At 51.5% G+C, this 56621-nt stretch carries 59 protein-coding genes, 1 pseudogene and 1 other annotated feature (2 of these 61 running past the window's edge); of the genes and pseudogenes, 28 read left to right on the forward strand and 32 right to left on the reverse strand.

Annotated features, from left to right (window positions below; genetic code table 11):
• A pseudogene (mpaA, locus tag ACJHYR_RS01925) lies at window positions 1–285 on the forward strand (murein tripeptide amidase MpaA) (it extends 445 nt beyond the left edge of the window).
• Here mpaA and ycjG read toward each other — a convergent pair.
• Entirely contained in the window at window positions 260–1225 is a 966-nt protein-coding gene (gene ycjG / locus ACJHYR_RS01930) for an L-Ala-D/L-Glu epimerase (RefSeq protein WP_059328020.1), read from the reverse strand. The pseudogene mpaA and the gene ycjG sit on opposite strands and share 26 nt — an antisense overlap.
• Before the next feature lie 118 nt (window positions 1226–1343).
• On the opposite strand from ycjG, the gene tpx reads away from it, so the two are divergent.
• On the forward strand, window positions 1344–1850 hold the full coding sequence (gene tpx / locus ACJHYR_RS01935; protein WP_000084387.1) for a thiol peroxidase: 507 nt from the start codon (window positions 1344–1346) through the stop codon (window positions 1848–1850).
• 43 nt (window positions 1851–1893) lie between these two features.
• Here the strand turns inward: tpx and tyrR are convergent, their stop codons facing one another.
• From tyrR to pspA, 8 genes are all read right to left on the reverse strand, one after another.
• Window positions 1894–3435, reverse strand: coding sequence for a transcriptional regulator TyrR (gene tyrR / locus ACJHYR_RS01940; RefSeq protein ID WP_001309477.1), 1542 nt, complete (start codon window positions 3433–3435; stop codon window positions 1894–1896).
• A gap of 147 nt (window positions 3436–3582) precedes the next feature.
• Window positions 3583–4644 (reverse strand): YcjF family protein, encoded by a 1062-nt coding sequence (locus ACJHYR_RS01945; protein WP_000138728.1) that lies wholly within the window; start codon window positions 4642–4644, stop codon window positions 3583–3585.
• Window positions 4641–6038 carry a YcjX family protein gene (locus ACJHYR_RS01950; RefSeq protein WP_059328021.1) on the reverse strand — a complete coding sequence of 466 codons (1398 nt, stop codon included), beginning with the start codon at window positions 6036–6038 and terminating at the stop codon, window positions 4641–4643. The genes ACJHYR_RS01945 and ACJHYR_RS01950 overlap by 4 nt, the downstream gene beginning before the upstream one ends.
• Window positions 6039–6156: 118 nt before the next feature.
• Complete coding sequence (gene pspE, locus ACJHYR_RS01955; RefSeq protein ID WP_000473128.1) at window positions 6157–6471, reverse strand: thiosulfate sulfurtransferase PspE; 315 nt, start codon at window positions 6469–6471, stop codon at window positions 6157–6159.
• 74 nt (window positions 6472–6545) lie between these two features.
• Entirely contained in the window at window positions 6546–6767 is a 222-nt protein-coding gene (gene pspD, locus ACJHYR_RS01960; protein WP_001295585.1) for a phage shock protein PspD, read from the reverse strand.
• An 8-nt stretch (window positions 6768–6775) separates the two neighbouring features.
• Window positions 6776–7135 carry an envelope stress response membrane protein PspC gene (gene pspC, locus ACJHYR_RS01965; RefSeq protein ID WP_000907387.1) on the reverse strand — a complete coding sequence of 120 codons (360 nt, stop codon included), beginning with the start codon at window positions 7133–7135 and terminating at the stop codon, window positions 6776–6778.
• The gene (gene pspB, locus ACJHYR_RS01970; protein ID WP_001274963.1) at window positions 7135–7359 is read right to left on the reverse strand and encodes an envelope stress response membrane protein PspB; all 225 of its coding nucleotides are present in this window, start codon (window positions 7357–7359) and stop codon (window positions 7135–7137) included. Before pspB ends, pspC begins: the two co-directional genes overlap by 1 nt.
• Window positions 7360–7412: 53 nt before the next feature.
• Window positions 7413–8081 (reverse strand): phage shock protein PspA, encoded by a 669-nt coding sequence (gene pspA / locus ACJHYR_RS01975; protein ID WP_000511025.1) that lies wholly within the window; start codon window positions 8079–8081, stop codon window positions 7413–7415.
• 166 nt (window positions 8082–8247) lie between these two features.
• On the opposite strand from pspA, the gene pspF reads away from it, so the two are divergent.
• Complete coding sequence (gene pspF, locus ACJHYR_RS01980; protein ID WP_000852833.1) at window positions 8248–9225, forward strand: phage shock protein operon transcriptional activator; 978 nt, start codon at window positions 8248–8250, stop codon at window positions 9223–9225.
• Between the two features lie 119 nt (window positions 9226–9344).
• Here pspF and puuE read toward each other — a convergent pair whose 3' ends face one another.
• The 5 genes from puuE to puuD form a co-directional block, all read right to left on the reverse strand.
• The gene (gene puuE, locus ACJHYR_RS01985; RefSeq protein ID WP_000069237.1) at window positions 9345–10610 is read right to left on the reverse strand and encodes a 4-aminobutyrate transaminase; all 1266 of its coding nucleotides are present in this window, start codon (window positions 10608–10610) and stop codon (window positions 9345–9347) included.
• Window positions 10611–10647: 37 nt separating this feature from the next.
• The gene (gene puuB, locus ACJHYR_RS01990) at window positions 10648–11928 is read right to left on the reverse strand and encodes a gamma-glutamylputrescine oxidase (RefSeq protein ID WP_021564308.1); all 1281 of its coding nucleotides are present in this window, start codon (window positions 11926–11928) and stop codon (window positions 10648–10650) included.
• A gap of 1 nt (window position 11929) precedes the next feature.
• A complete protein-coding gene (puuC, locus tag ACJHYR_RS01995; protein WP_072837536.1) occupies window positions 11930–13417 on the reverse strand; it encodes an aldehyde dehydrogenase PuuC in 1488 nt (495 codons plus the stop codon).
• Window positions 13418–13566: 149 nt separating this feature from the next.
• A complete protein-coding gene (gene puuR / locus ACJHYR_RS02000) occupies window positions 13567–14124 on the reverse strand; it encodes an HTH-type transcriptional regulator PuuR (RefSeq protein ID WP_001278727.1) in 558 nt (185 codons plus the stop codon).
• Window positions 14125–14150: 26 nt separating this feature from the next.
• On the reverse strand, window positions 14151–14915 hold the full coding sequence (puuD, locus tag ACJHYR_RS02005) for a gamma-glutamyl-gamma-aminobutyrate hydrolase (RefSeq protein ID WP_001308626.1): 765 nt from the start codon (window positions 14913–14915) through the stop codon (window positions 14151–14153).
• Between the two features lie 211 nt (window positions 14916–15126).
• Between puuD and puuA the strand changes: the two genes are divergently transcribed.
• From puuA to rnb, 13 genes are all read left to right on the forward strand, one after another.
• Window positions 15127–16545, forward strand: coding sequence for a glutamate-putrescine ligase (gene puuA / locus ACJHYR_RS02010; RefSeq protein WP_001296746.1), 1419 nt, complete (start codon window positions 15127–15129; stop codon window positions 16543–16545).
• 148 nt (window positions 16546–16693) lie between these two features.
• Entirely contained in the window at window positions 16694–16858 is a 165-nt protein-coding gene (locus tag ACJHYR_RS02015; RefSeq protein WP_122986662.1) for a hypothetical protein, read from the forward strand.
• Entirely contained in the window at window positions 16848–18233 is a 1386-nt protein-coding gene (gene puuP / locus ACJHYR_RS02020; protein WP_001309476.1) for a putrescine/proton symporter PuuP, read from the forward strand. The genes ACJHYR_RS02015 and puuP overlap by 11 nt, the downstream gene beginning before the upstream one ends.
• A gap of 133 nt (window positions 18234–18366) precedes the next feature.
• Window positions 18367–18612 carry a YmjA family protein gene (locus ACJHYR_RS02025; RefSeq protein WP_001015099.1) on the forward strand — a complete coding sequence of 82 codons (246 nt, stop codon included), beginning with the start codon at window positions 18367–18369 and terminating at the stop codon, window positions 18610–18612.
• A gap of 311 nt (window positions 18613–18923) precedes the next feature.
• Window positions 18924–20567, forward strand: a complete 1644-nt coding sequence (sapA, locus tag ACJHYR_RS02030; protein WP_001250213.1) for an ABC transporter substrate-binding protein SapA — start codon at window positions 18924–18926, stop codon at window positions 20565–20567.
• Window positions 20564–21529 (forward strand): putrescine export ABC transporter permease SapB, encoded by a 966-nt coding sequence (gene sapB / locus ACJHYR_RS02035; RefSeq protein WP_000583284.1) that lies wholly within the window; start codon window positions 20564–20566, stop codon window positions 21527–21529. The genes sapA and sapB overlap by 4 nt, the downstream gene beginning before the upstream one ends.
• Window positions 21516–22406 carry a peptide ABC transporter permease SapC gene (gene sapC / locus ACJHYR_RS02040; protein ID WP_001146163.1) on the forward strand — a complete coding sequence of 297 codons (891 nt, stop codon included), beginning with the start codon at window positions 21516–21518 and terminating at the stop codon, window positions 22404–22406. The genes sapB and sapC overlap by 14 nt, the downstream gene beginning before the upstream one ends.
• Window positions 22406–23398: a peptide ABC transporter ATP-binding protein SapD gene (gene sapD / locus ACJHYR_RS02045; RefSeq protein WP_001128858.1), complete on the forward strand. Its 993-nt coding sequence runs from the start codon at window positions 22406–22408 to the stop codon at window positions 23396–23398. Before sapC ends, sapD begins: the two co-directional genes overlap by 1 nt.
• A 1-nt stretch (window position 23399) precedes the next feature.
• Complete coding sequence (sapF, locus tag ACJHYR_RS02050) at window positions 23400–24206, forward strand: peptide ABC transporter ATP-binding protein SapF (RefSeq protein WP_000573407.1); 807 nt, start codon at window positions 23400–23402, stop codon at window positions 24204–24206.
• A 67-nt stretch (window positions 24207–24273) separates the two neighbouring features.
• On the forward strand, window positions 24274–24639 hold the full coding sequence (locus tag ACJHYR_RS02055) for a DUF559 domain-containing protein (RefSeq protein ID WP_000968855.1): 366 nt from the start codon (window positions 24274–24276) through the stop codon (window positions 24637–24639).
• A gap of 383 nt (window positions 24640–25022) precedes the next feature.
• Window positions 25023–25811 (forward strand): enoyl-ACP reductase FabI, encoded by a 789-nt coding sequence (fabI, locus tag ACJHYR_RS02060; RefSeq protein WP_000506485.1) that lies wholly within the window; start codon window positions 25023–25025, stop codon window positions 25809–25811.
• Between the two features lie 143 nt (window positions 25812–25954).
• A complete protein-coding gene (locus ACJHYR_RS02065) occupies window positions 25955–27082 on the forward strand; it encodes a carboxymuconolactone decarboxylase family protein (RefSeq protein WP_001306554.1) in 1128 nt (375 codons plus the stop codon).
• Window positions 27083–27149: 67 nt separating this feature from the next.
• The gene (rnb, locus tag ACJHYR_RS02070; RefSeq protein WP_059328051.1) at window positions 27150–29084 is read left to right on the forward strand and encodes an exoribonuclease II; all 1935 of its coding nucleotides are present in this window, start codon (window positions 27150–27152) and stop codon (window positions 29082–29084) included.
• 76 nt (window positions 29085–29160) lie between these two features.
• On the opposite strand, the gene ACJHYR_RS02075 is transcribed toward rnb, so the two are convergent.
• Window positions 29161–29265, reverse strand: coding sequence for a hypothetical protein (locus tag ACJHYR_RS02075; RefSeq protein WP_000221855.1), 105 nt, complete (start codon window positions 29263–29265; stop codon window positions 29161–29163).
• Window positions 29266–29318: 53 nt separating this feature from the next.
• Here ACJHYR_RS02075 and pdeR point away from each other — a divergent pair, with 53 nt between their 5' ends.
• Window positions 29319–31304: a cyclic di-GMP phosphodiesterase gene (pdeR, locus tag ACJHYR_RS02080; RefSeq protein ID WP_000859966.1), complete on the forward strand. Its 1986-nt coding sequence runs from the start codon at window positions 29319–29321 to the stop codon at window positions 31302–31304.
• On the opposite strand, the gene ymiD is transcribed toward pdeR, so the two are convergent.
• Window positions 31286–31414, reverse strand: coding sequence for a protein YmiD (gene ymiD, locus ACJHYR_RS02085; protein WP_023148853.1), 129 nt, complete (start codon window positions 31412–31414; stop codon window positions 31286–31288). The genes pdeR and ymiD overlap by 19 nt on opposite strands.
• A gap of 36 nt (window positions 31415–31450) precedes the next feature.
• Here ymiD and yciZ point away from each other — a divergent pair, with 36 nt between their 5' ends.
• From yciZ to osmB, 3 genes are all read left to right on the forward strand, one after another.
• Entirely contained in the window at window positions 31451–31624 is a 174-nt protein-coding gene (gene yciZ, locus ACJHYR_RS02090) for a protein YciZ (RefSeq protein WP_001288368.1), read from the forward strand.
• Window positions 31625–31713: 89 nt separating this feature from the next.
• Window positions 31714–32463: a DNA-binding transcriptional regulator YciT gene (locus ACJHYR_RS02095; RefSeq protein WP_001088621.1), complete on the forward strand. Its 750-nt coding sequence runs from the start codon at window positions 31714–31716 to the stop codon at window positions 32461–32463.
• Between the two features lie 268 nt (window positions 32464–32731).
• Window positions 32732–32950, forward strand: a complete 219-nt coding sequence (gene osmB, locus ACJHYR_RS02100; RefSeq protein WP_000498253.1) for an osmotically-inducible lipoprotein OsmB — start codon at window positions 32732–32734, stop codon at window positions 32948–32950.
• Window positions 32951–33075: 125 nt separating this feature from the next.
• On the opposite strand, the gene yciH is transcribed toward osmB, so the two are convergent.
• The 5 genes from yciH to pgpB all read right to left on the reverse strand — a co-directional run bounded on the left by yciH (window position 33076) and on the right by pgpB (window position 36728).
• Window positions 33076–33402, reverse strand: coding sequence for a stress response translation initiation inhibitor YciH (gene yciH / locus ACJHYR_RS02105; RefSeq protein ID WP_001295580.1), 327 nt, complete (start codon window positions 33400–33402; stop codon window positions 33076–33078).
• Entirely contained in the window at window positions 33402–34139 is a 738-nt protein-coding gene (gene pyrF / locus ACJHYR_RS02110) for an orotidine-5'-phosphate decarboxylase (protein ID WP_072837537.1), read from the reverse strand. The genes yciH and pyrF overlap by 1 nt, the downstream gene beginning before the upstream one ends.
• A 191-nt stretch (window positions 34140–34330) precedes the next feature.
• Window positions 34331–35500 carry a lipopolysaccharide assembly protein LapB gene (gene lapB / locus ACJHYR_RS02115; RefSeq protein ID WP_000891338.1) on the reverse strand — a complete coding sequence of 390 codons (1170 nt, stop codon included), beginning with the start codon at window positions 35498–35500 and terminating at the stop codon, window positions 34331–34333.
• Between the two features lie 6 nt (window positions 35501–35506).
• Window positions 35507–35815: a lipopolysaccharide assembly protein LapA gene (gene lapA, locus ACJHYR_RS02120; RefSeq protein ID WP_000876284.1), complete on the reverse strand. Its 309-nt coding sequence runs from the start codon at window positions 35813–35815 to the stop codon at window positions 35507–35509.
• Between the two features lie 148 nt (window positions 35816–35963).
• Entirely contained in the window at window positions 35964–36728 is a 765-nt protein-coding gene (gene pgpB / locus ACJHYR_RS02125) for a phosphatidylglycerophosphatase B (protein WP_001256552.1), read from the reverse strand.
• Between the two features lie 169 nt (window positions 36729–36897).
• Here pgpB and ribA point away from each other — a divergent pair, with 169 nt between their 5' ends.
• Window positions 36898–37488: a GTP cyclohydrolase II gene (gene ribA / locus ACJHYR_RS02130; protein ID WP_001176295.1), complete on the forward strand. Its 591-nt coding sequence runs from the start codon at window positions 36898–36900 to the stop codon at window positions 37486–37488.
• A 63-nt stretch (window positions 37489–37551) separates the two neighbouring features.
• Here ribA and acnA read toward each other — a convergent pair whose 3' ends face one another.
• From acnA to topA, 6 genes are all read right to left on the reverse strand, one after another.
• The gene (acnA, locus tag ACJHYR_RS02135; protein ID WP_000099547.1) at window positions 37552–40227 is read right to left on the reverse strand and encodes an aconitate hydratase AcnA; all 2676 of its coding nucleotides are present in this window, start codon (window positions 40225–40227) and stop codon (window positions 37552–37554) included.
• 163 nt (window positions 40228–40390) lie between these two features.
• Window positions 40391–40486, reverse strand: a complete 96-nt coding sequence (gene ymiC, locus ACJHYR_RS02140; RefSeq protein ID WP_001310756.1) for a small membrane protein YmiC — start codon at window positions 40484–40486, stop codon at window positions 40391–40393.
• Between the two features lie 113 nt (window positions 40487–40599).
• Complete coding sequence (gene yciX / locus ACJHYR_RS02145; RefSeq protein ID WP_001309472.1) at window positions 40600–40767, reverse strand: protein YciX; 168 nt, start codon at window positions 40765–40767, stop codon at window positions 40600–40602.
• 2 nt (window positions 40768–40769) lie between these two features.
• Window positions 40770–40910 (reverse strand): YmiA family putative membrane protein, encoded by a 141-nt coding sequence (locus ACJHYR_RS02150; protein ID WP_001300896.1) that lies wholly within the window; start codon window positions 40908–40910, stop codon window positions 40770–40772.
• 318 nt (window positions 40911–41228) lie between these two features.
• The gene (gene cysB / locus ACJHYR_RS02155) at window positions 41229–42203 is read right to left on the reverse strand and encodes an HTH-type transcriptional regulator CysB (protein WP_000776253.1); all 975 of its coding nucleotides are present in this window, start codon (window positions 42201–42203) and stop codon (window positions 41229–41231) included.
• Window positions 42204–42412: 209 nt separating this feature from the next.
• Complete coding sequence (gene topA, locus ACJHYR_RS02160; RefSeq protein WP_001309471.1) at window positions 42413–45010, reverse strand: type I DNA topoisomerase; 2598 nt, start codon at window positions 45008–45010, stop codon at window positions 42413–42415.
• 379 nt (window positions 45011–45389) lie between these two features.
• On the opposite strand from topA, the gene ACJHYR_RS02165 reads away from it, so the two are divergent.
• The gene (locus tag ACJHYR_RS02165) at window positions 45390–45641 is read left to right on the forward strand and encodes a YciN family protein (protein WP_001031530.1); all 252 of its coding nucleotides are present in this window, start codon (window positions 45390–45392) and stop codon (window positions 45639–45641) included.
• A gap of 35 nt (window positions 45642–45676) precedes the next feature.
• Here the strand turns inward: ACJHYR_RS02165 and sohB are convergent, their stop codons facing one another.
• Window positions 45677–46726, reverse strand: a complete 1050-nt coding sequence (sohB, locus tag ACJHYR_RS02170; protein ID WP_000422053.1) for a protease SohB — start codon at window positions 46724–46726, stop codon at window positions 45677–45679.
• 219 nt (window positions 46727–46945) lie between these two features.
• Between sohB and ACJHYR_RS02175 the strand changes: the two genes are divergently transcribed.
• Both ACJHYR_RS02175 and cobO read left to right on the forward strand, forming a co-directional pair.
• Window positions 46946–47704 carry a YciK family oxidoreductase gene (locus ACJHYR_RS02175; protein WP_000559257.1) on the forward strand — a complete coding sequence of 253 codons (759 nt, stop codon included), beginning with the start codon at window positions 46946–46948 and terminating at the stop codon, window positions 47702–47704.
• Complete coding sequence (gene cobO / locus ACJHYR_RS02180; RefSeq protein ID WP_001278887.1) at window positions 47701–48291, forward strand: cob(I)yrinic acid a,c-diamide adenosyltransferase; 591 nt, start codon at window positions 47701–47703, stop codon at window positions 48289–48291. The genes ACJHYR_RS02175 and cobO overlap by 4 nt, the downstream gene beginning before the upstream one ends.
• A 39-nt stretch (window positions 48292–48330) precedes the next feature.
• Here the strand turns inward: cobO and rluB are convergent, their stop codons facing one another.
• From rluB to rnm, 4 genes are all read right to left on the reverse strand, one after another.
• Window positions 48331–49206, reverse strand: a complete 876-nt coding sequence (rluB, locus tag ACJHYR_RS02185) for a 23S rRNA pseudouridine(2605) synthase RluB (protein WP_001291206.1) — start codon at window positions 49204–49206, stop codon at window positions 48331–48333.
• 210 nt (window positions 49207–49416) lie between these two features.
• Window positions 49417–51312: a DUF2207 domain-containing protein gene (locus ACJHYR_RS02190; RefSeq protein ID WP_001309470.1), complete on the reverse strand. Its 1896-nt coding sequence runs from the start codon at window positions 51310–51312 to the stop codon at window positions 49417–49419.
• Between the two features lie 27 nt (window positions 51313–51339).
• Window positions 51340–51960 carry an L-threonylcarbamoyladenylate synthase gene (locus ACJHYR_RS02195; protein ID WP_001295575.1) on the reverse strand — a complete coding sequence of 207 codons (621 nt, stop codon included), beginning with the start codon at window positions 51958–51960 and terminating at the stop codon, window positions 51340–51342.
• Entirely contained in the window at window positions 51957–52838 is an 882-nt protein-coding gene (gene rnm / locus ACJHYR_RS02200; RefSeq protein WP_001285692.1) for an RNase RNM, read from the reverse strand. Before rnm ends, ACJHYR_RS02195 begins: the two co-directional genes overlap by 4 nt.
• A 137-nt stretch (window positions 52839–52975) precedes the next feature.
• Here rnm and trpL point away from each other — a divergent pair, with 137 nt between their 5' ends.
• The 4 genes from trpL to trpCF all read left to right on the forward strand — a co-directional run.
• Complete coding sequence (gene trpL / locus ACJHYR_RS02205) at window positions 52976–53020, forward strand: trp operon leader peptide (protein ID WP_001700591.1); 45 nt, start codon at window positions 52976–52978, stop codon at window positions 53018–53020.
• Window positions 52997–53090: a sequence feature (Trp leader region), on the forward strand. Its footprint overlaps the gene before it by 24 nt.
• A gap of 21 nt (window positions 53091–53111) precedes the next feature.
• On the forward strand, window positions 53112–54674 hold the full coding sequence (gene trpE / locus ACJHYR_RS02210; protein ID WP_001194627.1) for an anthranilate synthase component I: 1563 nt from the start codon (window positions 53112–53114) through the stop codon (window positions 54672–54674).
• Window positions 54674–56269, forward strand: coding sequence for a bifunctional anthranilate synthase glutamate amidotransferase component TrpG/anthranilate phosphoribosyltransferase TrpD (gene trpD, locus ACJHYR_RS02215; RefSeq protein WP_000763517.1), 1596 nt, complete (start codon window positions 54674–54676; stop codon window positions 56267–56269). The genes trpE and trpD overlap by 1 nt, the downstream gene beginning before the upstream one ends.
• Window positions 56270–56621, forward strand: the 5' end (the start) of a protein-coding gene (gene trpCF, locus ACJHYR_RS02220; protein ID WP_000983887.1) for a bifunctional indole-3-glycerol-phosphate synthase TrpC/phosphoribosylanthranilate isomerase TrpF. 1010 nt of this gene lie beyond the right edge of the window; only the first 352 of its 1362 coding nucleotides appear in the window; the start codon lies at window positions 56270–56272; the stop codon falls past the right edge of the window.

Raw genomic sequence — 56621 nt, forward strand, 5'->3', positions numbered from 1 at the left:
CAACCCGCCTGGGTGGTCTCATTCCACGATCCGCTGGCCTGTATTGAAGATCCCAGACACAGTGAATTAGGCGAATGGCTGGCCCAGGCGTTTGAATTGCCTCTGGTAACCAGCGTCGGTTATGAAACACCTGGCTCTTTCGGTAGTTGGTGTGCGGATCTCAACCTGCATTGCATCACCGCAGAGTTTCCACCCATCTCCTCCGACGAAGCCAGCGAAAAATATCTCTTTGCGATGGCAAACTTGCTGCGCTGGCATCCTAAAGATGCAATTCGCCCGTCGTGAACTGAAGCGCCGGTTCCACATCTACCGCCAGCCAGGTCGGTCCGTCAAGATCGACGAAACTGACCTGCGGCACCAGCGGTAAAGCGGCGCTAATGGCCCGAGAGGTACACAACATGCAGCCCAGCATCAGACGAAAACCTTGTGCACGCGCTTCAGTCGCCAGCGCCAGCGCTTCCGTCAGACCACCGGTTTTATCAAGCTTAATGTTAACCATCTCATAGCGCCCTTTCAGCGCCTTCAGATTGCTACGAGTATGACAACTTTCATCTGCGCAAATCGGTAACGGATGAATAAAATTCTCCAACGCCGCATCGTCCTGCGCAGGAAGCGGTTGTTCAAGCATCGCAACGCCTAAATCCGCCAATAGCTGGCAACGCGCCGCCAACCCTTCTGCACGCCAGGATTCATTTGCATCAACGATCAGCGTCGCATCGGGCACAGCGGTGCGAATTGCCACCATCCGCTCACTGATAAGATGGTTATCCAGCTTTACTTTCAGTAATTTCGCGCCTGCCTGCCAGAGTGTTGATGCACTATTGGCCATCTGATCAGGCGTACCGATGACTACCGTCTGTGCAGTGATAACTGTCCCGGGAAGCGTTATGCCGATCAAATCAGCCAGCGATTCCTGCTGTTTTCGCGCCGCTAGATCCCACAATGCACAATCCAGCGCATTACGTGCTGCGCCGGCAGGGAGAATTTTTTGCAACTCCTCCCGTGTCAGCCCTTTCTCTAATTGCGGTACGACGCTCATAATTTGCGCCATTACCGAGGCATCACTTTCTCCATAACGCGGATACGGCGTGCATTCGCCGGTGCCTTTAATACCTTCTTCTTCCAGTTCAACCACCACCACGCGCGCTTCACTGCGACTTCCCCGAGCAATCACAAACGGGGTATGTAAGGGCCAGGCTTCCTCGAATACCTTAACGGTTCTCATCTTTACTCCTTGTTGTCGCGGTGGTCTGCGGATTAAGCGCAAATAGCGTTTGCTGTGTTATTGACAGTTAGCATAAACTAGGTGTGACGTTAACTATATGTAAACAGGAAAGATAATCATGTCACAAACCGTTCATTTCCAGGGCAACCCGGTTACAGTCGCCAATTCCATCCCGCAGGCGGGTAGCAAAGCGCAGACTTTTACTCTCGTGGCAAAAGATCTGTCTGACGTCACCCTCGGTCAGTTTGCGGGTAAACGCAAAGTGCTGAACATTTTCCCGAGTATTGATACCGGTGTTTGCGCCGCATCAGTACGTAAGTTTAACCAACTGGCAACCGAGATCGACAACACCGTTGTGCTGTGTATCTCTGCCGATCTGCCGTTCGCCCAGTCTCGTTTCTGCGGCGCAGAAGGTCTGAACAACGTTATCACCCTCTCCACTTTCCGTAACGCTGAATTCCTGCAAGCCTACGGTGTGGCAATTGCTGATGGCCCACTGAAAGGTCTGGCAGCGCGTGCCGTTGTGGTTATTGATGAAAATGACAATGTGATTTTCAGCCAGCTGGTGGATGAAATCACCACCGAGCCGGATTACGAAGCAGCTCTGGCTGTACTGAAAGCATAAGTTAATATGCCTGATGGTGTTGCACCATCAGGCATATTCGCGCTTACTCTTCGTTCTTCTTCTGACTCAGACCATATTCCCGCAACTTATTGGCAATCGCGGTATGCGAAACGCCCAGGCGTTTTGCCAGTTTGCGCGTGCTGGGATAATTGCGATAAAGCTGGGTTAATACCGAGCGTTCAAAACGGCTGGTGATTTCGTCCAGCGAACCTTCCATCGCATCTTCGCCCACGGCTACCGTTGTGGCGTCATAATCCGGTAACAAAATATCCTGTGGACGCAGCTCATAACCGTCCAGTTGTGTCAGTGCGCGATAAATAGCGTTCTTTAACTGCCGCACATTTCCCGGCCACGCATAACGCGTAAGTACAGTATTCAGGTCAGCGGCCAGTTTCGGACGCGGCACGCCCTGCTCGTCGGCAAAGCGGGCGACGAACAGCTCGGTTAACGGCATGATGTCCTGCGGACAGTCACGTAGCGGCGGCAGATTGAGCGTCAACACGTTCAGACGATAATAGAGATCTTCACGGAACACGCCTTTTTGCACCAGTTCGACAAGATTCTTCTGCGTCGCGCAAATCACCCGCACATCGACATGCACCTCATGGTCTTCGCCAACCCGACGGAAAGTGCCATCATTAAGGAAACGCAGTAATTTCGCCTGCATCCGTGGTGACATCTCACCTATTTCATCCAGCAGTACCGAACCACCGTTCGCCTGCTCAAAGAACCCTTTCTTCCCTTCCGGAGCATGACCAAACAGTTCACTCTCGACCGCATCTTCCGGTATAGACGCACAGTTCAGCGCCAGATAGGGTTTGCCCGCGCGTGGGCTTGCCTGATGACAGGCATACGCAAAGAGATCTTTTCCGGTGCCGGTATCACCGGTTATCAGCAATGGCGCGCTTAGCATCGCCAGTTTCTGCGCCTGTTCGACAACATGCTTCATTTTCGGGCTGACGGCGACAATTTGACTGAAGGCGCTGACGTCCTGGGCGGCGACATTTTGCAACTGACGACCCATACGAATCGTTGATCGCAACATCACCACCGCACCGGTCAGGACGTGTTGATCATTTTCATCCTGAAGATAAACAGGCGTAATCTCCATCAGGAAATTCTGTCCATTAATAACGACATGCTCGTTATGGGAATCCTGCGGTTCGCTTTCCAGCCAGCGTAAAAAATTAAAGCCGTTAATCAATTGTGCGGCGGTATGGTTGCGCAGGCGATCCAATTTTTGCCCAAAAAGCTGACAGCTCGCCGGGTTCGCCATATCCACTTTGCTTTTCATATCGACAGAGAGCACAGGTTCAGGCAACGCCTCCAGTAACGCGCTCAACGCCAGATGCTCACGTTCGGAAGGCATCCACGGGACAGTACGCACATCGGTAACACCTGCAATACGGCGTATTTCGGCCATCAGACTGCTGAAACTCTCAAACTCCAGTTCAGCAAAATTGAGGTAGATTCGCCCAATGGGGTCAATCTCAATACCGCGTAAATCAATGCCTCTTAGCACGAGTAGATCGAGTAATTCGCGGGTCAGACCGAGTCGGTCTTCACAAAAGACTTCCAGACGCATGGGAACCTTCACCTGAAAAAAGAACAATTAATATGATGATATGACACTATTTGGATAGCAGGAAGGTTTCTGTCAACAATCATTGACACAAAGACGGAAAAACGGGCACTTCGGCGTAAAGATATCCGGTCAGCACCCGATATTGCATTATTTTTCGCTGGGCGTTTTGCCTTTTTGCAGCGTCTCTTTCACCTGACCGATAAGCTGACGACGGAAATCCCCGAGGCGAGGTTTGTCATCGTCAATCCACGGCAGAGGGCGGCAAAGCTCCATAGCTTTAATCCCCAGTCGTGCCGTCAGAAGTCCTGCACCAATCCCCTGAGCTGCGCGGGTAGACAAACGAGCAGCGAGATCTTGCGACATCCAGTCCATCCCCACTTCGCGCACCAGTTCGCTGGCTCCGGCGAAAGCGATATTCAGCAATACCAGCTTAAACAGGCGCAAACGGCTGTAATATCCCAGTTCAATGCCATACAGCGTGGCGATGCGATTAATCAAACGCAGATTGCGCCAGGCGATAAATGCCATATCCACCAGCGCCAGCGGGCTGACCGCAATCATCAATGTTGATTCCGCTGCCGAACGGCTGATTTCGCGCCGCGCCTGGGCATCTAAAACCGGCTGGACCAGATGAGCATACAGGCTGACCACTTCACGATCGTTCTGCGTTTCATGGATTGAGGCATACCAGCGTTGCAGCGCCGGATGTGACTGATCGATGCCCGCCTGCTGTGCCAGTTTTTCGCAAAATGCGCGGCCTTTGCCGGTGCCGTGGCTGTGCAATAAATCACGCGCTTCGTCGCGTTCATGGGCGCGCTGTCGCAAGCGCCATAAGCGCCGCCACTCTGTTACCACAGAACCTACGCCAGCGCCGATAATCAATGCCCCTGCAGCACATCCACCCAGCGCTACCCAGTCCTGGGTTTGCCAGGCGTTCATTGTCCACTGTACACCCTGCCCGACAACGCTTGCGCCAAACAGAGCCAGCCCGCCCATCACCATTTTGCGCCACAGGCTGCGTTTAGGACGTAACGCTGCGTCCATCACCGCTTCAACTTGCCCCTCTTCTTCCTGCGCTTCGTCGAGCGTGGCCGGGGCAAAATTTTGCGCCTGATTTTCGTCAAAGGTCTGCTGCGCCCTGAATTTTGGATTCTGATCGACCTCCAGTGGACCGTCGAAATCAATACGTGGTTTTAACGGTTCGGTCATCGCAATTTATCTCCTATTAAAAATTCCAGCGCAGCATCAAGACGAATATGCGGCAGCGGTTTGTCGACATCCATCACCTGCGGACGAAACGCCTCAAACTGGAAGCCTTGCTTATCCCAGAACGCCTGACCAGGCAAACGTGCGGGAACTTCGCCAGGATAAACAGTGAGCGGTGCGCCATCGATGAGTCGATTACCGCGCAGCGCCGGGATTTTCTCACCGTTAATATCAATAATTCCGCTGGTGGTCGCCTGAACAGACGCCAGCCCCAGGCAGTCCATACTGATCCCTTCGAACGCCGCATTTTGCCAGGCATCCTGAATCAGTTGTTGCAGCAATGAAACCATATTAGCGTGCTGATCGATGGTCACATGGTCCGCTTTAGTGGCAGCAAACAATAGCTTATCGATAACCGGCGAAAACAAACGCCGGAACAGGGTTCGCTGCCCGTAGTGGAAACTTTGCATCAGCTGCGTCAGCGCCAGACGCATATCATTAAATGCCTGTGGCCCACTGTTGAGAGGCTGCAGGCAATCCACCAGCACAATCTGGCGGTCAAAGCGCAGAAAATGATTCTTATAGAACCCCTTCACCACCTTCTCGCAATAATAATTAAAGCGCTCGCGCAGCATTCCGGCATTGGTATGCTTATCGGCCTGCGCCAGTTTGGACTCGCCCCAGGCATCGACATCCGGCCACGGGAAGAATTGCAGCGCGGGTGCTCCTGCCATATCTCCCGGCAAGACAAAGCGCCCAGGCTGAATAAAGTGCAACCCCTGCTGTTTGCAGTGGTGGAGATACTCGGTCCAGGCGGCGGCAATGTCTGCCAGCCGGTTTTCGTCGGCAGGCGCTAGCGGGTCCAGCCCTTCGCACATCATTCGCCATTTCGCCGACCATTCGCCGCGCTGACCATTAAGTAAGCCCGTCATCTGGCGCGACCAGCTTAAATAGTCCTGCGCCAACATCGGCAGATCGAGCAGCCATTCGCCGGGATAATCCACAATCTCCAGATACAGCGTGGAGGTGTCCTTGAAATGGCGTAGCAGCGAATCGTTCGATTTAAAACGTAGCGCCAGGCGGATTTCACTGACGCCGCGCGTTGGCGTCGGCCAGGCAGGAGGATCGCCATATAACTGCGCCAGTCCTTCATCATAGGTGAAGCGCGGAATGCCAAAGTCACGCTGGGGAATGCGTTTTACGCCCAGCAGACGCTCTTCACGCACCGCACTTAATAGCGGCAAACGTGCTCCGGCGTGAATATTGAGCAACTGATTAACCATCGCAGTGATAAACGCCGTTTTGCCGCTGCGGCTAAGTCCGGTTACGGCGAGGCGCAGATGTCTGTCGACACCCCGATTCACCAGCGCATTAAGTTCATTTTTAAGTCGCTTCATTGCTGTCCTGTGCCAGAAAGCTGTAGAAAGGATTAGATACTGGAGATAATAATGTGGGTTAATTTTGATTTATCAAATGAGTAAGCGGCGTTGTTTACACCGCTCAATAAGTAATTTGTTAACCTTTGACCTTCGGCATTGCGATGTCTTTCAGGCCGCCGGCGTTCTCAACGTGGGTATATCCCATCTCGCTAAGGATCTCTTTTGCCTGCCCTGACTGGCGTCCGGCATTGCAATACACTTTCACGGTGTCGTTTTTATCCGGAACGGCGGTGGCAATGCGCTCTTTCACTTCCTTCAGGGGAATATTGATGGCTCCCTGAACGTGCTCTTGCTGATACTGCTCTGGAACACGAACATCGATCCAGTGTTCAGCGGCGAAAACGGGCAGTGAAAACACCAGTGTCAGAGCAAGTAAGCCTTTTTTAAACATGTAAGCGTCCTTCTATGGATGAAAATTGCCATCCATAATATGCCTTAGCTTTAACAATTTTTGCGAAACTCCCCTCACCTTTTATAACGCTGCGCCAGTTTATTGGCTGCCCGGCTTAACAGCGGTTCCAGCGCCACGGCCAGCAACATTTTCAGTGGTCGGCGAGCAACTGATTTTATCGCCCAGCCAGCTACACCCGCCGGGCCATAGCGCAGTGCGGTAAGAAGTACCAGCTTGCCTGCTAATTTGAAACCAGGCTTCACCTTTTGCCCGGCCTGTTGCCAGCGAGTATTCATAACTTCCCTCACAGTTGACGGAAACGGCTACGTAACGTGAAAGTATCGGAAGTGACATAACGTTCCATCTCGCGTAAACGCGTTTCACTTGCCGCCAGTTCACGGTCGACTTCATCCAGCAATTCACTGCTGGAAGGTAGCTGCTCACCAAAGGCCATGTTGTCCGGCATTGGATCAAGCGCAAATGACAAAATGATGTAAGCAACCAGGGTAAACAGCGCCAGACCGAAGAAAATCGACAGCACCACCAGGATACGCACCAGTTTTACTGGTACATCAAAATAGTTGGCAATCCCGGCGCAGACGCCACGGACCATGCCCTGCTGTGGAATACGCCATAATTTTTTATTGAGATTAATGCCCGCCATTAGCGATCCCTCCAGTTCGGATGTTCTGCATCAAGAATAGATTCCAGCGCCTGAATACGTTCGCGCATCCGTTTTGCTTCATCAGCCAGTTGCGCTAATCGCTGCTGCTCACTTTGCGACAATTCACTGCGACCAGAACGATTGCTGTAATGCAGCCATAACCAGATCGGTAAAACAAACAGCACAAAAATGGTTAACGGAATAGCCAGAAATAGCGCGCTCATAAGTACTCCTTAGACGATGAGCGGCGGCGCGTTCGGACGCCGCCTGGATGTTATTATTGATTGTCTTGCTTCATTTTGGCTTTTAATTGTGCCAGTTGCTCGCTGATTGCATCATCGGCTTTCAGTTCGGCAAACTGATCGTCCAGCGATTTTTGTTTACCGAAGCTGTGGCTTTCTGCTTCCGCTTCCATCTGGTCAATTCGACGTTCGAAAGATTCGAAACGAGCCATTGCTTCATCCAGTTTGCCACTGTCCAGCTGACGACGCACATCGCGCGACGAGTTTGCCGCCTGATGGCGTAACATCAATGCCTGCTGGCGAGCGCGTGTTTCGCTCAATTTGTTTTCCAGCTCGCCAATCTCTTTCTTCATGCGTGCCAGCGTATCGTCCACCAGCGTCACTTCATGTTCCAGGCTCTTAATCAGATCGGTCAGTTTCTGTTTTTCAATTAACGCCGCACGCGCCAGATCCTCTCTCTCTTTCAGCAGCGCCAGTTCGGCTTTTTCCTGCCATTCAACTTCACGCGCCGACGCTTGTTCTATACGGCGAGTCAGCTGTTTCTTTTCTGCCAGCGCACGCGCCGAAGTAGAACGTACTTCAACCAATGTATCTTCCATCTCCTGGATCATCAGACGCACCAGTTTCTGTGGATCTTCTGCTTTCTCTAACAGAGCGTTGATGTTGGCATTCACGATGTCGGCAAAGCGAGAAAAAATACCCATAATGTTGTCCTCTTGATTTCTGCGTTCAGGATTGTCCTGCTGAACTATTAATACAATTTGCGTGCCAATTTTTTATCTTTTTGATTTATAAAGATCTGATTGAAGAATCAACAGCAACATGCCAGGATGAGTTAGCGAATTACACTAACAAGTAGCGAATTTCATCATGGCAGAATACAAAGATAATTTACTCGGTGAGGCGAACAGCTTTCTCGAAGTGCTGGAACAGGTTTCGCATCTCGCACCGCTGGACAAACCGGTGCTCATCATCGGCGAGCGCGGCACAGGTAAAGAGCTGATTGCCAGCCGTCTGCATTATCTCTCCTCCCGTTGGCAGGGGCCGTTTATTTCCCTTAACTGCGCGGCGTTAAATGAAAATCTGCTGGATTCCGAACTGTTTGGTCACGAAGCGGGCGCGTTTACCGGTGCGCAAAAACGTCATCCAGGGAGATTTGAACGTGCCGACGGCGGTACGCTATTTCTTGATGAACTCGCTACGGCACCGATGATGGTGCAGGAGAAATTATTGCGTGTGATTGAGTACGGTGAACTGGAGCGCGTTGGCGGCAGCCAGCCATTGCAGGTGAATGTGCGGTTGGTATGCGCGACGAATGCCGATCTCCCGGCGATGGTCAATGAAGGTAATTTTCGCGCTGACCTGCTCGACCGGCTGGCTTTCGATGTAGTGCAACTGCCGCCCCTGCGCGAGCGCGAAAGCGACATTATGCTGATGGCAGAACACTTTGCCATTCAGATGTGTCGGGAAATCAAGCTGCCTCTGTTCCCGGGGTTTACGGAGCGCGCCAGAGAAACATTGCTGAATTATCGCTGGCCGGGAAATATTCGTGAATTGAAAAACGTGGTGGAACGTTCAGTATATCGCCACGGCACCAGCGATTATCCGCTTGATGACATTATTATTGATCCCTTTAAACGGCGTCCGCCTGAAGACGCTATCGCCGTTTCAGAAACCACCTCGCTTCCAACACTGCCGCTGGATTTACGTGAGTTTCAGATGCAGCAGGAAAAAGAGTTGCTGCAACTCAGTTTGCAACAAGGGAAATATAACCAGAAGCGCGCGGCTGAATTACTGGGGTTAACCTATCATCAGTTCCGCGCGTTGTTGAAAAAGCACCAGATTTAGCGAAGTTGGGCAATACAACTTGCCGGATGCGGCGTGAATGCTTTGTCCGGCATACATAATCAATACGTCGTTTGCAGGCCTGATAAGCGCAGCGCATCAGACATTATTGCGTTGGGCTATTAATCGTTCAGCGCATCCTGCAAAATTTTCATTGCCGCATCGAATTGCGCATCCGGGATGGTCAGCGGATACAGGAAACGAATCACGTTGCCGTATGCGCCACAGGTCAGCAGAAGCAGCCCCTGCGCCAGCGCGCGTTGCTGGATTTTCTGTGCAATCGCCGCTGACGGCTCGCCCGTTTGCGGATCGTTAAACTCTGCCGCAATCATAGACCCCAGACCGCGTACCGCCGCGATGGCCGGAACGCTTTCTTTGGCATCAATCAACGTGTTTGTCAGGCGCTGGCCCAGTTGATTCGCGCGTTCACAGAGTGATTCTTTGTCGATAATGTTGAGCACAGCGTGCGCGGCAGCCACCGCCAGCGGGTTCCCGGCGTAAGTACCACCCAACCCGCCCGGCGCGGGCGCGTCCATAATATTCGCGTTACCGACCACGCCCGAAAGCGGCATGCCGCCTGCGAGGCTTTTCGCCATCGTCATTAAGTCCGGCTTATCGGCGTAGTGATCCATGGCAAACAGTTTACCGGTACGCGCAAAGCCGCTTTGCACTTCATCGGCAATCATCACAATGCCGTGCTCGTCGCACAGGCGGCGAATGGCGGCAACCAGCTCTTTTGGTGCAACGTTGAAACCGCCTTCGCCCTGCACCGGTTCGAAAATAATCGCCGCCACCTGCTTCGCTTCAATGTCCGATTTAAACAAGCGTTCGATGGCGTCGAGAGAGTCCTGCGTTGAAACGCCATGTAAATCTGACGGATAAGGTACGTGATATACCGAACCGGGGAACGGGCCGAAGCCGATTTTGTACGGCGCGACCTTTCCGGTCAGCGCCATGGTCATATATGTACGACCGTGGAAGCCGCCGCTAAACGCAATCACGCCAGGGCGTCCGGTATGGGCGCGGGCGATTTTCACCGCGTTCTCCACCGCTTCCGCACCGGTGGTGAAGAACGCAGTTTTAGCCTGCCCGCTCACCGGGGCAAGGGCGTTGATTTTCTCCGCCAGGGTGACGTAGCTTTCGTACGGCACAATCTGATACGCCGTGTGGGTAAACTGTTGCAATTGCTGCTCCACCGCCGCGACCAGATCAGGGTGGCGATGCCCGGTATTCAGCACCGCAATGCCTGCGGCGAAATCGATATATTCGTTGCCCTCTACATCCTTCAGCGTAGCGTTTTCTGCCGACTGGGCGAAGAAGTTACACATCACGCCAACCCCGCGTGGGGTAGCAGAAAGACGACGCTGATGGAATTCATTGTTGCTCATGTTTCACACCTTTTGACTCTTCACTGTTAATCGGAAATTAAACGCCCAGACGATCGCGCAGGCTGTAATAAGCCGCGCCCATCGCGGTAAACGGAACGCGCAGCGTGCGCCCGCCGGGGAACGGGTAATGCGGCAGATTGGCGAAGGCGTCGAAACGCTCGGCGTCACCGCGCAGCAGTTCAGCAATCAAACGCCCGGCGAGGTGGGTACAGGTGACGCCGTGGCCGCTGTAGCCCTGCATGTAATAGATGTTGGTATCAAGGCGACCGAACTGCGGCATGCGCGACAAGGTCAGCAGGAAGTTGCCCGTCCAGCGGTAATCAATTTTCACGCCCTTCAGCTGCGGGAAGGTTTTCAGCAGTTTCGGCACCACAAGGCGCTCAACGTCATCCGGGTCGCGCGCGCCGTAGACCACGCCGCCGCCGTACAGCAGGCGGTTATCGGCGGTAAGACGGTAGTAATCAAGCAGATAGTTACAGTCTTCCACACAGTAGTTTTTCGGGATCAGCGAACGGGCTAAATCTTCCGACAGCCGTTCGGTGGTGATCACCTGCGTGCCGCACGGCATGCTGCGTTTCGCTAGTTCCGGCTCTACTTTATCGCCCAGATACGCATTCCCGGCGACAATCACATACTTCGCCGTCACCTGACCATTGGCAGTCCGCACCACGGCTGGCGTGGTGTGCTGGATCTGCGTCACGGCGGAAAGCTCATACACGCGCCCGCCGTTCAGGCGGATGGCATCGGCTTCACCAATGGCGAGGTTTAGCGGGTGAATATGCCCACCGCTGTGATCCAGCAGCGCACCAGTGTAGCGATCGCTGGCGACCTCGCGGCGAATAGCGTTGGCGTCCAGCAGCTCCAGCTGTTTATTGCCGTAGCGTTCCCAGTTCTCTTTCTGCTCTTCCAGAGTCGAGAGCTGTTTATCATTCATCGCCACAAACAGGCCGCCGGGGCGGTAATCGCAGTCAATCTGATAACGTTTGATACGTTCGCGGATGATCTCTCCGCCTTCAAACATCATGCTGCCGAGCATACGGGCGGTGTCCATGCCGTAGCTTTTTTCGATCACGTCGATGTCGCGGCTGTAGGAGTTCACAAGCTGCCCGCCGTTGCGTCCGCTTGCGCCGAAGCCGATGCGTGAGGCTTCAAGAACCACCACGTCAAAGCCCGCTTCCGCCAGATGCAGCGCGGAGGAAAGCCCGGTATAGCCGCCGCCGACCACGCAAACATCGCAGGAAATCGACTCATTCAGCGTGTCGAATGGTGCGTATTTATTCGCACTGGCGGCGTAATAACTGCTGGTATGTTCGGTCATTTCAGGCCTCCAGGCTTATCCAGATAGTTTTCAGTTCGGTGAATTTTTCAAGGGCGTGCAGGGATTTGTCGCGACCGTTGCCGCTCTGCTTATAGCCGCCAAACGGCACGGTCATATCGCCGTCGTTGTAGTTATTGACAAAGACGGAACCGGCTTTCAGGCGACGGCTCATGCGGTGCGCGCGGGAAAGGTCGCGCGTCCATACTGCCGCGCCAAGTCCGTACTGGCTGTCGTTAGCAAGCTGTAGCGCCTGTTCTTCTGATGTGAAACGCGTGACCACCAGCACTGGACCGAAAATCTCTTCGCGGCTTAAGGACGCATTCGGGTCTACATCCACAAAGATGGTCGGGCCGATGGCGGCAGCCAGCTCGGCGTTACGGCCATCCAGCAGCAGTTGCCCTTTGCTTTCGCCTTCCCGAATAAAGCTATGGACCGAGTCGGCGTGGGCGCAGTCGATTAAGGTGCCCATGGTGGTTGCGGGATCAAGTGGATGGCCCGGCTGCCAGTTTTGCGCCTGCTGTTTTAACAGGTCTAAGAATTCATCGGCGATGCTCTCTTCCAGCAACAGGCGCGTTCCGGAGATACACACCTGCCCCTGGTTGTAGAAAATGCCCGCAGCGGTCGCGCTCGCCGCTTTTTGCAAATCCGGACAGTCAGCGAAAACGATGTTGGCGCTTTTGCCGCCCGCTTCCAGCCAGACGCGTTTCATGTTGCTGTCGCCTGCATCTTTCAGCAGCTGTTTCCCGGTACGGGTCGAACCGGTAAAGGCGATGGCATCGATATCGTTATGACGCGACAGCGCCTGCCCCGCTTCATGACCAAAACCCGTCACCACGTTCAACACGCCATCCGGCAGACCTGCTTCTTTCGCCAGCCCGGCGAGACGAATCGCACTGAGCGGTGATTTTTCAGACGGTTTTAGGATCACGCTGTTTCCCGCCGCCAGCGCCGGGCCGAGTTTCCAGCAAGTCAGCAGCAGCGGGAAGTTCCACGGCACGATGGCGGCAATCACGCCGACCGGTTCACGCACGATCATCGCCAGCTCATGGCTACTGGTGGTCGCCACTTCGCCATACACTTTGTCGATAGCCTCGGTGTACCAGCGAATGGCGCGCGCCGCGCCGGGAATATCATCACGCAGGCTGTGACGAATCGGTTTGCCGGTGTCGAGCGTTTCCAGCAGCGCCAGTTCTTCAGCGTTAGCTTCCATTAAATCGGCGAGTTTATTCAGCACCGCTTTACGCTTAGCCGGAGAAGAGAGTGACCAGTCGCCACGTTCAAACACGCCGCGTGCTGCGCTCACCGCACGGTCAATATCGACGCTCTTGCCGCGGGCAATATTCGCCAGCGGTGCCTGGGTGACCGGATCAACGGTTTCAAAAGTTTCATTTTCCGCCGCAGCAGTATATTCACCGTTAATAAATAAGCGGGTTTCAATGGCGAGACTTAACGCTTTATCCTGCCAGTAAGCCAGATGATGAAAATTCATTATGACTCCTGTTTCACGTCTATCAGATATATGCAGTTTGTGAACGTCAGGGCGCAGAGATCCCCGGGCCGTATGCCCGTTTATTTCTGGCGACATTCTTTATAGATTGCCGGGCGCATTGCGCTTACCCGGCTTACAGAACAAAAAGATTAAAACGTGGTGGGCGTATGGGCGCTGATAATTCGGCAAATACCTGCCGACGTATTACTGAAACTGTGCGGGATGCCGGTATTAATGGCATAACTTTGCCCCGCGACGAGGTGGTAATCCTGACCATTAATCGTCAGAACAATTTCACCTTCCAGTACAGTGCCTATTTCCTCACCCTGATGCTTAATTCTTTCCCCAGTGGTTGTGCCCGGCTGGTACGTTTCAAAGATCATCGCCAGCGTGCGATTCGGGTTACCGTTATGAACCAGCTTCATTGACACACCCTGACTGCCCATCTCAATTAAGTCGTCCTGATTAATGACGACCTGCGGCTCATCAGGTTTTTCCGGCTCGGAAAAGAATTCCGAGAGTGACAGACCATACACCTTCAGCAGCTTTTGCAGCGTACTGATGGCAGGGCTGACTTTATCTTGTTCTATCGTACTGATAGCACTGTGAGTCAGCCCGGAGAGTTCGGCGGCACGACGTTGTGAAAGCCCCTGCTGCTGGCGGATTTCCGACAAGCGTTTTCCTGGCGCCAGTCCCTCATCACTCATATTTGCATTTCCTTAAACTGTAGTGGTCAGAGTCGCTGTTTTTCAGCGATATGGTGCTGACAAGCGGTGATAAAGCCCTCGAACAATATACGCGAAAGCGCGTACTCGCTACTGTTCCATTCCGGGTGCCACTGTACGCCCAGCGCAAAAGGATGATTGATGACGCTAACCGCCTCAACTAAGCCATCCGGCGAGCGAGCTTCAACACGCAACCGTGGGCTAACGACCTTCGCCCCTTGTCCATGCAGAGAGTTTACCCAAAAGTTGCTACATTCAGGTAACAACGCAGACAGTAATCCCCCCTCTTCAACCAGAACTTCATGCGACGGCGCATATTGCTGCTCCACCGGCAGTTCGGGATCCTCCCGATGTTCCAGCAATTCAGGCTGTTCGCACAGCTTGCGATGCAACGAACCACCGGTTGCCACCACCAGTTCCTGTAAACCCCGGCAGATGGCGAAAATGGGGATGCGCCTTTCGAGTGCGGCATTAATTAACGCCATGCTCAGAAGATCACGCCCGGGATCGGCGTCAGGCTCATCGCCGTTTTCACCATATAGGTGCGGCTGCACATTGCTGGGACTACCAGGAAGATAAATGCCATCGAGTTTTGGCAAAAGTTGTTCAAGTAATGACGGTTCCGCCAGCGCATGTGGCAGCGCAATTGGCAAGCCGCCTGCGTGGATGATGGCATTCAGGTACTTTTCTTGCAGAGTCTGGGTCGCATGACCCTTAAGCCTGTTCCTGCACATTACGACACCGATAACCGGATTGTTCATTATATTTTCCATGCTCAATCTCACAAAGTGGACTAAATTATCGCCATTACTGCGCTTTAAATGACCTTTATGTTCAATATTTTTTCAATCTAGCAGTGGGTTTTCATTTTTGCAAACTCAATTTAACATTTGACAAACATTTAGTTTGCATACAGATTCGAATGGTGGTCATTATATTTTACGCTTTGATAACGAGCGGAAAACAAACCAAAGGCGAAGAATCATGGAAACCAATATCGTTGAAGTAGAGAACTTTGTTCAGCAGTCAGAAGAGAGGCGGGGTAGCGCCTTTACGCAGGAAGTGAAACGCTACCTGGAGCGCTACCCGAATACGCAATATGTTGATGTTTTACTTACCGATTTGAATGGTTGCTTCCGTGGAAAACGTATTCCTGTTTCAAGCCTGAAGAAGCTCGAGAAAGGGTGTTATTTCCCGGCCTCGGTGTTTGCAATGGATATTCTGGGTAATGTAGTAGAAGAAGCGGGCCTGGGTCAGGAAATGGGCGAGCCGGATCGTACCTGTGTTCCTGTTCTCGGTTCCTTAACCCCTTCTGCCGCCGATCCAGAGTTTATCGGTCAGATGCTCCTGACCATGGTCGATGAAGATGGCGCTCCCTTTGACGTTGAGCCGCGGAACGTTCTTAACCGCCTGTGGCAGCAGCTGCGCCAGCGCGGATTATTCCCGGTCGTAGCGGTAGAGCTGGAGTTCTATTTACTGGATCGCCAGCGCGACGCTGAAGGATATCTGCAACCGCCCTGCGCGCCCGGCACCGATGACCGCAATACACAAAGCCAGGTTTACTCCGTTGATAACCTCAACCACTTCGCCGACGTGCTTAATGATATTGATGAGCTGGCGCAGTTACAGCTGATTCCGGCAGATGGCGCGGTCGCCGAGGCCTCGCCAGGTCAGTTTGAAATCAATCTTTACCATACTGATAACGTGCTGGAAGCTTGCGATGATGCGCTGGCACTAAAACGCCTGGTGCGTCTGATGGCAGAAAAGCATAAGATGCACGCCACTTTTATGGCGAAGCCGTATGAAGAGCACGCGGGCAGCGGGATGCATATCCATATCAGTATGCAAAATAACCGTGGCGAGAACGTGCTTTCTGACGCGGAAGGCGAAGATTCGCCGCTGCTGAAAAAGATGCTTGCCGGGATGATTGACCTGATGCCGTCATCAATGGCGTTGCTGGCACCAAACGTGAACTCGTATCGCCGCTTCCAGCCAGGTATGTATGTACCGACGCAGGCGTCGTGGGGCCATAACAACCGCACCGTCGCCCTGCGTATTCCGTGCGGCGATCGCCATAATCACCGCGTGGAATATCGCGTGGCGGGTGCCGATGCCAACCCGTATCTGGTGATGGCGGCGATTTTTGCCGGTATTTTGCATGGCCTTGATAACGAACTGCCATTACAGGAAGAAGTCGAAGGTAACGGGCTGGAACAGGAAGGCTTACCCTTCCCGATTCGTCAGAGCGATGCCCTGGGTGAGTTTATCGAGAATGATCACCTGCGCCGCTATTTAGGCGAACGCTTCTGCCATGTCTATCACGCCTGTAAAAATGATGAGCTGTTGCAGTTTGAGCGCCTCATCACAGAAACAGAAATTGAGTGGATGTTGAAAAACGCGTAATACCCCTTGCGGGGTTGTTTCATCGGCCTGAGCGGAGCCAGGCCTGACATTTGCTGGTAATCCAGACATTTTCCGGATGTCGCGTTATGGAGCGCAGGCGGCAACGGGCTTCCGTTAACGATTAAGACTGTGACGAGGAAATGAGATGATGCCGATGATTAAATCCCCGCATGGCGAGGGAGGCTGCGTATGCGCCCCTCCTGCGACTGACTGGACTCTGCCCCCTTTGCTTCCCTTGCTAAACAGGTTTGATTTCAGGTCGACACGACCGCAAACCTTATTACGCAGGGGAGGCAGCAATTATGGCTATTAATTCACCACTGACTATTGCTGCGCAATCTGGCAAAACCCGTCTGCGAAAATCACTGAAATTGTGGCAGGTGGTGATGATGGGTCTGGCCTATCTCACGCCGATGACCGTATTTGATACTTTTGGTATTGTCTCCGGCATTAGCGACGGTCACGTTCCGGCGTCCTATTTGCTGGCGCTGGCGGGCGTGCTGTTTACCGCTATCAGCTACGGCAAACTGGTTCGCCAGTTTCCGGAAGCCGGTTCGGCCTATACCTACGCGCAAAAGTCGATTAACCCGCACGTCGGATTTATGGTCGGATGGTCATCACTGCTGGATTATCTCTTTTTGCCAATGATCAACGTTTTATTGGCGAAAATCTATCTCTCCGCCCTCTTCCCGGAAGTGCCGCCGTGGGTGTGGGTGGTAACCTTCGTCGCCATTTTAACCGCCGCGAATCTGAAGAGCGTCAACCTGGTTGCTAACTTCAATACCCTGTTTGTACTGGTGCAAATCTCCATCATGGTGGTGTTTATCTTCCTGGTGGTTCAGGGACTGCATAAAGGAGAAGGCGTTGGCACCGTCTGGTCACTTCAGCCGTTTATCAGCGAGAACGCGCACCTGATCCCGATTATTACCGGGGCGACGATTGTCTGTTTCTCCTTCCTCGGTTTCGATGCGGTGACCACGCTTTCGGAAGAGACGCCGGACGCCGCACGCGTGATCCCGAAAGCCATCTTCCTGACGGCGGTATACGGCGGCGTTATCTTTATCGCTGCGTCGTTCTTTATGCAGCTGTTCTTTCCCGATATCAGCCGCTTTAAAGACCCGGACGCCGCACTGCCTGAAATTGCGCTATACGTCGGCGGCAAGCTCTTCCAGTCGATTTTCCTCTGTACCACGTTTGTGAACACGTTAGCGTCTGGCCTGGCGTCGCACGCCAGCGTGTCGCGTCTGCTGTATGTGATGGGGCGTGACAATGTGTTTCCGGAGCGCGTGTTTGGCTATGTGCACCCGAAATGGCGGACTCCGGCACTGAACGTCATTATGGTCGGGATTGTCGCGTTGTCAGCGCTGTTCTTTGATTTAGTCACCGCGACAGCATTGATTAACTTCGGTGCTCTGGTGGCATTTACCTTCGTAAATCTGTCGGTGTTTAATCATTTCTGGCGGCGTAAAGGAATGAATAAAAGCTGGAAGGATCACTTCCACTATTTGCTGATGCCGCTGGTTGGCGCGCTGACGGTGGGTGTGCTGTGGGTTAACCTCGAGTCAACGTCACTGACACTCGGTCTGGTATGGGCTTCGTTAGGCGGCGCATATTTGTGGTATCTGATCCGCCGCTATCGCAAAGTGCCGTTGTATGATGGTGACAGAACGCCGGTGAGCGAAACGTAATAGTCGGATGCGCGGCGCATTATCCTGCCTGAGGGTAATGCACCGCGCCATTAACTATAAAAAGATGTATGACCCGGATCACGAGTGCTATCATCCGCCCTTATGCTTAGCGCATTAACCCCAGGGGCAAATAATGAACCACGATATCCCGCTAAAATATTTTGATATTGCCGATGAGTACGCGACCGAATGCGCAGAGCCTGTCGCAGACGCTGAACGCACACCGCTGGCCCACTACTTCCAGTTACTGCTCACCCGTTTGATGAACAATGAAGAGATCAGCGAAGAAGCCCAACATGAAATGGCTGCTGAAGCGGGGATTAATCCCGTACGCATTGATGAGATCGCAGAGTTTTTGAATCAATGGGGTAATGAGTAATTATTTCATTGCAGACGCTCGGTCAGTATCGTTGCCGGATAAAGCGTTCACGCCGCATCCGGCTAAAAATGACACGCACTGCAGCGTGCTTTAATGGGGTTCTCACGATCGTACCGCTCTGCTCCTCGCTAAGTTGTTCTGTGAGTTATAGTTATAGAGAAATCACGGGTACGAATGTTGAACAGATGGCGACGTCACCTGTTCAACGACCAACCACACGGCCCTCATTACGACCCCTGAACACAAACGGTAATGGCAAATGTCATTAAATATTAGTAAGATAGCCTCTTTACATAAAATCCATTAATATTATGCGCCAGGTATTATCGTCTCTTTTGGTGATTGCTGGACTTGTGAGTGGTCAGGCAATCGCCGCGCCTGAATCCCCCCCGCATGCTGATATCCGCGACAGCGGTTTTGTCTATTGCGTCAGCGGGCAAGTCAACACCTTTAACCCATCCAAAGCGAGCAGTGGGTTAATTGTCGATACCCTTGCCGCCCAGTTTTATGATCGACTGCTGGATGTCGATCCCTATACCTATCGCCTGATGCCGGAACTTGCCGAAAGCTGGGAAGTTCTCGATAACGGCGCGACCTATCGCTTCCACCTGCGTCGCGATGTTCCGTTTCAAAAAACCGACTGGTTTACTCCCACTCGTAAAATGAATGCCGACGATGTGGTGTTTACCTTCCAGCGAATTTTTGACCGCAACAACCCGTGGCATAACGTCAACGGCAGCAACTTCCCCTACTTCGACAGCCTGCAATTTGCCGATAACGTGAAAAGCGTCCGCAAACTGGATAATCATACCGTTGAGTTCCGACTCGCCCAGCCGGATGCTTCTTTTTTGTGGCACCTGGCGACCCATTATGCATCGGTCATGTCGGCAGAATATGCCCGGAAGTTAGAGAAAGAAGATCGTCAGGAACAACTCGACCGTCAGCCGGTCGGCACTGGACCGTATCAGTTGTCGGAATACCGCGCCGGGCAATTTATTCGCCTACAACGTCATGATGACTTCTGGCGCGGCAAACCGTTAATGCCGCAGGTGGTGGTGGATTTAGGCTCCGGCGGTACCGGACGTCTGTCGAAACTCCTGACCGGGGAGTGCGACGTTCTGGCCTGGCCTGCTGCCAGTCAGCTATCCATTTTGCGTGACGACCCACGCTTGCGTTTAACGCTGCGTCCAGGGATGAATGTCGCCTATCTGGCATTTAACACCGCTAAACCGCCGCTAAATAATCCCGCTGTCCGCCATGCGCTGGCACTGGCGATCAATAACCAGCGTCTGATGCAATCCATCTATTATGGTACGGCTGAAACGGCAGCCTCTATTTTACCGCGCGCCTCGTGGGCCTATGACAACGAGGCTAAAATTACTGAATACAATCCGGCGAAATCGCGCGAACAGTTAAAGGCGTTGGGGCTGGAAAACTTAACGCTCAAACTGTGGGTGCCAACACGTTCGCAGGCGTGGAACCCCAGTCCACTGAAAACCGCCGAACTGATTCAGGCGGATATGGCGCAGGTTGGCGTAAAAGTGGTGATTGTGCCGGTAGAAGGTCGTTTTCAGGAGGCGCGGTTGATGGATATGAGCCATGATCTGACGTTATCCGGTTGGGCGACGGACAGTAACGACCCGGACAGTTTCTTCCGTCCGTTACTGAGCTGCGCAGCAATTCATTCGCAGACCAACCTCGCCCACTGGTGCGATCCGAAATTCGACAGCGTGTTGCGTAAGGCGCTCTCCTCGCAGCAGCTGGCGGCGCGTATTGAAGCCTATGACGAAGCGCAAAGTATTCTGGCGCAGGAATTACCAATATTGCCGCTGGCCTCGTCATTGCGCTTGCAGGCCTATCGGTACGATATCAAAGGTCTGGTACTTAGCCCGTTCGGTAACGCCTCCTTTGCTGGGGTGTATCGCGAGAAACAGGATGAGGTGAAAAAACCATGATTATCTTCACCTTACGCCGCATTTTGTTATTGATTGTCACCTTGTTCCTGCTGACCTTCGTTGGCTTCAGCTTGAGCTATTTCACCCCACATGCGCCGTTACAAGGCGCGTCACTGTGGAATGCCTGGGTGTTCTGGTTTAATGGCCTGATCCACTGGGATTTTGGTGTTTCCAGCATTAACGGTCAACCGATTGCCGAACAGTTAAAAGAGGTCTTCCCGGCAACGATGGAACTGTGCATCCTCGCCTTCGGTTTTGCGCTGATTGTTGGCATCCCCGTGGGGATGATTGCCGGGATTACGCGCCATAAGTGGCAGGATAACTTGATCAACGCCATCGCCTTACTGGGCTTTTCAATCCCGGTGTTCTGGCTGGCGCTTCTGTTGACGCTGTTTTGTTCACTCACGCTAGGTTGGTTGCCCGTTTCAGGGCGTTTCGATCTGCTCTACGAAGTGAAACCGATTACCGGTTTTGCGTTGATTGATGCCTGGCTTTCGGACTCATCATGGCGGGATGAAATGATCATGAGCGCAATCCGCCATATGATATTGCCCGTGATCACCCTGTCGGTTGCGCCAACAACTGAAGTGATCCGACTGATGCGTATCAGCACTATCGAAGTGTATGACCAGAACTATGTTAAAGCAGCGGCGACCCGCGGTTTGTCGCGCTTTACTATTTTGCGTCGCCACGTTCTGCATAACGCGTTACCTCCGGTTATTCCTCGCCTGGGCTTACAGTTTTCTACCATGCTGACGCTGGCGATGATCACCGAAATGGTTTTTAGCTGGCCGGGTTTAGGCCGCTGGTTAATTAACGCCATCCGCCAGCAGGATTACGCAGCCATTTCCGCCGGAGTGATGGTGTGTGGTTCACTGGTCATTATTGTTAACGTGATTTCTGATATTTTGGGTGCCATGGCTAACCCTCTGAAAAATAAGGAATGGTATGCCTTACGATAGCGTATACAGCGAAAAGCGCCCGCCGGGCACGCTGCGTACCGCCTGGCGCAAATTTTATAGTGACGCCTCTGCGATGGTCGGCCTGTACGGCTGCGCGGGGCTGGCTGTACTGTGTATTTTTGGCGGCTGGTTTGCGCCTTACGGCATCGATCAGCAATTTCTCGGTTATCAATTATTGCCGCCGTCATGGTCGCGCTATGGCGAAGTTTCTTTCTTCCTTGGGACTGACGACCTCGGACGCGATGTTTTAAGCCGTTTACTGAGCGGAGCTGCGCCAACCGTAGGCGGCGCATTTGTGGTGACGCTTGCCGCGACGATCTGTGGCCTGGTACTGGGCACCTTCGCCGGGGCGACGCACGGCCTACGCTCAGCGGTGCTTAACCATATTCTGGATACCTTACTGGCGATCCCTTCCCTGCTGCTGGCAATTATCGTTGTAGCGTTTGCCGGACCGAGTTTGTCTCACGCCATGTTTGCCGTCTGGCTGGCGCTACTGCCGCGTATGGTACGTTCGATTTACAGCATGGTGCATGACGAACTGGAAAAAGAGTACGTTATCGCCGCCCGTCTGGATGGCGCATCAACGCTGAATATTCTCTGGTTTGCTGTGATGCCAAACATCACCGCCGGGCTGGTCACCGAGATCACCCGCGCACTGTCGATGGCAATTCTCGATATCGCCGCGCTGGGCTTTCTCGATCTCGGCGCACAACTCCCCTCGCCTGAATGGGGAGCGATGCTCGGTGATGCGCTGGAACTGATTTATGTCGCCCCGTGGACTGTCATGCTGCCAGGTGCGGCAATTATGATTAGCGTGCTGTTGGTTAACCTCCTTGGCGACGGTGTCCGTCGTGCAATTATTGCGGGGGTGGAATAATGCCATTACTCGATATTCGTAACCTGACCATTGAATTTAAAACCGGTGATGAGTGGGTTAAAGCCGTCGACCGCGTAAGTATGACCTTAACCGAAGGTGAAATCCGCGGTCTTGTTGGCGAATCCGGTTCCGGCAAAAGTTTGATTGCGAAAGCAATTTGTGGGGTGAATAAAGATAACTGGCGTGTTACAGCTGATCGTATGCGTTTTGATGATATCGATTTGCTGCGTCTCTCCGCACGCGAACGGCGCAAGCTGGTTGGTCACAACGTGTCGATGATTTTCCAGGAACCGCAGTCGTGTCTTGACCCTTCAGAACGTGTGGGTCGCCAGTTGATGCAAAACATCCCAGCCTGGACCTATAAAGGCCGTTGGTGGCAGCGTTTTGGCTGGCGCAAACGCCGTGCCATTGAACTGCTGCACCGCGTGGGGATTAAAGATCACAAAGATGCAATGCGCAGTTTTCCCTATGAGTTGACCGAAGGTGAATGTCAGAAAGTGATGATAGCCATTGCACTGGCGAATCAACCGCGTCTGCTGATTGCTGACGAACCGACAAACTCAATGGAGCCAACAACCCAGGCGCAAATCTTTCGCCTGCTGACGCGTCTCAACCAAAACAGCAATACCACTATTTTGCTTATCAGCCATGACTTACAAATGCTTAGCCAATGGGCGGATAAAATTAACGTGCTTTACTGCGGTCAAACGGTGGAAACCGCGCCAAGTAAGGAGTTGGTGACGATGCCACATCATCCTTATACCCAGGCGCTGATCCGCGCGATACCAGACTTCGGCAGCGCGATGCCGCATAAAAGTCGCCTCAATACGCTGCCCGGCGCTATCCCACTGCTGGAACAGTTACCGATTGGGTGTCGTCTGGGGCCGCGTTGCCCGTATGCACAACGAGAATGCATTGTGACGCCACGTTTGACGGGGGCGAAAAATCATCTCTATGCCTGTCATTTCCCGCTGAACATGGAGAAAGAGTGAGATGATCGAAACGCTGCTTGAAGTGCGTAATTTAAGTAAAACGTTCCGCTATCGAACCGGCTGGTTTCGTCGTCAGACCGTAGAAGCGGTAAAACCCTTGAGCTTTACGCTACGTGAAGGCCAGACACTGGCGATTATTGGCGAGAATGGTTCGGGTAAATCCACGCTGGCAAAAATGCTGGCGGGAATGATAGAACCTACCAGCGGCGAGTTATTGATTGACGATCATCCGCTGCATTTTGGCGATTATTCCTTCCGCAGTCAGCGTATTCGCATGATTTTTCAGGATCCTTCGACCTCGTTGAATCCCCGTCAACGTATCTCGCAAATTCTGGATTTTCCACTGCGTCTGAACACCGACCTGGAACCGGAACAGCGTCGCAAACAGATTATTGAAACGATGCGTATGGTTGGGCTGCTACCGGATCACGTCAGTTACTATCCGCATATGTTGGCACCCGGGCAAAAACAGCGTCTGGGTCTGGCACGCGCGCTGATATTGCGCCCAAAAGTCATTATTGCCGATGAAGCCCTCGCCTCACTGGATATGTCGATGCGTTCGCAGTTGATTAATCTGATGCTTGAGTTACAGGAAAAACAGGGCATTTCGTATATTTATGTTACCCAGCATATCGGAATGATGAAGCACATTAGCGACCAGGTGCTGGTGATGCATCAGGGCGAGGTTGTCGAGCGAGGCAGCACCGCCGATGTGCTGGCATCGCCGCTGCATGAACTCACCAAACGGCTTATTGCCGGTCATTTTGGCGAGGCATTGACGGCGGATGCGTGGCGTAAAGATCGTTAATTTTCTGAATCCTCCTTCCAGATTATTCACCTCATTCTGACAAGAGATTAAATCTTGTCAGAATGAGGTGATGGATAAAATAAAATCAAATGCGCGTGATTTAAGACGCAATCTCACTTCGCAGGAACGAAAGCTCTGGCGATATCTTCGCAGCCGACGTTTTGGTGATTTCAAATTTCGCCGTCAACATCCGGTGGGGAGCTACATTCTCGATTTTGCTTGCTGCTCGGCGCGTGTAGTAGTTGAGCTGGATGGTGGGCAGCATGATTTGGCAGTTGCCTATGATTCCAGGCGCACTAGCTGGCTTGAGTCGCAGGGCTGGACCGTGCTGCGTTTCTGGAATAACGAGATTGATTGTAATGAGGAGGCGGTGCTGGAGATTATTCTGCAGGAACTGAACCGCCTGTCACCCTCACCCCAACCCTCTCCCTGAAAGGGCGAGGGGGCCGACCGAGCCGAATAGCTGTTGTGGTGAAAACATGGAGGCGGATGATGAAGAATATTCGGCAAGGTCTGAACCACCATTCACTCTCACCCCAGCCATCGCCCTGAAAGGGTTAGGGGGCTGTATAAGCCTGTTTGTTGCTGGGGTGACAATATTTGCACAATACGGTCCCCTCGCCCCTCTGGGGAGAGGGTTAGGGTGAGGGGAAAAGCGCCCACCCTGCCCGCACCCTGCTCCGGTCGGACCTGGCAACTATAGCCACTCACAGCCAGGTTGATTATAATAACCGTTTATCTGTTCGTACTGTTTACTAAAACGACGAATCGCCTGATTTTCAGGCACAACAAGCATCAACAATAAGGATTAAAGCTATGGGTTTTCTTTCCGGTAAGCGCATTCTGGTAACCGGTGTTGCCAGCAAACTGTCCATCGCCTACGGTATCGCTCAGGCGATGCACCGCGAAGGAGCTGAACTGGCATTCACCTACCAGAACGACAAACTGAAAGGCCGCGTAGAAGAATTTGCCGCTCAATTGGGTTCTGACATCGTTCTGCAGTGCGATGTTGCAGAAGATGCCAGCATCGACACCATGTTCGCTGAACTGGCGAAAGTTTGGCCGAAGTTTGACGGTTTCGTACACTCTATTGGTTTTGCACCTGGCGATCAGCTGGATGGTGACTATGTTAATGCCGTTACCCGTGAAGGCTTCAAAATTGCTCACGACATCAGCTCCTACAGCTTCGTTGCAATGGCAAAAGCTTGCCGCTCCATGCTGAATCCGGGTTCTGCCCTGCTGACCCTTTCCTACCTTGGCGCTGAGCGCGCTATCCCGAACTACAACGTTATGGGTCTGGCAAAAGCGTCTCTGGAAGCAAACGTGCGCTATATGGCGAACGCGATGGGTCCGGAAGGTGTGCGTGTTAACGCTATCTCTGCGGGTCCGATCCGTACTCTGGCGGCTTCCGGTATCAAAGACTTCCGCAAAATGCTGGCTCATTGCGAAGCCGTTACCCCGATTCGCCGTACCGTTACCATTGAAGATGTGGGTAACTCTGCGGCATTCCTGTGCTCCGATCTCTCTGCCGGTATCTCCGGTGAAGTGGTCCACGTTGACGGCGGTTTCAGCATCGCTGCAATGAACGAACTCGAACTGAAATAATCGTTCTGTTGGTCAAGACGGGCGGCGTCCTGCCGCCCGTTATCTCTGTTATACCTTTCTGATATTTGTTATCGCCGATCCGTCTTTCTCCCCTTCCCGCCTTGCGTCAGGATAACGATTTCCTTTACGACCAAGGAGCGCCCATGGAACAACGCCACATCACCGGCAAAAGCCACTGGTATCATGAAACGCAATCCAGTACTGCGGAATATGACGTTCTGCCTCTGGTCCCGGAAGCCGCAAAGGTCAGCGATCCCTTTCTGCTCGACGTGATCCTTGATGAAGAAACGCTGTCACCCTTCCTTTCATGGCTGGTCCCTGCGCGCGTTCTTGCAGTGGAGTTGTTCCCTGACCAGCTTACCGTGACCCGTTCACAGACCTTCACCGCTTATGAACGCTTGTCGACGGCCCTGACGGTTGCTCAGGTTTGCGGCGTCCAGCGGTTATGTAACTACTATTCGGCGCGACTTACGCCGCTCCCCGGGCCTGATTCCTCCAGGGAAAGTAATCATCGGTTAGCACAAATCACGCAATATGCCCGCCAACTGGCTAGCTCGCCTTCTATTATCGACAACCGATCGCGCCAGCATCTGAATGACGTCGGTCTTACTGTCTGGGACTGTGTGATCATTAATCAAATCATTGGTTTTATTGGCTTTCAGGCGCGGACCATTGCGACATTTCAGGCTTATCTCGGGCATCCGGTACGCTGGTTACCCGGTCTGGAGATACAAAACTATGCCGACGCGTCACTGTTTGCTGATGAGTCAATACGCTGGCGAAGCAGCTATGAGGTGGAAAAACTACCTGAAGAGCACACAAAAAGTTCAACTGCAGAACTTTGCCAACTGGCCGAAACACTCTCTCTCCACCCTATTTCACTTTCCCTTCTCGAAAAGTTGCTAAACAGCACACGGGTCAATACACAGCCGGATAATCAGCTTGCGGCGTTGTTATGCGCGCGGATAAATGGCAGTCCTGCTTGTTTTGCCATCTGTATGGATTCATCAAATGAATATAAAAAAATCAGCGCCCTTCTGCGCAAGGGCGAAAATGAAATTAACCAATGGGCTGACCGTCATTCTGTTGAGCGCGCTACCGTTCAGGCGATACAATGGCTGACCCGAGCACCCGATCGCTTTAGCGCCGCCCAGTTCAGCCCTTTACTCGAACACGAAAAATCATCAACGCAGATTATTAATCTGCTGGTATGGAGCGGGCTGTGTGGCTGGATAAATCGCTTAAAAATCGCGTTGGGTGAGACATATTAACCTTGCCGCGTCAGACAGATTCGCGTAAAACTGTCAGCCGCTCTAATGGCCACCAAAATAGACAATTATGTTTCAGGACAACCCGCTGCTAGCGCAGCTTAAACAGCAACTGCATTCCCAGACGCCACGCGCTGAAGGGGTGGTAAAAGCCACAGAAAAAGGCTTTGGCTTCCTGGAAGTCGACGCGCAAAAAAGTTATTTCATTCCGCCGCCGCAGATGAAAAAAGTCATGCATGGCGACCGAATTATCGCGGTTATCCACAGTGAAAAAGAACGTGAATCCGCAGAGCCAGAAGAACTGGTTGAACCGTTCCTGACTCGTTTCGTGGGTAAAGTTCAGGGCAAAAATGACCGTCTGGCCATCGTTCCTGATCATCCACTCTTAAAAGACGCCATTCCTTGCCGCGCAGCCCGTGGCCTGAACCACGAGTTTAAAGAAGGCGACTGGGCAGTTGCCGAAATGCGCCGCCATCCGCTGAAAGGCGATCGTTCTTTCTATGCTGAACTGACACAATACATCACTTTTGGTGACGACCACTTTGTACCGTGGTGGGTTACCCTTGCGCGCCATAATCTGGAAAAAGAAGCACCAGACGGCGTCGCTACCGAAATGCTCGATGAAGGTCTGGTTCGTGAAGATCTGACCGCGCTGGATTTTGTCACCATCGACAGTGCCAGCACAGAAGATATGGATGACGCCCTTTTCGCTAAGGCGTTGCCGGATGGCAAACTTCAGCTGATTGTGGCGATTGCCGATCCAACCGCGTGGATTGCTGAAGGCAGCAAGCTGGACAAAGCCGCGAAAATTCGCGCATTCACCAACTATCTGCCTGGCTTCAACATCCCTATGCTGCCTCGCGAGCTTTCTGACGATCTCTGCTCACTGCGCGCCAATGAAGTCCGCCCGGTACTGGCATGCCGCATGACGCTCTCCGCTGATGGCACCATTGAAGATAATATCGAATTCTTTGCCGCCACCATCGAATCCAAAGCGAAGCTGGTGTATGACCAGGTCTCTGACTGGCTGGAAAATACCGGTGACTGGCAGCCTGAAAGTGAAGCAATTGCCGAACAAGTCCGTTTGTTAGCGCAAATTTGCCAACGCCGCGGCGAGTGGCGTCATAACCACGCACTGGTATTTAAAGATCGCCCGGATTACCGCTTTATTCTCGGTGAAAAAGGTGAAGTGCTGGATATCGTCGCCGAGCCTCGTCGCATTGCCAATCGTATCGTCGAAGAAGCGATGATTGCCGCTAACATTTGTGCGGCCCGCGTACTGCGCGATAAGCTCGGTTTTGGCATCTATAACGTGCATATGGGCTTTGATCCGGCGAATGCCGACGCGCTGGCAGCGTTGCTGAAAACCCACGGTCTGCATGTCGATGCCGAAGAAGTGCTCACGCTGGACGGTTTCTGCAAACTGCGTCGTGAACTGGATGCGCAACCAACTGGTTTCCTCGACAGCCGCATTCGTCGCTTCCAGTCATTTGCTGAAATTAGCACTGAACCCGGTCCTCACTTTGGCCTCGGTCTGGAGGCATACGCCACCTGGACTTCGCCGATCCGTAAATATGGCGACATGATCAACCACCGTCTGCTGAAAGCGGTTATCAAAGGCGAAACTGCGACGCGTCCGCAGGATGAAATCACTGCCCAAATGGCCGAGCGTCGCCGTCTCAACCGAATGGCAGAACGTGATGTTGGCGACTGGTTATACGCACGCTTCCTGAAAGACAAAGCCGGGACTGACACCCGTTTCGCGGCGGAAATTGTCGATATCAGCCGTGGCGGCATGCGTGTGCGTTTGGTTGATAACGGCGCTATTGCCTTTATTCCGGCACCTTTCTTACACGCTGTGCGCGATGAACTGGTTTGCAGCCAGGAAAACGGCACTGTACAAATTAAAGGTGAAACGGCTTACAAAGTGACTGACGTTATTGACGTCACCATTGCCGAAGTCCGCATGGAAACCCGCAGCATTATTGCGCGCCCGGTCGCGTAATCTCCTTTCACGGCCCATTCCTCATGAATGGGCCATTTATTTCCCCGCTCCACCTTCGTCATATCCCGGCAGATTTTTAACTGACTTTCGTTTGAAAACTGGCGTTTTTCCAAAACTGGATTACAAATAAATATATAAAAAAAACAATGCGTTTAGCCGCCGTTAATTTCATGTAAGTCATGTTGTTCCTTTTATTTAACCGCGGACTCCGCTGTTAACCGGAGGATATGCATCATGAAAACCGTTAGGGAGTCCACAACGTTGTACAACTTTCTCGGATCGCACAATCCATACTGGCGGTTAACGGAAAGCAGCGATGTTTTGCGCTTTTCTACCACCGAAACCACAGAACCTGAACGTACGTTGCAGTTATCTGCCGAACAGGCTGCTCGCATCAGGGAAATGACAGTCATCACTTCCAGTCTGATGATGAGTCTGACCGTCGATGAAAGCGATCTTTCTGTGCATCTGGTAGGACGAAAAATCAATAAACGGGAATGGGCTGGCAACGCGTCGGCATGGCATGACACACCGGCGGTTGCTCGTGATTTATCACACGGGCTTTCCTTTGCTGAGCAGGTAGTTTCTGAAGCACATTCCGCAATAGTGATTCTCGACAGTCGGGGGAATATCCAGCGCTTCAATCGGTTATGTGAAGATTACACAGGGTTGAAAGAACACGACGTCATTGGGCAAAGCGTGTTTAAACTGTTTATGAGCCGTCGTGAAGCTGCGGCATCCAGGCGCAATAACCGTGTATTTTTTCGAAGCGGCAATGCATATGAAGTCGAACTGTGGATACCAACACGTAAAGGCCAGCGGCTGTTTCTGTTTCGCAATAAATTTGTCCACAGCGGTAGTGGCAAAAACGAGATTTTTTTAATCTGTTCCGGCACCGACATTACCGAAGAGCGCCGCGCTCAGGAGCGACTGCGCATTCTGGCAAATACCGACAGTATCACCGGACTGCCGAATCGTAACGCAATGCAGGAGTTAATCGATCACGCTATTAATCAGGCAGATAACAATAAAGTTGGGGTTGTGTATCTTGATTTGGATAATTTTAAAAAGGTCAACGACGCCTATGGGCATTTGTTTGGTGACCAGCTATTACGCGACGTGTCATTGGCCATTTTAAGCTGTCTCGAACATGACCAGGTGTTGGCGCGTCCAGGTGGCGATGAGTTTCTGGTACTGGCATCCAATACCTCACAAAGCGCGCTGGAAGCAATGGCATCACGAATTTTGACCCGCTTACGACTCCCCTTCCGCATTGGTTTAATTGAAGTTTATACCAGCTGTTCAGTGGGTATTTCACTCTCTCCCGAACATGGTTCGGACAGCGCGGCTATTATTCGTCACGCCGACACAGCAATGTACACAGCGAAGGAAGGCGGACGAGGACAATTTTGCGTTTTTACCCCAGAAATGAATCAGCGGGTATTTGAATATCTCTGGCTGGATACCAACTTGCGTAAAGCACTGGAAAACGATCAGTTGGTTATTCACTATCAACCGAAAATCACCTGGCGTGGCGAAGTGCGCAGTCTGGAAGCACTAGTACGTTGGCAGTCACCTGAACGTGGGTTGATTCCACCGTTGGACTTCATTTCCTACGCCGAAGAGTCAGGGCTAATTGTGCCTTTAGGCCGTTGGGTGATTCTCGATGTCGTACGCCAGGTGGCAAAGTGGCGGGATAAAGGTATTAACCTGCGAGTGGCGGTAAACATTTCTGCACGTCAGCTCGCCGATCAAACCATTTTCACCGCCCTGAAACAGGTTCTCCAGGAACTCAATTTTGAATACTGCCCTATTGATGTTGAACTGACGGAGAGCTGCCTGATTGAGAATGATGAACTGGCACTTTCTGTTATTCAACAATTTAGCCAACTAGGTGCGCAAGTGCATCTGGACGATTTTGGTACCGGCTACTCTTCACTTTCGCAACTGGCGCGCTTTCCGATCGATGCGATTAAACTTGACCAGGTTTTTGTTCGGGATATTCACAAACAGCCTGTATCGCAGTCGCTGGTCCGGGCGATCGTCGCTGTGGCCCAGGCATTGAATCTTCAGGTGATCGCTGAAGGAGTGGAGAGTAAAAAGGAAGATGCTTTTTTAACCAAGAACGGGATCAATGAGCGGCAAGGATTTTTGTTTGCCAAACCGATGCCCGCCGTCGCCTTTGAACGCTGGTATAAACGCTATCTGAAGCGCGCATAAGTAGATGAATATATATACTTAGCGCTATATTCCGTCATTATATATCGTATTCCCGGATGATAATTAGCCGTTGCTGTTAAACACTTCTCTTTTAGCGGCAATTTTTGCATTATTCATTTTCCCCTTTTGCTATAAGGATGTCCTTGATGTCTGAATTTGATGCCCAGCGCGTTGCCGAACGTATTGATATTGTGTTAGATATCCTTGTGGCAGGCGATTACCACTCTGCGATCCATAATCTCGAGATACTTAAAGCAGAACTCTTGCGCCAGGTTGCTGAATCTACGCCAGACATCCCGAAGGCACCGTGGGAGATTTAACAATCGTGCCTTCAGGTTTTCCTATTTGAGGATGCCCGGCGCGTCAGTATTTTTTTATTTAGTATTATAACGTTATAAGAATTACAGCGATGAATTCCCGACAACAAACTATTCTACAGATGGTCATTGACCAGGGTCAGGTTAGCGTAACCGATCTGGCAAAAGCCACTGGAGTTTCTGAAGTTACCATTCGCCAGGATCTCAACACCCTCGAAAAACTGAGTTACCTCCGCCGTGCACATGGCTTTGCAGTATCGCTTGATAGTGATGACGTCGAAACTCGTATGATGAGCAACTATACGCTGAAGCGTGAACTCGCCGAGTTTGCCGCGTCACTGGTTCAACCGGGCGAAACCATCTTTATCGAAAATGGCAGCAGCAATGCCCTGCTCGCCCGGACTCTGGGCGAGCAGAAGAAAAATGTCACGATCATCACGGTCAGCAGCTACATCGCGCATTTGCTGAAAGACGCGCCTTGTGAAGTTATTTTGCTCGGTGGCGTGTACCAGAAAAAAAGCGAAAGTATGGTTGGCCCTTTGACACGCCAGTGCATCCAACAGGTGCATTTTAGCAAAGCATTTATTGGTATTGATGGCTGGCAACCTGAAACTGGGTTTACCGGTCGCGATATGATGCGTACCGATGTGGTCAATGCCGTGCTGGAAAAAGAGTGCGAAGCGATAGTCCTGACTGACAGCTCGAAATTTGGTGCTGTACATTCATACTCCATCGGCCCCGTTGAGCGATTCAATCGCGTGATTACCGATTCGAAAATACGCGCCAGCGATCTGATGCATCTTGAGCACAGTAAACTCACCGTTCACGTCGTTGACATTTAACCATTTCCCTTCTCTATGGATGATTTGCACTTTGGCAAATCATCCGCTCTAAGATGATTCCTGGTTGATAATTAAGACTATTTACCTGTTATTAACACTCTCAAGATATAAAATTATTATCAGCGATATAACAGGAAGTCATTATCACCTGCGTGATATAACCCTGCGCGCGAGCGGATTTCACGGAATAATTTCACCCGGCTTATTCTTAGCTATTATAGTTATAGAGAGCTTACTTCCGTGAATCATAAATTCAGGAGAGAGTATTATGTTTGTAACGAGCAAAAAAATGACCGCAGCTGTTCTGGCAATTACCCTGGCAATGTCTCTGAGTGCCTGTTCTAACTGGTCTAAACGAGACCGTAACACCGCAATTGGCGCGGGTGCAGGTGCATTAGGCGGTGCAGTACTGACCGATGGCAGTACGCTGGGTACATTAGGTGGCGCAGCTGTCGGTGGTGTTATTGGTCACCAGGTCGGTAAATAATCGTAAATAAATGTCGATTATCGACTCGCAATTATAATACGCTTGATTCTGTTCAGTACGAAATAACTGAATAATACACACAGTAAAATATTCGAAAGCCACGGATATATCCGTGGCTTTTTATGTTAACCGCCTGCGAGTTTTACCTTCATCCCTTTCGCTTCAAGCAGTGATTTTAATAAATCACGCTTATCGCCCTGGATTTCAATAACTCCATCTTTAACTGCTCCGCCGCAGCCGCATTTTTTCTTCAGTTCCGCTGCCAGTTTTGTCAGTTCGGCATCATCGAGATCGACACCGGTAATCAAGCAAACGCCCTTACCTTTACGTCCACTGGTCTGACGCTGAATACGCACCACACCGTCGCCTTTAGGGCGTACAGGGGCCGCTTTTGGCTCATCAATACGTCCGGTTTCCGTTGAGTAGACCAGACGGCTGTTGGAATCACTCATCATGCACTCCGCTGTAAAGAGGCGTTGATCGCTTTCAGCGTCTGCGCTGGATCTACCGATTGCGTTACCGGGCGACCAATCACCATATAATCAACACCAGCCGCCAACGCCTGTTCTGGCGTCATAATGCGGCGCTGGTCACCAGCTTCACTCCCCTGCGGACGAATGCCCGGTGTAACCAGTTTGAACTCCTGACCAAATACCTGTTTAAAGCGCACAGCTTCCTGAGCAGAACACACCACACCATCAAGGCCACATTTTTGCGTCAGTGCTGCCAGACGTTCTGCATAATCTGCAGGTGACAGTGTCACGCCAAGATCGGCCAGGTCGCTGGCTTCCATGCTGGTCAATACTGTCACAGCAATCAAAAGCGGTGCATCTTTGCCAAACGGAACCAGTGCCTCACGCGCTGCGGTCATCATACGCGCCCCACCGGAGGCGTGAACATTCACCATCCACACGCCTAAGTCAGCTGCAGCAGCGACAGCGTGCGCTGCAGTGTTGGGAATATCGTGAAATTTCAGGTCGAGGAAGATATCAAAACCACGCTGTTGAAGTTCGCGTACAAATTGAGGTCCAAACAGCGTAAACATCTCTTTGCCGACTTTCAGACGACAATCGCGTGGGTCGAGCTTGTCGACAAAGGCCAGCGCGGCATCACGATTATGATAATCAAGGGCAACAACCACAGGAGAATTCGTAACAGCGCGGGAAGAAGATGAAGCAGTTAACGTCATGACCAGACCTTCTTGATGATGGGCACCGGAAGTGGCGCGAAACAGGTAAACGGCGAGCATTCTACCCGTGGAAATAAAAAATTAACAGTTGCGATTTCTCCCCTGGCAGGCTTTTCTGCGCCCGAGTTACCGGAGCACAATGGAACATCAATAATTAGTATGTTGTAACTAAAGTCGGATTTTTTTAAAAATTACAGGCCATCAAGACCGCGAATCGGTTTAATGGTTGACCAGGCCCGACAAGACGGACAATGCCAGTAGAGGGTATATGCGGTAAAACCACATTTCTGGCAGCGATAACGAGGCTTACTACGCACCTTCTCGCCAACCATGTCCCGCAGCACCATCAGACTCTCTTTGGCACGCCCTTCTTCCGCTTCATTTAAGTGGTAATCCATTAGCTTATGGAACACACGCATGGTCGGATGACGCTGAAGCTGACGCGTAATATAGACCTGTGCGGCCTCACTACCGTCGCGCGCTTCGATGATGTCCGCAAGCATTAGTTCAGCATCGGCACCGGTGTTCTCTTCCACCGCGCGCTGCAGGAATTCTGCCCATTCGGCAGTTTTACCCAACTGCTGGTAGCAGGTTTGCAGCATTTCCAGCGTTTCGCTGACCAGTTCTCTGTCCTGGGATATCACGCGTTGCAAACTTTCGACGGCTTTGGCGTATTCTCCTTTCGCCATAAATACGCGTCCCATCATGATGGATACGCGGGCGCTGTTTTTATCTGCCGCCGCACCTTTTTTTAACAAGGCCATGGCACGATCGAGATCGTCGCTGGCCATATGCTGTAGGGCTAACTCGCAGTAGAAATGAGCAATTTCGACGCGCTGCTTATCTTTACCCAGCTTCACCAGGCGTTCGGCAACATCAATTGCTTTCTGCCACTCGCTGGTAGCCTGGTAGATTTGTAGCAACTGTTGCAGCGCGCCAATGCGGAAGTCAGTTTCATCGGTCAGTTGATTGAACATGTCTTCCGCGCGGTCGTATAACCCGGCGGCCATGTAATCACGCCCCAGTTGTTGAATCGCCAACAGACGCTGTTCATAGGTCAGCGAGGCGCTTTCCATTAGGGTCTGATGGATGCGAATAGCGCGATCAACTTCGCCACGCGAACGGAACAGGTTTCCGAGCGTAAGGTGGGCTTCAACGGTACCCGTATCCTCTTTAAGCATATCGAGAAACAGGTCTACCGCTTTATCCTGTTGATTACTAAGCAGGAAGTTAACCCCCGCTACGTAATCACGCGACAAGCGGTTGGCTTCATCTTGCTTGTTTTGTTGCGCACTTCTGCGGCCCATATACCAGCCATAGGCAGCGGCTACAGGCAAAAGCAGAAACAACAACTCCAGCATAGAAAGTTATTCCTTCGCCGCTGACGAATGCGGCGCTACAGCCACGTCAGTCGCGGGTGAAAGCTGGTTTTCCAGTCGCTTTATTTTACGTTCAGCGCGCGCCAGGGAAACACGAACTCGCAGCCAGAACAGGCCGCAAATCAGCCAACCGATAGCAAACCCCGCAGCAAACAATACCGCCAGCAATGTGGAAATACGGTACTCCCCTTGCGCTAACAGATAATTAAACGTCACCTGTTGATCGTTCTGCGCACCCAACGTGACCGAAATCACGAAGATCGCTAACACCAGTAAGAAAATGAGTAAATATTTCACATTACTTCCCGTTATGTGGTTAGAGCGAATAAATTATGGTCAACTTACCGCAATAGCCCTTTAAAGTACCATTTTCGCGCCGTCTGCGAAATGGCATCCACGCGCATTGTTGATGATTTAAGGGCTAAATTCGGAAAATCAACCAGCGTTAACTTTCTTGTTCTCGTTGTGCAATTTCGCGATTTTCTTCCGCAGGTGGTGTTAATGGCCCACAAACTCGTTGCGCAAGCCACGTTGCCACCGCCACCAGCGCCCACGAAATTAACGTAGCTACCACCAGATCGCGTGGCCAATGCATCCCGAGCAGCAGGCGGCTTCCCATGACTCCGGTTGCCCAGACCAGCAAGATAGCAATAGTTAACGTTCGCCGACGCGGCCACAGCAAACCAACGGCCAGCAGCGCCCAACTGGCAGCAAACATCGTGTGACCGGAAGGAAAGGCAAACCCCGTCTCTTTCTGCCAGTGTGAACGCAAATATTGTGGGATATTATTCTCTTCAGCCAACTGTTCTTTCACTAAATTTCCGCGTTCTGCTCGCTTTAAAGTGTAGAACTCATCAACCGGAATATGATGTGTTTTTTCCAGCCAGATAACAAAAGGTCGTGGTTCCTGGACTTTGTCTTTGATCCAGGATTTAACGCCTTGTCCCACAAGGATTGCCGCCGCCAGAATGGCAAATAACATAATGGCAGCCTTAATGCGAAAACGCAGACACCAGAGAAACCAACCGAATAAAATCAAATGTGTAATGACGCCCCAGGGCTGGGTGACAGTTTCAGTAACCCAAAAAGCCGCTTTTAGTAGCCAACTTTGTTCTCCAGGTTGCCAACGCCAGCCAGAAATCCATACGGCTACTGGCATAACAAGCAATAGTGCAGCTCCCACTGCGGTACGTCTGGCAATCGAACGCATGGCCTCTCCTTTTTGATAAGTCCCACAATCATAACTGAAAATGCCAGTTCCAGGAAAAATTGACAGATTTGTGCCATTCCGTGAACGATCGACGCGTCGTGATTAGGTGAACCCCTTCTCGTTATGGCAAAATAAGCCAATACAGAACCAGCATTATCTGGAGAATTTCATGCAGCTTAAACGTGTGGCAGAAGCCAAACTGCCAACCCCATGGGGCGATTTCCTGATGGTGGGATTTGAAGAACTGGCAACCGGACACGATCATGTCGCGCTAGTCTATGGCGATATTTCCGGGCATACCCCGGTACTTGCGCGCGTCCATTCCGAATGTCTGACCGGTGACGCCCTGTTCAGCTTGCGCTGCGATTGTGGCTTCCAGCTCGAAGCGGCACTGACGCAAATTGCCGAAGAAGGCCGTGGTATTTTGCTGTATCACCGTCAGGAAGGTCGTAACATTGGTCTGCTGAATAAAATCCGCGCTTATGCACTGCAGGATCAAGGTTACGATACTGTAGAGGCTAACCACCAGTTAGGCTTCGCCGCTGATGAGCGCGACTTCACTCTTTGCGCTGATATGTTCAAACTCCTTGGCGTCAATGAAGTCCGCTTGTTAACCAACAACCCGAAAAAAGTCGAAATTCTGACCGAAGCAGGGATTAATATTGTTGAACGCGTACCGTTGATTGTAGGTCGTAACCCCAATAACGAACATTATCTCGATACCAAAGCCGAGAAAATGGGTCATTTGCTGAACAAATAACCCTCTTGCATTGTGTAATTCATTTGCTTGCCGGAAGCAAAATAACCGGCAAGCAAATACTCGTTACTTCAACATATTACGAATGACATAATGCAAAATGCCGTCGTTCTGGTAGTAGGTCAACTCCGTCGCGGTGTCGATACGACAACGGCAGGGTACGACTTCCTGGCTACCATCCGCGCGCGTAAACGTCACCGGAACCGTCGCGCCGGGTTGTAGATTTTGCAGATCGACAATATCAATCTTCTCTTCCCCGGTTAGCTCTAACGTTTTACGCGTCACGCCTTGCGGAAATTCCAGCGGCAGGATGCCCATGCCAATTAAATTCGAGCGGTGAATTCGTTCAAACGATTCGGCAATCACAACACGAATACCAAGCAGACGCGGACCTTTTGCCGCCCAGTCACGGCTGGAGCCTGATCCATACTCTTTCCCGGCAATCACCGCCAGCGGCGTTTGCTCCTGCTTATAGCGCATCGCGGCATCATAAATAGAGATGACCTCGCTGTCAGGTAAATGCCGCGTCATCCCCCCTTCAACGCCAGGCACCATTTCATTACGGATGCGAATATTGGCGAAGGTGCCGCGCATCATCACTTCATGGTTACCACGCCGCGAACCGTAGGAGTTAAAGTCTTTGCGCTCAACACCCCGACCTTGTAGATATCGACCCGCCGGGCTGTCGGGCTTAATACTGCCCGCCGGAGAGATATGGTCAGTGGTGACTGAATCCCCCAGCATTGCGAGGATCCGCGCACCGTGAATATCTTCCACAGGTGCTGGTGTTGCCTGCATTTCATCAAAGAAAGGCGATAAGCGAATATAGGTTGAATCTTCCTGCCAACCGTAGGTATCGGATCGTGCGACGTTAATTTCCTTCCACTCTGCTGTGCCTTCAAAAACTTCTGCGTACTCTTTGCGGAACATTTCTGTGGAGACTTGTTCTACCGCACGGGCAATTTCTTGTGCCGAGGGCCAGATATCTTTCAGATATACCGGGTCGCCTTTACGATCGTGACCAATAGGCTCAGAAGCGAGGTTAATATTCATATTTCCCGCCAGCGCATAGGCAACCACCAGCGGCGGCGAGGCCAGCCAGTTAGTTTTAACCAGCGGATGGATACGGCCTTCAAAGTTACGGTTGCCGGACAGCACCGCACCGACGGTTAAATCGCCTTTTTTGATTGCCGTTTCGATAGGATCGGGCAATGGACCAGAGTTACCAATACAGGTGGTACAACCGTATCCCACAAGGTTAAATCCCAGTTCATCGAGATACGGTGTCAGTTTCGCTTTTGCCAGATAATCAGAAACGACTTTCGAGCCTGGTGCCAGCGACGCTTTGACCCACGGTTGCCGCTTGAGGCCCAGAGTTACAGCTTTTTTCGCCAGCAAACCTGCGGCCATCAGCACACTTGGGTTAGAGGTGTTGGTGCACGACGTTATCGCAGCAATGACCACCGCGCCATCAGGTAACTGATACTGATGTCCGTTCATAACATAATCGACCGGCTGGCGATCTTTATGCGTGGCATTCACTTCCAGTTCGTTACTGGCGGCAAATGCTTTTGGTACATCGGGCAGTGCAACGCGATCCTGTGGGCGTTTTGGCCCTGCCAGGCTCGCTTCAACGTCATTCATATCCAGTTCTAACGTACTGGTAAAAATCGGTTCATCGCCCGGGTTACGCCACATGCCCTGCGCTTTGGCATATATTTCGACCAACTCAACCTGATCTTCACTGCGCCCGCTTAAACGCATGTAATCGAGGGTGACAGCATCGATTGGGAAGAAGCCACAGGTGGCACCATATTCTGGCGACATATTGGCAATGGTGGCGCGATCCGCCAGCGGTAGTGAATCCAGCCCATCACCATAAAATTCGACGAATTTCCCCACCACGCCATGTTTGCGCAGCATTTGGGTAACGGTGAGAACCAGGTCTGTGGCGGTAATACCTTCACGTAATTTTCCGGTGAGTTTAAAGCCCACTACGTCCGGGATAAGCATGGAAACCGGCTGGCCTAACATTGCGGCTTCGGCTTCGATCCCACCAACGCCCCACCCCAGCACGCCAAGGCCGTTGATCATGGTGGTGTGCGAGTCAGTACCAACGAGTGTATCCGGATAAGCAATCCATTCACCGTCCTGCAATTCGCTCCACACTGCTTTGCCGAGATATTCGAGGTTAACCTGATGGCAAATGCCTGTGCCTGGCGGCACGACGCTAAAACGACTGAACGCCTGCTTTCCCCATTTCAGGAACACATAACGTTCGTGGTTGCGCTCCATTTCCAGGCGCACGTTTTCTTCAAATGCCTCATCATCACCAAAACGATCGACGGTCACCGAGTGGTCAATGACCAGGTCGACCGGTGAGAGCGGGTTAACCTTTGCAGTATCGCCGCCGAGGCGTTTAACCGCTTCGCGCATTGCCGCCAGATCAACAACGGCAGGTACGCCGGTAAAGTCCTGCATCAACACCCTTGCCGGGCGGTAGGCAATTTCACGGTCAGCATGAGCATTTTTCAGCCATCCCACCAGCGCGTGGATATCCTCTTCGGTAACCGAGTTACCATCCTGCCAGCGCAGCAGGTTTTCGAGCAAAACTTTGAGTGACTTAGGCAGACGGGTGATATCGCCCAGTGATTTGGCAGCAAGCGGCAGGCTGTAGTAGTGGTAAGTTTTATCTTTGGCCTGCAACGTGTCCTTACTGGCTTCTCGTAGGGTTGACGACATAGCTCCTCCTTAATGACAGGGTTGCGAAGCCCTGATTCTCTTCAGGGTGAATATTAAAGATAACACAAACATCGCGTAACGATTTGATAACAACCCAAATTGATAAAAGAGGAGAAACCTTGTGGCAAAGCAAATGAAAACCCCGCCGCAGCGGGGTCAGGGATCAGTGAGTAATGATCCAGAGGAGTTCGGCCCAGAAGAGCATCGACAGAGAAAATGCGCCCATCCAGGACCAATATTTCATATTTGTGTTGATCATAGGCTACACCCTTAACGGTTATTACTTTGTGTTGAGATAACTCAACCTGTTATTGCTGCGGTGTATTAAAAGCCCTTTAATTGATTAAAAATGGGTAATAAGAATGATGATAATTATTGTTTCGGCTGATCATCTTCACCAAACAGTTCTATAAAGGCTTGCTGCTGCGTTGTTAGTTGCCAGTCGTCTGGAATAACGACGGAACATTCCCGTTTCGTTTCTGGTTCATTGTCACTATGCTGACATAATGGTGACGACTCCAGTTGCTCCTGACCGACCATAGTTATCCCCACACTTTCCAAATCAGCAGTGCGACAACCACCCAGAAAAGTGCAGAACCAAGAAATACCGCCAGCCAGGCTTTGCGTTTTAATTCAGGGTCCCGGCGGGGTTCCTGATTTCCAGAAGGCATTGCTAACCTCATATAATCGCCATCACTTATCAGCAAGACGTTGAACGATTGGTGTAATTAATCATACGATGAGACAAATCCTAAAGAAACTTTAGTCAAAAATCCAGCGAATTTACGAATCGTCTCCAGTGAATAATTCAATCTTTTGACCTGAAATAGATATTTGAAAACTGGAGTTTGCGAGGCGGGTAATTAGACACTACTTTACAAGTAATTTACCCTATAAATATGAGGGATAAAAATATTGTGCAGCGGATACAAATAAGCAACAAAAGAGAATATATTCCGGCACCTTCTCTACATAAAAGGTGCCGGAAATAACGCAAGAAATTATTTTTCCGGCAGTTTTATATCTTTAAACATGACCTCAATTTCTTCATTGGAGCGCAATGCGACAGCCGCATCAACGACATCACGCGTTAAATGCGGTGCAAAACGCTGAATGAAATCATACATATAACTGCGCAAAAAAGTACTACGGCGAAAACCAATTTTGGTTGTACTGTGGCTGAAGATATCGTGAGCATCAACACGCACAAGATCGGGATCGGCGACCGGATCCACCGCCATGCTGGCAATGACCCCTACTCCCAGCCCTAACCGGACGTAAGTTTTAATGACGTCAGCATCCGTTGCCGTGAAGACGATACGCGGCGTTAACCCTGCGCGGTTAAAGGCAGTATCCAGTTCTGAACGTCCGGTAAAGCCGAAGGTATATGTCACCAACGGATATTGCGCCAGTTCTTCAATGGTAATGGCTTTTTTGCCTGCCAGCGGGTGATCCGGAGTGACTACAATAGCCCGATTCCAGTGGTAGCACGGTAACATCACTAAATCTTCATACAGATGCAGCGCTTCTGTGGCAATCGCGAAATCGGCATTGCCTTTAGAGACGGCATCAGCAATTTGTGTCGGCGAGCCCTGGTGCATATGCAAAGAAACGCGAGGATAACGCTCAATAAAGCCTTTGATGACGTTTGGTAACGCATAGCGTGCCTGGGTATGCGTGGTGGCGATATACAGCGAGCCTTTATCCGGCCAGGTGTGCTCTCCGGCGACCGATTTTATGGCATCGACTTTCGACAGGACTTCACGAGCGATACGAATTATTTCTTGTCCTGCTGGCGTTACCTGCGTCAGGTGCTTGCCGCTTCGGGAAAAAATTTGAATGCCTAGCTCGTCTTCCAGCATTCTGACTTGTTTACTGATCCCGGGTTGTGATGTGTAAAGTCCTTCCGCCGTTGATGAGACATTCAGGTTATGATTGACCACCTCAACAATATAGCGAAGTTGTTGTAATTTCATGTTAAACCATCCACTTAGACGCCATCAGAACATCGTTTTTTCGTCACACCTGGCGGGTGACTAATACGATTTAATAATAAAAAAGGTGCTAACTATAACCACTATATCATTTATAGCCTTAGTGTATAGGTGTGAAGAAAAAATAATATGCAATAAAAAAGGGCCGCTTTCGCGACCCTTTGTTTATAAAAACCTGACAGAATTAAAGGTTATTTTTTCCCTTCAACCCATTTGCCATCAACATAAAATGCTGACCAGCCAGTCGCCTTTCCGTCTTTTTCCGAAGAGACATATTGCTGTTTGGTTTTACGGCTAAAGCGAACCATGGTCTTATTACCTTCCGGATCCTGCTGTGGCGCATCGGCCAGATAACGCAGTTTTTCCGGCAGACGGTCGCGGAAGCGATAAAGCTCTTCCACCAGTGGCGCACGTGTTTCACGCGATTTCGGGAAGGTATTGGCCGCCAGGAACACACCGGCAGCACCGTCACGCAGCACGAAATAAGCATCTGATTTTTCGCACGGCAGCTCCGGTAATGGCACCGGATCTTCTTTCGGTGGTGCCACTTCGCCGTTACGTAAAATCTTACGCGTGTTTTTACACTCTTCGTTAGTGCAGGCCATGTATTTACCGAAACGCCCCATTTTCAGGTGCATTTCAGATCCACATTTTTCACACTCAACGATCGGGCCGTCATAACCTTTAATGCGGAATTCGCCCTCTTCGATCTCGTAACCGTCGCAGGTTGGGTTATTACCACAGACATGCAACTTACGTTTCGGATCGATGAGATAGCTGTCCATCGCCGTGCCGCATTTCGGGCAACGACGTTTTGCGCGCAGCGCGTTGGTTTCAGCGTCTTCACCTTCCAGCACGTTCAGCACTTCGTTTTCCGGCACCAGGTTGATGGTGGTTTTGCAACGCTCTTTCGGTGGCAGAGCGTAGCCGGAACAGCCAAGGAATACCCCGGTGCTCGCTGTGCGAATACCCATTTTGCGACCACAGGTCGGGCAGTCGATGCTGGTCAGAACCATCTGGTTCGGGCGCATCCCCCCCTCTTCCGGATCTTTTTCAGCTTTATCTAACTGCTGGGTGAAATCCGAGAAGAAGTGATCCAGTACAGCTTTCCACTCTGCTTCGTGATTTGCCACCTGGTCGAGGCTGTTTTCCATCTGTGCGGTGAAGTCGTAGTTCATTAACTCACGGAAATTCTCTTCCAGGCGATCGGTGACGATTTCGCCCATTTTTTCCGCATAGAAACGACGATTTTCTACTCGCACATAGCCACGATCCTGAATAGTCGAAATGATCGACGCATAGGTAGACGGACGACCGATACCGCGTTTTTCCAGTTCTTTAACCAACGATGCTTCACTGAAACGCGCTGGCGGCTTGGTAAAGTGCTGGGCTGGTGTCAGTTCAACGAGCGTCAGAGCATCGCCTTTATCGACTGCCGGTAAGATACGATCTTCATCGCCTTTACGCAGTGCAGGCATCACTTTTGTCCAGCCATCAAAGCGCAAAATACGACCGCGTGCTTTCAGGCGGAAATCGCCCGCACCAACGGTCAGCGTCGTGGAGTCATATTTCGCTGGGGTCATCTGGCAGGCAACGAACTGACGCCAGATTAACTGGTACAGTTTTTGCGCATCTGCTTCCATATCCTTCAGCGATTCCGCCATCACATTGACGTCAGAAGGACGAATCGCTTCGTGCGCTTCCTGTGAGTTTTCTTTGCTGGCGTACTGATTCGGACTTTCCGGCAGATATTTCTTACCAAAATTATCGCTGATATAACCGCGAACCATATTTACCGCGTCCTGACTCAGGTTGGTGGAGTCGGTACGCATGTATGTGATATAGCCAGCTTCATACAAACGCTGCGCCATCATCATGGTTTTTTTCACGCCAAAACCAAGACGGGTGCTGGCAGCTTGTTGCAGCGTAGAGGTAATAAAAGGAGCGCCAGGTTTACTGGTTGTCGGTTTGTCTTCACGTTCCAGCACGCTGTAGCGCGCTTTTTCCAGCAGACTTACCGCAGCCTGAGTTTGTTCTTTGTTGACCGGGCGGAACGGTTTGTCGTTCTGATGAGTCACCTGCAACGCCAACGCATCACCAGATGGCGTGGTCGTGCTGGCATCGACTTCCCAGAACTCTTCCGGTACGAACGCTTTAATTTCACGCTCACGCTCGACCACCAGGCGGACCGCCACCGACTGCACACGACCTGCAGACAGACCACGAGCGATCTTTTTCCACAGCAGCGGCGAAACCATATATCCCACCACGCGGTCCATAAAGCGACGCGCCTGCTGGGCATTAACACGATCAATATTCAGCTCACCTGGTTTGTTAAATGCCTGGCGGATCGCGTTTTTAGTAATTTCGTTAAACACCACTCGGCTATAGCGCGCATCATCACCACCAATCACTTCCCGCAGGTGCCATGCAATGGCTTCCCCTTCGCGGTCAAGGTCGGTTGCGAGATAGATGTGGTCGGCTTTTTCAGCCAGTTGTTTCAGTTCAGAGACGACCTTCTCTTTACCAGGCAACACTTCATAGTGCGCCTCCCAATTGTGCCACGGGTCAACCCCCATACGGTTGACGAGAGCGCCACGTTCATCCTTTTTAGGCTTTTTAGCCGTCTTGGTGGAGGTAGAGTCGGCACTCTTTTTGGCAGCTGAGCCACTGGTCGGCAAATCGCGGATGTGACCGACGCTGGATTTCACCACGTAGTCACTACCCAGATACTTGTTGATCGTTTTGGCTTTTGCCGGGGACTCAACGATGACAAGAGCTTTACCCATATTCACCTTACCTAATTTGATTCTTCCAGGAATGCGTCGCACGTTGATAAACCTTCCACTGGCAACGAGTTACCGATATGGACTCGCTCTCTGCGGATATCAACCCCTTGTCGTGACTCTGTTCACGAAAATTCAGGTGACTGAGTTAACAGGTCTTGGCCTACAGGCGCTATAGCACGACGGAATTTTGGTCGAATGTCAAGCAAATCTATTGCCAGATTGACGAAAGCGTCACACTGTACCTGATAAAATCCGATACGCAACTTTATTAGCATGCAAAATCCAAAGTTGCCAGTAAGGCGCTCTTGCCACCAGCGTGGTATATTTGTCTGCAAGCCATGCCTGGCGTAGACTAATGTCCTTGTTTAAGGAGTAAATAATGAACAAAGAGACACAACCCATCGACCGCGAGACGCTGTTGAAAGAGGCCAACAAAATCATTCGTGAGCATGAGGATACGCTCGCAGGGATTGAAGCCACCGGCGTCACGCAGCGTAATGGCGTGCTGGTATTTACCGGCGACTACTTTTTAGATGAACAAGGATTGCCAACAGCCAAAAGCACCGCGGTGTTTAATATGTTCAAACACCTGGCCCATGTGCTTTCAGAAAAATATCACCTGGTTGATTAAAGCAAAACGCGAGGTCTTACCCTCGCGTTTGTCTTTTACATCAATGGCTTTTGACCCCGCTGCCACCAGCGTAGCAACAATCGATCGGCGCTCTCTGCCGCGCTGCCGGTGAATCGGTCAATGAGTCGTTTACGCTGCATATAGCGTACATTGACCACTTCACGGCCTTCCATCAGGCTAAGAATAACTTCATCACTGGTGTTGATTTCATCAACCAAGCCTTTCTCTACCGCCTGTTGTCCGTACCAGTGTTCACCCGTTGCCACCTGATCAATATTCAGAGACGGACGCATACGCTTCACAAAATCTTTAAATAACTGATGCGTTTCGTTCAGCTCTTCGCGGAATTTCTCCCGCCCTTCTTCGGTGTTTTCACCCAGCAAGGTCAGCGTGCGCTTATACTGCCCGGCGGTGTGCAGTTCGATATCAATATCTTTGCTTTTCAGGAAGCGGTTAAAGTTGGGCATTTGTGCCACCACGCCAATGGAACCCACAATAGCAAACGGTGCGGAAACAATTTTGTCCGCCACACAGGCCATCATGTAACCGCCGCTGGCAGCGACTTTGTCTACCGTAACAGTTAAAGGAATGTTTTTATCACGCAGACGCTGCAGCTGCGAAGCCGCCAGCCCGTAACCATGCACCATGCCACCAGGGCTTTCCAGACGTAGCACAACCTGATCCTGCGGTTTAAATGCTGCGAGTACCGACGTTATCTCTTCACGTAGCGAGTTCACTTCATGGGCGTCCATGCTGCCTTTAAAATCCAGCACCCAGACGCGAGGTTTACTGTCAGTTGCCACCTCGCCCAGTTTGGCTTTCGCTTTTGCTGCTTTCGCTTCTTGCTTGTGCTTTTTCTTCTGCGCTTTGTGCCACTGTTTTTGCTGATGTGAGTCCATCAGCGCCGCGGCCAGTTCTTCTTTCATCTCCTTATACTGTTCGCTGAGATTGTTGACCCGTAACTCGCCACGCTGGCGTTTATTACGTTGAGCAACATTGACAATAATGGCGGCAATCGCCGCAATCGCTAGCACAACGGTAACGATTTTCGCCAAAAACAAACCATATTCAGACAACAATTCCACGAGTCCCCACCTTGGTTAAACAACGCTTTGGCTCACAGTTTACAACAGGCATGTTAAGCCGTCTCGCAGAGATGTTATTGCAGCGAAAGTATGACAAAGTATCCATTTTGCGGTGTTATCGCCCCAGGCTGATTGAAATGCCCTTCTGTTTCAGGCATAAAGCCCCAAAGTCTTAAAGTACACTGGCAGCGCGACAGACAACGTCGTTGAGGAGTAGCCATGCATTACCAGCCAAAACAAGATTTACTCAATGATCGCATTATCCTGGTGACGGGAGCCAGCGATGGGATTGGTCGTGAAGCCGCGATGACGTATGCACGCTATGGTGCGACTGTGATTCTGTTGGGCCGTAATGAAGAAAAATTACATCAGGTAGCCAGCCACATAAACGAAGAAACTGGGCGTCAGCCACAGTGGTTTATTCTCGATTTGCTGACCTGCACGTCCGAAAATTGCCAACAACTGGCACAGCGCATTGCCGTTAATTATCCACGTCTGGATGGTGTTTTGCATAATGCCGGATTGCTCGGCGATGTTTGCCCAATGAGCGAACAAAATCCGCAGGTCTGGCAGGACGTCATGCAGGTCAACGTTAATGCCACCTTTATGCTCACCCAAGCACTGCTTCCTTTATTACTCAAATCGGACGCGGGTTCACTGGTCTTTACTTCATCAAGCGTTGGACGTCAGGGGCGTGCAAACTGGGGCGCATATGCAGCGTCGAAATTTGCCACCGAAGGGATGATGCAGGTACTGGCCGATGAATATCAGCAGCGCCTGCGCGTCAACTGCATTAACCCAGGCGGTACGCGCACCGCAATGCGTGCCAACGCCTTCCCGACCGAAGATCCACAGAAACTTAAAACACCCGCTGATATCATGCCGCTCTACCTCTGGCTGATGGGCGATGACAGCCGCCGTAAAACCGGCATGACCTTTGACGCCCAACCGGGCCGTAAACCAGGAATTTCCCAATGAGTGATGAACGCTACCAACAGCGTCAGCAGCGAGTGAAAGAAAAAGTAGATGCTCGTGTGGCCCAGGCCCAGGATGAACGCGGTATTATCATCGTCTTTACCGGCAATGGAAAAGGCAAAACCACCGCGGCATTTGGTACGGCAACACGCGCAGTTGGTCACGGAAAAAAAGTGGGCGTCGTGCAGTTTATTAAAGGCACCTGGCCTAACGGCGAACGAAAACTGCTGGAACCACACGGCGTTGAATTTCAGGTGATGGCAACGGGCTTTACCTGGGATACACAAAATCGCGAATCTGATACCGCGGCCTGCCGTGAAGTCTGGCAACATGCCAAACGAATGCTGGCAGATCCTTCACTGGATATGGTTTTGCTCGATGAACTGACTTATATGGTGGCGTATGATTATTTGCCACTGGAAGAAGTGGTGAAGGCGTTAAATGAACGTCCACATCAACAAACGGTGATTATCACGGGTCGTGGTTGTCATCGGGATATTCTTGAATTGGCGGATACGGTAAGTGAATTACGCCCCGTGAAACATGCGTTTGATGCCGGTGTAAAAGCGCAGATAGGGATTGATTACTAATCTGTAAAAATGCCGGATATGACGTCCGGCATACTTTGATTAACCGTTATTATTACGTCCACCAGAGCGACGACCGCCGCTCACCTGACTGTGACGCTTAACCGCACGACGAATCTGATTCGCCTTCATACGACGACGGTCTTTTTCTACAGCGACTTTAGAGCTGGTTTCTGGCGGTAGCTCCACCAGTTCGCGCAGATAGTTAGTCTGGGCGAGATCCAGCTCTGTCCAGCCGCCGCGTGGCAGACCTTTCGGCAGTGGAATATCACCGTAACGCACACGGATCAGGCGACTTACCTGCACACCAACCGCTTCCCAAAGACGACGAACCTCACGGTTACGGCCTTCGGTCAGAGTAACGTTGTACCACTGGTTGATCCCTTCGCCGCCGCTGAACTTGATGGTTTTAAAGGCTGCCGGACCATCTTCCAGCTGCACGCCACGACTCAAATCACGCAGTTTCGCGTCGTCAACCTGACCAAATACACGCACGGCATATTCACGTTCAACTTCACGGCTTGGATGCATTAAACGGTTTGCCAGTTCACCGTCGGTGGTGAAGAGCAACAGACCACAGGTGTTAACGTCCAGACGACCTACGGCAATCCAGCGTGCGCCACGCAGTTTTGGCAGACGGTCAAACACCGTTGGACGTCCTTCCGGATCGTTACGGGTACACAACTCACCTTCCGGTTTGTAATAGGCCAGAACGCGACAAATTTGTTCAGCGGACTCACGTACCGAAATCAGGTGACCATCGATACGGATTTTCAATCCAGGGGTAATTTCAACGCGATCGCCGAGTTTAGCAATTTTGCCATCAACACTCACACGACCGGCTTCAATAATAGATTCGATTTCACGGCGAGAGCCGTGGCCGGCACGCGCCAGCACTTTCTGTAGCTTTTCGCTCATAGAGCTTCCTTTTGGTGTCGCCTTCCCAGGCGTCTGATATGCTTTTGTGCAACAGTGAGTCAGAACTTACATCTGACTCACTGATAGTAAAGTCTGTTTGAACTCTTCAGGCCTTAAGTAAACGACTCGACGTTTATCGACCTGGCTTTGAGGCGCAACATACTACACTATCTTTATGGTTAAAGCTTGTTTCGATTAACGTCGATTTGGTTACCAACCACCACCGCCTCCGCCACCCGCACCGCCGCCAGCACCACCACCGGAATAGCTTCGCCCCAACAAACTGGTATAGGCCCCGCAACTCAGGTGCGTCTGCAATGAGAATAAAACGCCACTACGGGCAATTTCCGGGGCGCTAACAGCCGCTGTGAGTGATGGGGTGATACGTTCTGCCCATTCTCTGCCAAGGTTTGCCGAGACCGCCCAACCTAACAATGCGTAATCCAGTTTCCGTGTTTCCCCTTTCCGCCGCCGCCCACTGTGTGTTGCCGCCTCTTTACGCGCAAGATAGTTAACGATAGCTTCACCGTGGGCATAACGTTGCTGCCCAGTTTGGGTAAACTTTGGCAGAAAAATATACCCTATGCCAGTGAGATAACCGGTCAGGAAAACAGCGCTAAAATAACCCGCTGGCATATACCAGTAAAAGAATACATCTCCGACATTGATATAGAGAGAATAAAAGGCCACGCCTGAACAAATCAGCGGTAAAAACAAAGTGATGATTACACAATTAACGCAAGGCTTGTCATCATCGCGGGCAAACAAAAGCTCAAGGGAACAAAATAAAAAAGGAAGAAGCCAGCAGATCATAATAAACATATCGCCCACCAGACTCATTCCTGCCCAGCCTACGGGACTCAAGTTACCGTAGAGAATAACCGCTAATATCGCCATTCCCCCCCATTGCAAAAACGCATCAGGTCGGTAAAACGAAGACTTTTTACGCGGCAGATAAAATTTCTGCATCCGTAAAAATGCACTGCGTAAGACTCTGTTGCGTCTCCCCGTAAGAACGACCTTATCGCCTTTACGAAATAACGCTTCCAGTAATAACTTCTCTGCGGGCAGTAATACCGCATTATTTCTGGTCGCGCCTTCATTAACACGAATCAGGATTTGCTGGTTCTTGTCATACTGATCTTTCAGATGAATTTTGCCTTTCACAATCAGATTTACGATATCGGCACAAAAACCTTTATCGTCGTAAACCAGCTTCGCATCGAGACGTAACATGCCGGGCGTGTAATCTGGCGGAATGACATCGGTTTCAATCACATCTACCGGCGTAAATTGCGGCCTGCGCTTCCAGAGATATAACCATCCACAAACCAGGAATAGACACGGAAACCAAATTAACAACGATGACGTGGAGGGTAAAAGAAGATGGCTGAAAATATTCGTCGTTTGTGGAGCCGGGGCATTGCTAAGTAAAGCGTGAGGCCAGCGGTAGAGTACCGTGAAATCTTCACGATAAAACGGATCGCGGGATTCAATTCTTCCGTCCTCAAGGATGCGGCCATTTCGATATGTGTCGCCCTCTTCTCCAGTAAAGAGATCGATTTCGCTAAATGGATTACCCGCGATATCAGGGAACTTGAGTGAAAATCGGGTCTTATAGATTTCAAACGGCCAGTGGTTACCAGTCACGTTCCAGATTAACAGATCTGAATCTCCCTCACGCAGGAAAGCATTTTTAACCTGATAATGAATTTGATAATGATAGTCGCCTTGAGGCAAGAAACGTTGTTTATCGCCCACGACGATACTCATTAAACCGATATGCCAGTCAAGATGCCAGGGTTCAGGAACACCATCACGGGTGACGCCAACAATATGATAGTTCAGCAGTGCAGCGTCCCCATCAGGCTGCATCCAGAGTCGTGGTAAATCACGATAAAATCCGTGCTTAATCTGCTGATTTCGCGCCTGAAAATGAATATTTTCTTTGATGTCGAGCCCCCCATCCGGTTGCAGAGTGGCTTCAACATCAAAGAGCGAGATCCCTTCTTCATAAAAAGGGATCTCCGTGTTTTTCGGATAACTCAACGAAGAGAAAAAAAGCCCAACTATCAACAGCAAAATGCAGCGATATATCCCTGCCATAGTCTTCCATCCGTGGAACGCAATTTGTTATAAGAAAGGCTTCACATCACCTACGCCTTCACGCACCACGACCGGCGTATCATCAGTAAGATCAATAACCGTTGTTGGTTTCTGCCCGAGATAGCCGCCGTGAATAATCAAGTCCACCTGTTTTTCCAGACGGTCTTTAATTTCTTCCGGATCGGATTCGGTAAATTCGCTGCCTGGCAGCATTAGCGAAGTGGAAAGCATCGGTTCGCCCAGTGCTTCAAGCAACGCCTGCGCAATCGGGTTAGAAGGCACACGCATACCGATGGTTTTGCGTTTTTCCTGCAACAGACGGCGTGGCACCTCCTTCGTCCCTTTCAGGATGAAGGTGTAGTTGCCCGGCGTGTTGTTTTTCATCAAACGAAACGCAACGTTATCCACGAATGAATAGGTCGAGAGCTCAGAAAGATCGCGACACATCAGGGTAAAGTTGTGACCGTCCGGCAGCTGGCGAATTCGACAAATACGCTCCATGGCGTTTTTATCTTCAATTTTACAGCCGAGCGCATAGCCGGAATCGGTTGGATAAACAATCACCCCGCCTTTACGCACGATCTCCACCGCCTGGTTGATCAGACGTTGCTGCGGATTATCAGGATGAATATAAAAAAACTGGCTCATAATTCCCTCTCTGTGGTGTTCTGCGGCTGTTCCCATAGCTGCCAGACGCCTTCAACGCCTGCAGGCAGCCAGAGTTTACGACCCAGTTCAATCCACGGGCACGGCTGATGAAAATCAGATCCTTGTGATGCCCATAAATGATGCTGACGCGCAAGTGTCGCCAGCTGGGTGCGTTCATTGGGCGATTGCTGGCACTGCGCGACTTCCATCGCGTCGCCGTGGTGTTCAGCAAAATGCGCAACCAATCTTTTCAGCCATTTAGCACTAAGATTGTACCGCCCAGGATGAGCTAGCACCGCCTTACCGCCAGAATGATGAATGACATCAATAGCTTGTTCTATTGTACACCACTGTGGCGGAACGTATCCGGTTTTCCCGCGCGCCAGATATTTTTTAAAGACATCCGCCATTGAACTGGCTTTGCCGCACTCCACAAGGAAACGAGCAAAATGACCGCGCGTCACCGCACCGCCCTGCGCCAGTCGTTGCGCGCCTTCCAGCGCACCTGGTATCTGCGCTTTTTCAAGTCTTTCGGCAATCAGCTGCGCCCGCTGATTGCGCCGTTCTGTCTGCTGCGCGAGGAACTCACACATTAGCGGATGAGTAATATCAATATTCAGCCCGACAATATGAATTTCATGATTTTCCCAGACCGTGGAGATTTCCACGCCGGGAATAAGATTCAGCGCCAGTCCCGAACGTGAAATTTCCTCTCTTGCTGGTGAGATTGCAGCTGTGGTGTCATGGTCGGTGATCGCCAGGGTGCCGACGCGCATCTCGACTGCACGGTGCACCAATGCTTCTGGCGTCAGGCAGCCATCGGAAGCTGTGGTATGGCTGTGCAGGTCGTAAATCACTGCGTAATTCGTGTCGCTCAAGGCGCACTCCCGTTCTGGATAATGTTTTTTGCGCCGACATCATAACGGTTCTGGCGAATATTCTGAAATGAGCTGTTGACAATTAATCATCGAACTAGTTAACTAGTACACAAGTTCACGTAAAAAGGGTATCGACAATGAAAGCAATTTTCGTACTGAAAGGTTGGTGGCGCACTTCCTGAAACGGGCAGTGTATTCACCATGCGTAAAGCAATCAGATACCCAGCCCGCCTGATGAGCGGGCTTTTTTTTGAACAAAATTAGAGAATAACAATGCAAACACAAAAACCGACTCTTGAACTGCTAACCTGCGAAGGCGCTTATCGCGACAACCCGACTGCGCTTTTTCACCAGTTGTGTGGGAATCGTCCAGCAACGCTGCTGCTGGAATCCGCAGATATCGACAGCAAAGATGATTTAAAAAGCCTGCTGCTGGTAGACAGTGCGCTGCGCATTACAGCATTAGGTGACACTGTCACAATTCAGGCACTTTCCGGCAATGGCGAAGCCCTGTTGGCACTACTGGATAACGCCCTGCCTGCGGGTGTGGAAAATGAACAATCACCAAACTGCCGTGTGCTGCGCTTCCCCCCTGTCAGTCCACTGCTGGATGAAGACGCCCGCTTATGCTCCCTTTCGGTTTTTGACGCTTTCCGCTTATTGCAGAATCTGTTGAATGTACCGAAGGAAGAACGAGAAGCAATGTTCTTCGGCGGCCTGTTCTCTTATGACCTTGTGGCGGGGTTTGAAGATTTACCGCAACTGTCAGCGGAAAATAACTGCCCTGATTTCTGTTTTTATCTCGCTGAAACGCTGATGGTGATTGACCATCAGAAAAAAAGCACCCGCATTCAGGCCAGTCTTTTTGCTCCGAATGAAGAAGAAAAACAACGTCTCACTGCTCGCCTGAACGATCTTCGCCAGCAGCTGACCGAAACCGCGCCACCGCTGCCGGTGGTTTCCGTGCCGCATATGCATTGTGAATGTAACCAGAGCGATGAAGAGTTCGGTGGCGTAGTGCGTTTGTTGCAAAAAGCGATTCGCGCCGGAGAAATTTTCCAGGTGGTGCCATCTCGCCGTTTCTCTCTGCCCTGCCCGTCACCGCTGGCGGCCTATTACGTGCTGAAAAAGAGTAATCCCAGCCCGTATATGTTTTTTATGCAGGATAATGATTTCACCCTGTTTGGCGCGTCGCCGGAGAGCTCGCTCAAGTATGACGCCACCAGCCGCCAGATTGAGATCTACCCGATTGCCGGAACACGTCCACGCGGTCGTCGTGCCGATGGTTCGCTGGACAGAGACCTCGACAGCCGCATCGAACTGGAAATGCGTACCGATCATAAAGAGCTTTCTGAACATCTGATGCTGGTGGATCTCGCCCGTAATGATCTGGCACGCATTTGCACCCCCGGCAGCCGCTACGTCGCCGATCTCACCAAAGTTGACCGTTACTCTTACGTGATGCACCTGGTCTCCCGCGTGGTCGGTGAGCTGCGCCACGATCTCGACGCCCTGCACGCTTACCGCGCCTGTATGAATATGGGGACGTTAAGCGGTGCACCGAAAGTACGCGCTATGCAGTTAATTGCCGAGGCGGAAGGTCGTCGCCGCGGCAGCTACGGCGGCGCGGTAGGTTATTTCACCGCGCATGGCGATCTCGACACCTGCATTGTGATCCGCTCGGCACTGGTGGAAAACGGTATCGCCACCGTGCAAGCCGGTGCTGGCGTGGTACTTGATTCTGTTCCGCAGTCGGAAGCCGACGAAACCCGTAATAAAGCCCGCGCTGTACTGCGCGCTATTGCCACCGCGCATCATGCACAGGAGACGTTCTGATGGCTGACATTCTGCTGCTCGATAATATCGACTCTTTTACTTACAACCTGGCAGATCAGTTGCGCAGCAATGGTCATAACGTGGTGATTTACCGCAACCATATTCCGGCGCAGACCTTAATTGAACGCCTGGCGACAATGAGCAATCCGGTGCTGATGCTTTCTCCTGGCCCCGGTGTGCCAAGCGAAGCCGGTTGTATGCCAGAACTCCTCACCCGCCTGCGCGGCAAGCTGCCAATTATTGGCATTTGCCTCGGTCATCAGGCGATTGTCGAAGCTTATGGGGGGTATGTCGGTCAGGCGGGCGAAATTCTTCACGGTAAAGCCTCCAGCATTGAACACGACGGTCAGGCGATGTTTGCCGGATTAACAAACCCGCTGCCAGTGGCGCGTTATCACTCGCTGGTTGGCAGTAACATTCCGGCCGGTTTAACCATCAACGCCCATTTTAATGGCATGGTGATGGCAGTGCGTCACGATGCAGATCGCGTTTGTGGATTCCAGTTCCATCCGGAATCCATTCTTACTACCCAGGGCGCTCGCCTGCTGGAACAAACATTGGCCTGGGCGCAGCAGAAACTGGAACCGACTAACACGCTGCAACCGATTCTGGAAAAACTGTATCAGGCGCAGACGCTTAGCCAGCAAGAAAGCCACCAGCTGTTTTCAGCAGTGGTGCATGGCGAGCTGAAGCCAGAACAGCTCGCGGCGGCTCTGGTAAGCATGAAAATTCGCGGCGAGCACCCAAACGAAATCGCCGGAGCAGCAACCGCGCTACTGGAAAACGCCGCGCCGTTCCCGCGCCCGGATTATCTGTTTGCCGATATCGTCGGTACCGGTGGTGACGGCAGCAACAGTATCAATATTTCTACCGCCAGTGCTTTTGTCGCCGCGGCCTGTGGGCTGAAAGTGGCGAAACACGGCAACCGTAGCGTCTCCAGTAAATCCGGCTCGTCGGATCTGCTGGCGGCGTTCGGTATTAATCTTGATATGAACGCCGATAAATCGCGCCAGGCGCTGGATGAGTTAGGCGTCTGTTTCCTCTTTGCGCCGAAATATCACACCGGATTCCGCCACGCGATGCCGGTTCGCCAGCAACTGAAAACCCGCACCCTGTTCAATGTGCTGGGGCCATTGATTAACCCGGCGCATCCGCCGCTGGCGCTAATTGGTGTTTATAGTCCGGAACTGGTGCTGCCGATTGCCGAAACCTTGCGCGTGCTGGGGTATCAACGCGCTGCGGTAGTGCACAGCGGCGGGATGGATGAAGTTTCATTACACGCGCCGACAATCGTTGCCGAACTGCATGACGGTGAAATTAAGAGCTATCAGCTAACTGCAGAAGATTTTGGCCTGACACCCTACCACCAGGAGCAACTGGCAGGCGGAACACCGGAAGAAAACCGTGACATTTTAACACGCTTGTTACAAGGTAAAGGCGACGCCGCCCATGAAGCAGCCGTCGCGGCGAATGTCGCCATGTTAATGCGCCTGCATGGCCATGAAGATCTGCAAGCCAATGCGCAAACCGTTCTTGAGGTACTGCGCAGTGGTTCCGCTTACGACAGAGTCACCGCACTGGCGGCACGAGGGTAAATGATGCAAACCGTTTTAGCGAAAATCGTCGCAGACAAGGCGATTTGGGTAGAAACCCGCAAAGAGCAGCAACCGCTGGCCAGTTTTCAGAATGAGGTTCAGCCGAGCACGCGACATTTTTATGATGCACTTCAGGGTGCACGCACGTCGTTTATTCTGGAGTGCAAAAAAGCGTCGCCGTCAAAAGGCGTGATCCGTGATGATTTCGATCCGGCACGCATTGCCGCCATTTATAAACATTACGCTTCGGCAATTTCGGTGCTGACTGATGAGAAATATTTTCAGGGGAGCTTTGATTTCCTCCCCATCGTCAGCCAAATCGCCCCGCAGCCGATTTTATGTAAAGACTTCA

The organism is Escherichia sp. WS1450, from assembly GCF_046487395.1.
GTDB lineage: Bacteria > Pseudomonadota > Gammaproteobacteria > Enterobacterales > Enterobacteriaceae > Escherichia > Escherichia coli.

What these genes read in the sequence shown, in the direction of transcription:
- ycjG (WP_059328020.1), bottom strand. Translation starts at nt 1,225, where the DNA reads ATGAGAACCGTTAAGGTATTCGAGGAAGCCTGGCCCTTACATACCCCG.
- tpx (WP_000084387.1), top strand. Translation starts at nt 1,344, where the DNA reads ATGTCACAAACCGTTCATTTCCAGGGCAACCCGGTTACAGTCGCCAAT.
- tyrR (WP_001309477.1), bottom strand. Translation starts at nt 3,435, where the DNA reads ATGCGTCTGGAAGTCTTTTGTGAAGACCGACTCGGTCTGACCCGCGAA.
- ACJHYR_RS01945 (WP_000138728.1), bottom strand. Translation starts at nt 4,644, where the DNA reads ATGACCGAACCGTTAAAACCACGTATTGATTTCGACGGTCCACTGGAG.
- ACJHYR_RS01950 (WP_059328021.1), bottom strand. Translation starts at nt 6,038, where the DNA reads ATGAAGCGACTTAAAAATGAACTTAATGCGCTGGTGAATCGGGGTGTC.
- pspE (WP_000473128.1), bottom strand. Translation starts at nt 6,471, where the DNA reads ATGTTTAAAAAAGGCTTACTTGCTCTGACACTGGTGTTTTCACTGCCC.
- pspD (WP_001295585.1), bottom strand. Translation starts at nt 6,767, where the DNA reads ATGAATACTCGCTGGCAACAGGCCGGGCAAAAGGTGAAGCCTGGTTTC.
- pspC (WP_000907387.1), bottom strand. Translation starts at nt 7,135, where the DNA reads ATGGCGGGCATTAATCTCAATAAAAAATTATGGCGTATTCCACAGCAG.
- pspB (WP_001274963.1), bottom strand. Translation starts at nt 7,359, where the DNA reads ATGAGCGCGCTATTTCTGGCTATTCCGTTAACCATTTTTGTGCTGTTT.
- pspA (WP_000511025.1), bottom strand. Translation starts at nt 8,081, where the DNA reads ATGGGTATTTTTTCTCGCTTTGCCGACATCGTGAATGCCAACATCAAC.
- pspF (WP_000852833.1), top strand. Translation starts at nt 8,248, where the DNA reads ATGGCAGAATACAAAGATAATTTACTCGGTGAGGCGAACAGCTTTCTC.
- puuE (WP_000069237.1), bottom strand. Translation starts at nt 10,610, where the DNA reads ATGAGCAACAATGAATTCCATCAGCGTCGTCTTTCTGCTACCCCACGC.
- puuB (WP_021564308.1), bottom strand. Translation starts at nt 11,928, where the DNA reads ATGACCGAACATACCAGCAGTTATTACGCCGCCAGTGCGAATAAATAC.
- puuC (WP_072837536.1), bottom strand. Translation starts at nt 13,417, where the DNA reads ATGAATTTTCATCATCTGGCTTACTGGCAGGATAAAGCGTTAAGTCTC.
- puuR (WP_001278727.1), bottom strand. Translation starts at nt 14,124, where the DNA reads ATGAGTGATGAGGGACTGGCGCCAGGAAAACGCTTGTCGGAAATCCGC.
- puuD (WP_001308626.1), bottom strand. Translation starts at nt 14,915, where the DNA reads ATGGAAAATATAATGAACAATCCGGTTATCGGTGTCGTAATGTGCAGG.
- puuA (WP_001296746.1), top strand. Translation starts at nt 15,127, where the DNA reads ATGGAAACCAATATCGTTGAAGTAGAGAACTTTGTTCAGCAGTCAGAA.
- ACJHYR_RS02015 (WP_122986662.1), top strand. Translation starts at nt 16,694, where the DNA reads ATGCCGATGATTAAATCCCCGCATGGCGAGGGAGGCTGCGTATGCGCC.
- puuP (WP_001309476.1), top strand. Translation starts at nt 16,848, where the DNA reads ATGGCTATTAATTCACCACTGACTATTGCTGCGCAATCTGGCAAAACC.
- ACJHYR_RS02025 (WP_001015099.1), top strand. Translation starts at nt 18,367, where the DNA reads ATGAACCACGATATCCCGCTAAAATATTTTGATATTGCCGATGAGTAC.
- sapA (WP_001250213.1), top strand. Translation starts at nt 18,924, where the DNA reads ATGCGCCAGGTATTATCGTCTCTTTTGGTGATTGCTGGACTTGTGAGT.
- sapB (WP_000583284.1), top strand. Translation starts at nt 20,564, where the DNA reads ATGATTATCTTCACCTTACGCCGCATTTTGTTATTGATTGTCACCTTG.
- sapC (WP_001146163.1), top strand. Translation starts at nt 21,516, where the DNA reads ATGCCTTACGATAGCGTATACAGCGAAAAGCGCCCGCCGGGCACGCTG.
- sapD (WP_001128858.1), top strand. Translation starts at nt 22,406, where the DNA reads ATGCCATTACTCGATATTCGTAACCTGACCATTGAATTTAAAACCGGT.
- sapF (WP_000573407.1), top strand. Translation starts at nt 23,400, where the DNA reads ATGATCGAAACGCTGCTTGAAGTGCGTAATTTAAGTAAAACGTTCCGC.
- fabI (WP_000506485.1), top strand. Translation starts at nt 25,023, where the DNA reads ATGGGTTTTCTTTCCGGTAAGCGCATTCTGGTAACCGGTGTTGCCAGC.
- ACJHYR_RS02065 (WP_001306554.1), top strand. Translation starts at nt 25,955, where the DNA reads ATGGAACAACGCCACATCACCGGCAAAAGCCACTGGTATCATGAAACG.
- rnb (WP_059328051.1), top strand. Translation starts at nt 27,150, where the DNA reads ATGTTTCAGGACAACCCGCTGCTAGCGCAGCTTAAACAGCAACTGCAT.
- ACJHYR_RS02075 (WP_000221855.1), bottom strand. Translation starts at nt 29,265, where the DNA reads ATGACTTACATGAAATTAACGGCGGCTAAACGCATTGTTTTTTTTATA.
- pdeR (WP_000859966.1), top strand. Translation starts at nt 29,319, where the DNA reads ATGAAAACCGTTAGGGAGTCCACAACGTTGTACAACTTTCTCGGATCG.
- ymiD (WP_023148853.1), bottom strand. Translation starts at nt 31,414, where the DNA reads ATGCAAAAATTGCCGCTAAAAGAGAAGTGTTTAACAGCAACGGCTAAT.
- yciZ (WP_001288368.1), top strand. Translation starts at nt 31,451, where the DNA reads ATGTCTGAATTTGATGCCCAGCGCGTTGCCGAACGTATTGATATTGTG.
- ACJHYR_RS02095 (WP_001088621.1), top strand. Translation starts at nt 31,714, where the DNA reads ATGAATTCCCGACAACAAACTATTCTACAGATGGTCATTGACCAGGGT.
- osmB (WP_000498253.1), top strand. Translation starts at nt 32,732, where the DNA reads ATGTTTGTAACGAGCAAAAAAATGACCGCAGCTGTTCTGGCAATTACC.
- yciH (WP_001295580.1), bottom strand. Translation starts at nt 33,402, where the DNA reads ATGAGTGATTCCAACAGCCGTCTGGTCTACTCAACGGAAACCGGACGT.
- pyrF (WP_072837537.1), bottom strand. Translation starts at nt 34,139, where the DNA reads ATGACGTTAACTGCTTCATCTTCTTCCCGCGCTGTTACGAATTCTCCT.
- lapB (WP_000891338.1), bottom strand. Translation starts at nt 35,500, where the DNA reads ATGCTGGAGTTGTTGTTTCTGCTTTTGCCTGTAGCCGCTGCCTATGGC.
- pgpB (WP_001256552.1), bottom strand. Translation starts at nt 36,728, where the DNA reads ATGCGTTCGATTGCCAGACGTACCGCAGTGGGAGCTGCACTATTGCTT.
- ribA (WP_001176295.1), top strand. Translation starts at nt 36,898, where the DNA reads ATGCAGCTTAAACGTGTGGCAGAAGCCAAACTGCCAACCCCATGGGGC.
- acnA (WP_000099547.1), bottom strand. Translation starts at nt 40,227, where the DNA reads ATGTCGTCAACCCTACGAGAAGCCAGTAAGGACACGTTGCAGGCCAAA.
- ymiC (WP_001310756.1), bottom strand. Translation starts at nt 40,486, where the DNA reads ATGATCAACACAAATATGAAATATTGGTCCTGGATGGGCGCATTTTCT.
- yciX (WP_001309472.1), bottom strand. Translation starts at nt 40,767, where the DNA reads ATGGTCGGTCAGGAGCAACTGGAGTCGTCACCATTATGTCAGCATAGT.
- ACJHYR_RS02150 (WP_001300896.1), bottom strand. Translation starts at nt 40,910, where the DNA reads ATGAGGTTAGCAATGCCTTCTGGAAATCAGGAACCCCGCCGGGACCCT.
- cysB (WP_000776253.1), bottom strand. Translation starts at nt 42,203, where the DNA reads ATGAAATTACAACAACTTCGCTATATTGTTGAGGTGGTCAATCATAAC.
- topA (WP_001309471.1), bottom strand. Translation starts at nt 45,010, where the DNA reads ATGGGTAAAGCTCTTGTCATCGTTGAGTCCCCGGCAAAAGCCAAAACG.
- ACJHYR_RS02165 (WP_001031530.1), top strand. Translation starts at nt 45,390, where the DNA reads ATGAACAAAGAGACACAACCCATCGACCGCGAGACGCTGTTGAAAGAG.
- ACJHYR_RS02175 (WP_000559257.1), top strand. Translation starts at nt 46,946, where the DNA reads ATGCATTACCAGCCAAAACAAGATTTACTCAATGATCGCATTATCCTG.
- cobO (WP_001278887.1), top strand. Translation starts at nt 47,701, where the DNA reads ATGAGTGATGAACGCTACCAACAGCGTCAGCAGCGAGTGAAAGAAAAA.
- rluB (WP_001291206.1), bottom strand. Translation starts at nt 49,206, where the DNA reads ATGAGCGAAAAGCTACAGAAAGTGCTGGCGCGTGCCGGCCACGGCTCT.
- ACJHYR_RS02190 (WP_001309470.1), bottom strand. Translation starts at nt 51,312, where the DNA reads ATGGCAGGGATATATCGCTGCATTTTGCTGTTGATAGTTGGGCTTTTT.
- ACJHYR_RS02195 (WP_001295575.1), bottom strand. Translation starts at nt 51,960, where the DNA reads ATGAGCCAGTTTTTTTATATTCATCCTGATAATCCGCAGCAACGTCTG.
- trpE (WP_001194627.1), top strand. Translation starts at nt 53,112, where the DNA reads ATGCAAACACAAAAACCGACTCTTGAACTGCTAACCTGCGAAGGCGCT.
- trpD (WP_000763517.1), top strand. Translation starts at nt 54,674, where the DNA reads ATGGCTGACATTCTGCTGCTCGATAATATCGACTCTTTTACTTACAAC.